The sequence below is a fragment of the Acinetobacter sp. 2JN-4 genome (genome assembly GCF_003687745.1).
In the GTDB taxonomy this organism is placed as follows: domain Bacteria; phylum Pseudomonadota; class Gammaproteobacteria; order Pseudomonadales; family Moraxellaceae; genus Acinetobacter; species Acinetobacter halotolerans.
In genome coordinates, this window is sequence record NZ_RDNY01000002.1 from 403701 (window position 1) to 461371 (window position 57671).

Sequence of the window (57671 nt, forward strand, 5' to 3'; positions counted from 1 at the left end):
AAGATTGGGGCATTCCCATTTATTAGTCTTATCGGCCAATTGGTCAATATTCGCAGTAACGGAATTTTAGATCTGCGTCATGGTAGTGTTCGTGATGATGATTGGGAACATAATGATGCACGTATTGGTTTTGCAGATGACAATCGCAAACCAGCGCCTTTACCCTCACATATCAATACCTTCTTAATTGCAGGTACATTAGAATTCGAAAAATTACGGACTAAAGCGCTCACTGTGATCGGTGATTATTTGGTCAGTGTAAAGAGTGCGTTAGGTGAACACCCAAATCCTCGTTTTCAGCTTAAATTACCTGATACGCATAAAGCGGTGTTCTATGGTTTGAATCATTTTGAGATTCAATATCATTCAAGTGTAGCTGAGCAAATTACGCGTTGGCTCTATCCTGATGTCAGTGATAAAGTTGAACAAGGTGTCCAAACGCATCTGATTAATGTACCAAATAACTATACCTTTGATGATTTAGAAGGCATTGTTGAGACTTAAATAAAAATGAACGGTGATTATTTTATTAATTTCCGTTCATTTTTTAGATGTTGGGAGGATTGTGGGATTTTATTATACGCTCGAACCATTCTCAGCGAGGACTTTTAGAACGTATAACTCGATATTCCACAAGAACAACTAATAATAATTAGATTTGATTTTTAATAAGCATTTGCTTCCCACATTTCAAGTGCTTCATTACATTGATCTAAAGTTTGAAATGCAAAAATCCTATTATCTTGGACTGTTATTCTAATAGCCTCAAAATCTGAACCAAAAACTTTTTCTTCAACTGAACACTGATTATCATTTATTTTACCGATATTATTCATTTTTTTACAACTCGGTTTTTCTAATGTTTCATCAAATGTATACCAATCATTTAAGGCCTGTCCCAAACAAGTTATTTTTTCTTGAGTATCATTTGTAGACTTTGAATTAAGATTTTGTTTATTTTCCAAAACGGCAGTAGAAGGTTCCTCCTCATTATTTATGGCTTTAATAGAGATCCTATCATCTTGTTGCTCGATTACTGGATCCACCTTTATTTGATGCTTAATAGATTCTGTCGATTTTGTCTTATCATCACTACAAGCGATTAAAAATAATAAAATGGTTGCTATTAAAACGCTCTTCATCGTGTATCTCATAATATTGAATTATCTAAAATTAATGTCGGATCAATCAAATCAGTCCGACGCTGGTAAGCATTTGCACCCCGAACTGTTAAACCACTGGTATCGCTAGGATTTGCATACATTTCTAAATGTAGCATCATACTAGGAACTTTTATGGAAAGCTGTCCGACGTATCCAATAAGTTGTCCACGACGTACGTTATCTCCTGCTTTCACTAAAGACTTTCCTGATAATACTTCACCATAGCGGATAATATGCTTTTCATGAACAATCTCAATTACATCAGTGCCTGCGTAGAATCCAGCAACTAAACGTACTTTCCCATCAGCCATGGCTCTTACTTCAGTTCCAGTAGGAGCATAAAGATCACAGCCCGCGTGCTTTCGTTTACCTCCCCCTCTATTTGATCCAAATCGACCTGCTCCACTTTTGTATGAAGTGGCTTTTTGAGATGTTTTTAATGGATATAAATAACGACCATCATCTTTTGGCTTATCAATTTTTAATTCAATCGAAGACATAGGAGATTTAAGAAGGACGTTGTATAACACTTGGTTTTTACCACTTGAATCTAAAATTTTAATTGTTTGACCAATTTGTCCTTTATGGGATTTTTTTCCTAAACCATGTGTTCCGCTAACATGTAAACGTTTATTTCCTTTATATTCTATAATATAGCTCCCACCATTAAATAACTGATTGGTTTCTTTATCATAGGTTAGAACTACAAACTCAACATCACCATGATCATTAACAATAGTTTTTGGATGCCCTTCTGTACTCGTTGCAGTGATTTTATCTCTTTTTGATGTCTGATCTTGAATTTTAACTTCTTGTTTAGATTCTGATACTGCTGTACTAGTAGATTGGCTCTGTTGTTTTGATGCATCCACACTCTTTTTTAAACTTTCTGCTGCTTTCTCTATTGCGTTAGAATCCACATCGATAATTCTTAAATCCTTATTTTTATCGACATTCAGTGTCAATAAATTTCGCCCATTTCTTAGTTTGTAATTTAATTCAAAACCAGGCATAGCTTTGACTAATATTTTACCCTCATCATTCGTCTTTTTTTCATAAGTTCTTCCACGATAAGTTTGAATTAAGTTTAAATTACTTATTGGTTTTCGAGAGTTCTGGTGACGAAACATTATTTCAAAGCAATGTAATTCAAATTTTACGGTCTGTTCTAAAACACCACTAGATGCTGTAAATGATTTGATGACTTGTCGTGTATCTTTACCACTAATCTCTACCGCAAGTATTTCCCCACTTTCTGCAATAATATTTCTTTCAATACCATCAGAACCAACAACATGTTTTTTATCATTACCCTTATATCTCAAAAAATATGCCATATTAGGAATAGGCCTGTTATCACTGTCTACTATTTTTATATTAAAGATAATATCTCTCTTTTCTGAACTGCTATTTGGATTATCCTTTTGACCCTGATTAGAAGAGTTTTCTAAAGGCTTTTGTTGTGGGGCAGTAGGTTCTTGATTATGGACATCTGTTCTTGATTTAATTCCACCTTTTCCATTATTTACGACAATTACTGCAGAATGATTCTTACCATCTGCAATAAGCATAAGTTCTTTGCCTTTATCGTCCTTAACAGATATCTCATCAACTGTAAATCTTGCTCCCCAACCATCAGCCACTAAAACCGACCTAATTTCACCATCATTATTGGTTATTAAATTGCTTAATGAAGGAACATTCTTTGTATTTCTATAACTTATATTTATCACAGCACCACTCAATGCTTTGGCTGATGTATCAATAAACTTAAAGTAGAATCTTGATGCACCTTTATATCTATACCATCTCATATCATCATTTTCTGTACCCTTTATTTTAACCTCTTCTGTAAGAGAACTCTTAGCAAAATCAGGTACTAATGATTTATACTTGTTAGGATTTCTTCTATGTAAAGCAGCCTGAGCTTGTGGACTAAAATATAAAACCACACCATTTGTAAAGTCGTCTTCTACTCTTTCATAAATTGGATAAACAGCATCAATAATATCTTGTGTATTCTTAGATAGAATACCTTTATTCATTTCTGAAACAGCTTTTAAAAATGGCGCATTTTGATCTGTTATTGCATCAAAATTCTTCTTTAAAATATCGCTTACATTTCTAGCATTTACCCATTCAGCAAAACCAACCCTATTTACTATACAATGAGCGACTACTTTCCATGTGGTTGGACTACACCCCCCAGCTTCACCTGCAACAGTCCCCACAAAATTTTTAAATTCTTCTGAATAAGGCATTCTATTTACTCTTACATGGATTTTTTACAACTTTATTTACTAATATTTTTCCATAATCATTAGCAATCAAATGTAAATTATTATTTTCATCAAAAAAAGACATTTCATTAAAATCACTATAATAGTTCAATTTTGATGGCAGAACATTATATTCTTTATCTCTCAAGTTTATTAAAACCTCTTTCTTACCTCCAAATAAAATTCTAGCATAAATAAATTTTTTCTCACTATCACTCTCAATTAAGCAGTAATTTTTTTTATTTAATACGATATATTCATCAGTAAAATCTCCCCCATACTCATTTATAAAAAAATGAATTTGACATGGTGATCCACATGATGTTTTTATATGAAAAAAATTATCATTTACTTTATTTATTACAGGAGATTTTACTTTCTCCAAAACTTTTTTTACATTATTTCCAGCTGATGAGTATATGTCACAACTCATTTCATATTCATCATCACACTTTGACATTACATTCAAACTATCTTTAGCATAAATACCAGATGAAAATACTAGCATTAGAAAAAATATGCTAATAAATATAAATTTATGATGACTCACTTGGATACTTTTAATCATATTCTTCTCCACAATCTTCTTCCTCTAACTCATCTAAAGACTCAGCAACCTTATTATTTTGAGCCTCATTTAATGGCTTTAAATATGCACCTGGTACTAAAACTAATTCGACTTGATCCCTTGAGTCACTATATATTCTTGTACTACTTTTTTTCTCAAACTCATATTCTGACTCAATTCTCTTAGTATGATTAATTATTTTATATTTCATATTTTTAAGAACATTTGAGTCAAAGATATTACTCAGATCGAATCTCATACTATAGATCCCACTCTTTGGCATGGTCGGTAGCTCAGCATTGACAACTGCACCACTCTCAAAGACATGCTGCCCTGCCTTAACCTTGAAATTACCGCCAGTATTTACAAATACTCCATCCTTATTAATCTTAAGCTGCGAGCCTCCTGCCTTTAGGTCGATTTCGATTGGACTGGTGATCTCGATCTTTTCTTCTGTCGATATAATCTTGATCACCCGACGGGCGATTGCCTCGATCATGTCATCCTGCGCCTGCAACTCTACTTTTCCTTTGGCAGCATAGGCTCGTATTCCTTTTTGGGCTGCAAACAAGCTGATTTTGTCTTGCGCATGTCCAATAATATTTTTCTGGGCACTCAAATTGATGGAACCACTGGCACTTTCTGCAATGTCTTGTGAGGCTTGTAAAATAATATTCTCAGGTGTGGTCAACGCAATTCCATTCGGTGAGGCCAACAGCATCAATGCTTGTCTAAAGATTTTTCCTTGGGCTTGTTGTTTACTGTCCTTACTCTTTTCTAAGTCTTGGGTATAATTTTCCATAAAACCTTGCAAAGAACCCAATGCTTGTAATGGACTGACCTTTAAACTGCTGCCTTTACTAAACGTGCCACAGCTACTCATCAGATCAAAGTCTTTAATATCGACATTCGCAAGGACTTGTCCGACTTCTTTTAGACCTTCAAAGGGGTTGTGTTGAATCTTATCTTTGAGGGCTGCTAGTTGTCCTTTGACAATGTCTGTACCATGTTCTTCGACATTTTCAATAAACGTTTTAAGATTCTCCACTGCATCTTTTGCATCTGCGAAAAATGTATTGAATTCATCAACGATGGCTTTACTATTTCCACCAAGCGCACCAATATCACCAATAAAACCACCACAATCTTTTAAAGCATTTAGCGGATTGCTTTGCATCTCATTTTTAAAAAGATTTACGGTATTGTTTAATGCCTGTCCTTTGGTTTTTAACTCCAAAGACTGTATAAATTTGGGTAAACGTTCAATGACATTGAGCGCATCGGCTTGTTGTTTGAGAGCAATGTCGCTTAGCATTTTCATGCTTTCAAAACCTTCAGTCAGCAATGATTGCGCTTGGGCTGCTTCCAAGTGATCTGCGATCGCTTGTTCTTGTGCATAGGTACTGATCAGCATACCTTTACCTGCACGTACCGCGCCCCAAGCATCCGTTCTGAGTTCAAAACCCTCGCCACGTCCTGCACTGTGTGCTTGTTCTTTTGGATGACTTAAATGCCCTAAGTTCAGTTGAGTTGCAGCATGACTACTTTGTAATTGGGTACTAATCTGCCCCGTGGTATCGTCAAATCTGAGTTGGTTGAATCCTCGACCATCGACTTCTTGACTACGAATACCACTGAGTTTTTTGGTATCAGGGAGTTGCCCTTTGATATCAAATCGAGTCGGTGAACGCTGCGCCTCATGGATTCGCCCCGTCACAAAGGGGCGATCAATGTTGCCATCAAAGAAATCAATCACAACGATCTCACCTATTCGCGGCAGGAATCGCGCACCATAGCCTTCACCCGCCCAAGGTGTCAGAACATCCACCCAAGCGGAGTCGGTATCGTTGTCATTGGTGCCAGCGCCACCATCATGACCATGATCATCGGCACGAGTAAATAGAAAGCGTACTTTGATCCGCCCCCATTCATCCACATGAATGGTTTCACCTGCTGGACCTACCACCTTTGCTCGTTGAGGATATGCAATGGGTCGATGTTGCAAGGGCTGATATTCAGGTACGGTGGGAATATGACGGCGTTGCAGTGTGAGTTGGTTGCCTTGACGTTCTTCTAACATTGAGTGACTCAACAGAGGTTGCCAATGACTCTGCTGTAGCAATTGCTTGACCTGTTGGTTCAATTCTTTAGGTAAGTTATTTTGGTTATAGAACTGCTTCGCCGTAATGAGGAAGTTTCTATCCGCACTGGCATGCTGGTCAATTTCTGGGTGTTGTTTGAGTTCAAACCAATAACCCACATGCGCATCACGAACCGTGGTATTGGCAATAAATTGTTTTGCCTGCGCACTATGGTAATTGCTCAGTTGTTCATTGATGCGTTCGATTTGATGATTGCCCGAGGTACTCGCACCATCCTCACCATTCAGATCTTGTATCCATGCAGGCGTGAAGTGCCATGCATCCTCTAATCCCAAACTTGCATTGTCATAGTGATCACTATGTCCATGGGTACTTTGGACACTACCTGCCCCATCTTCTTGATCAAGCGCATCCGCTTGCCAACGCTGGATATGCACCGTGGTCGGTTGCAAGCTACGTTCTGCAACCAAACTGGTCATGCTGTCATATTGTTCTGTGGCACTACTACGGTGGTAACGAATACTATGGCGCTCAAGCGCTTGGTAGTGGTTATTGTCATCAATCAGTCGGAGTTTTTGCGCTTGAATTGGCGATGCACTGAACGGAACAAGATGCTGAGCTTCATCAATTAAGCTATTGATCGATTCAGAAGCCAACAATCGTTGAATGAACATTGAATCGAGTTCATTGTGCTGCATGGTAAAGGGACGAACATCATAGTCTTTGCTAAGCCCACTGAGATCTAATGTCAAACTCGCTGCAAATAGAGGACTACGTTGTTGCCACTCTTTAAATAAAGTCTGAACAATTTCAACCACCGATTGGTTCATAAATACTCGGCTATTACGGCGTTTTGTCCATAATGATGTGGCATCTTGCATGGTGAGACGATATAGCGTAAGTGCTCCATCACTTTGGCCTTGAGCTGCCGCAGTAATAATCCCTGTGCTGCGTGCCAATTGTCCAGTATCAGTGACCTGATCGACTGCAACAGTACATCCAATAAATTTTTTTAGCGGAATGCTTGCGTTGGTAGACAGGCAAATGAGTTCTGATATTAGCCCTTGATTTAAAACATTTTTTCCAGATATTCGCTGTAAGAACACCTGCGCCGTTAACATTGGATCTGCAAATTGAACGTGTATCGCACGCTTCTGTGCATTTAACCCCAGTTTTTCTAATACATTAAATATATTCAAAAGCATTTTTTATGATCATAATTTTAAGAATCGGTTGAACTTTATAAGAAAAATACCTTTCTGTACATAAAAAATAGTTGTTTTTATATAAAAATATATCCAATTGATTTAAAAGAAAAAGCCCCTAAATATTGATATATATTCAGGGGTTTTTTAGTTGTTTTAAAAACTCTATGGTTATTGTTTAGCTGTACTATATTTTCTAAAAAGCTGCCATAAACAAATCAGCAATATCAGACTGAAATAAATCAATGACCATACTGGTAATGACTGACCCAAGAAACTCCAATCGACTAAAGCACATTCACCAGAACCAGAAAGTACTTGTTGCAATACTGTTTTCATGGGCAAGACATCAACCAAATAATCCAAACCTGGACCACAACTTGGAACTTGATCAGCAGGTAAGTTTTGCAACCAGACATGTCGTGCTGCAACACCCACTGACCAACCAATCGCTAATGTCGCCAGCAATGCATAAAAACGTTTAAATACATTTGAAATCGGGTTATGAATGAATGCAACCAGTGCAATCGATCCCATTCCAATTAGACCTACACGTTGAAACACACACAATGGGCAAGGTTCCAATCCTTGCACATGTTCTAAATACAACGCGAACGAGAGTCCGATGATACTGGTCAGTACCAATACTACACTGACCAAACGGTAATTCCATCGCATGGGAAGTCCTCAAAAGATTTAACGGTATTGTGCAAGATATTGTTCAAAACTCGTGTCATTTTCTTGTTCAAGTTGCCACTGTTTTTGCAACGACGTTTGCGCTAGATGTTCAAAATATTGTTGTCTTTCTGCACTGAGCTGATGCTGGTCATAACAATCTACATGCTGTTGAGCCATGACACTACCAAAGTTCCATGTGCCACCATGTTGTAAAGTATCTTTGATCACTTGTGCTGAAAGGGTATTTTCAACATCATTTAAACGCTGTTGCATGACATAAACAGCATCCTGATAAAGAGAAGTACCATCCATTTGATCTAGTGTCGCGGCACAAGCATGAATTTCACTTAAATGTTGCTGTGCCCAATCCTTAAATGACACTGTTAGATGCCCTTCTTTGATCTGAGCATCTGCTGCACGCCCACGATTGACCACTTCAGTTTGATTTTGATCAATCTGATCTTGTTCGTCAGACCATAGATCAGGACTTTCCCGCAATAAACAATACAAGGCCAGACTTTCTAAGAACCCTGCTGTGGTTTCATCAATCCCAATCGCACTATAGGGATTCACATCGACCGCACGCAGCTCTACATAACCCACACCACGATTCTTCAATGCTTGCGAAGGGGTTTCACCCGCTTGAGGCACTTGCTTTGGACGCACTAGACTGTAGTATTCATTTTCAATCTGTAAAACATGATCATTGATTTGAATCGGTTCACCTGCCTCATCATTCAAACCTAAATCAGTAAATGCAGGATATGGCGTATAGACGGCCTTTTGTAATCCATCTAAATAATCATGCAAATCGTTATAATAAATCCCCAACTGCTTTTGTGCTGAGTTTTGGTAGCCCAAACGTCCCATACGCAAGGCAGTTGCCTCTGGTAAGTATAAGGTTCCTTTGACCAAAGGCTGTAAATGGTGGTTACGCCCTGTTAAAAAGCAACGACAGACCGAGGGACTTGCGCCCAGCAAATACATCACCAAGGGAGTCATGCGAATAAAATTTCGGATCAAGGCAAAATAACGATGGCTTCGATAATCTTGCAAACTGAGTTGTTTTAATTCTTCATTTTTTTCATGCTGCTGCAAAGTTGCAAACAACTGATCAGGAAAAGATAAATTATAATGTACACCTGAAATGGTCTGCATCCGACGACCATAACGTACTCCCAAACCATGACGATAAAGGGTTTTAAAACGCCCGATATTAGACGTGCCATACTGAGCAAGTTTTATATTTTCTTCATTGTCATCCAGCATACAAGGCATGGAAAGCGGCCACAATTTCTCACCATCTTCGAGTTGCTGGTGCACCACCTGATGAATATCGCTTAACTCATTTAATGCAGCGGCAATGGTATTGTGTGGCGTGGTAATGAACTCCATTAACGCTTCTGAATAATCAGTCGTAATATGGGGATGTGTGAGTGCTGAACCCAAAGCTTTTGGATGGTTTTTTTGTGATAAAAATCCATTGCTTTGCATACGCAAACTTTCACGCTCGATACCGCGTAACATACCGTCTAATTGTGAGGCATTTACCCAAGTCGGTACGATAGCGGACGAAAGTGTGCAAGGTTGGTTCATAATTTATATGCTCGGTTATTCAAGATCGGCCAACCAGATCAAGGCTGGTGACTTCATCGGGTGTATTCGCATGCCAAACATGCCTACTATCACGACTCCGCCAATTATAACGACTATTACGATCTAGTCATCTAGAGGGACTGTTGACGTTTCACAAATGCTTGCGACAGAGGACATTTTTTCGACGATACAAGGCATGTTTTGTGCAACTTAGTGATTCTAAGTAAACAAGACATAACGAAGTAACGGCAAAAAATGTCCCTGTCCCAAAGGGTTATCGCTAAAACTTCCACAAACTTCGTTATGAAACTTGACAAGGGGGACACCATTGCCTGCATTTCATGCCTTGTTTGAGTCGTTTTAGCCTATAACGCAAGACATGGATGAAACATCAATAGTCCCTATTAATTAGCTTAGCTTGGCAATTTTTATCACAATCTTGCTCTATAAGACATGCTGAAATTGTGATTTTATTAAAAATAAATCTTCCAATGGATACTCAACGATGCAAGCGCAAGACATTCTTGATTTTTGGTTTTCTCCTGATCATCGCTCACTCTGGTTTGCCAAAAGTGATGATTTTGATACGAAAATTCGCGGGCTTTTTCAAACGATTCATGATCAAGCAACTCAAGCAGAACTTTGGTCATGGCGTCAAACACCTGAAGGTCGTTTAGCTGAAATTATTGTTTTAGATCAATTCTCACGTAATTTATATCGTGATCAAGCACAAGCTTTTGCGTATGACAGCATGGCATTGATGCTGGCTCAAGAAGCAATTAGCCTACAATTAGATGCTCAGTTAAGCCCCGAACAACGTTCCTTTTTATATATGCCATTTATGCATAGTGAATCAAAAATGATTCATGAGTACGCATTAAAACTCTTCCAACGTTTAGGCAATGAAATCAATTTAAATTTTGAGAAAAAGCATAAAGTGATTATTGATCGCTTCGGACGCTATCCTCATCGCAATGCGATCTTGGGACGAACATCAAGTGCCGAAGAACTTGAGTTTCTAACTCAACCGAACAGCAGTTTTTAAGTCGATCTCCCCTCGACATCAGAAAGAGGAATTGCATATGAAATCGTTACTCATCTGTGCCCCGCTACTAGTCACATTGGCATTTACAGGGTGTGCCAGCATACCGTCTCAACCCAAGACCTTTGATCAATTGGGGCAATTCACCGCTTATCCATTAAATAACAAAAGCTTCCGTATCGGCTTCCAAGCAGGAAATAATCTGAGTTATGGTAAAGCTGAGGAAATTACCTTACTCAAGGCAGCACAAACCACACTCCAAAATGGTTTCCGTTTTTTCACTGTAGTTGATGATCCAAGCAATGCGCGGTTCAAGGAGCAACGCCAAGCGGTAATTTATCCGAGTCGACCGTATTATCCTTATGGTTATTATCGTCGTCACCCCGCCTTTTGGCCGGATCCATTCTATGATGTACCACAAGTGGTCAATCTTGATCCCATCCAAGTGTCGTATACTATTGAATGCTTTAAGACTCAACAGCAATCACCTGATGCATTTGATGCACAGCTGATTTTGCGATCCTTAGGACAAAAATACGGATTGAGTCCAACAGGAGAAGTGTTGCAACCCCCTGCACCACCTCAAAACAAAAATGAATGAATAGGATGACTCAATGAATTCAGCCGAAGAAATCCACAAAGTACCAAGCCTGCAAAGAAGTAAATATTTCGCCACCGTAGCATTGGTGATTGCAGTGATGACGTGGATTTGTTTAATGGTCGTGGCGCATTTTCTGCCTGAGTATCGGTGGCTGATCCATATTTTCATGTTAAGCGCCGAAGCAGGTGTGGTCGGTGGTTTGGCCGATTGGTATGCGGTGACAGTGTTATTCCGCAATCCATTTGGGAAAATCCCATTACCCAAACTATTACGTGATCATACTGAGATTATTCCACGGAATAAGGCACGTATTGCTGAATCAATGGGTCGTTTTGTTCAGGAAAATTTCTTATCGCCCCAAATCGTGCAACGTAGTTTACAAAATACCGACCTCAGTTTGGCGGTCGGTCAATGGTTAGCCAACCCCAAAAATAATGGACACGTGGTTCAAATCATCCAGCAAACCGTTCCGAAAATTTTTGAGTTTGTCAGTCAGGATCAAATTGCCAACTTTGTACAAAACAACAGTGTGCAATGGGTGCGCAGTACCAAAATCAATACGCTTGCCAGTGAAATGTTACGTGCAGTTTTGGAAAATGACTTCCATCAAGATGTGTTACAACGTGGACTCGATCTGGCTCATCAATGGATGGTGTCACATCCAGAAGAAGCACGAGAGTTGTCTCGCACATTATTTAAAGAACTGGGGGTCTGGAAACTGGCTAAAGGTGCGAGCTGGATCGGCATTGATGTGCAACAGCGTACTATTGACTCACTGATTGAAAGAGTGGAGTCGATGTTGGCCAATCCTGAACACCCATGGCGACAAGACATTGAGGCAACCACCCATGCCCTCATGCTACAACTTGCTGATACCGATAGCGAAGCAAGCCAACGTTTGAACAGTGGTAAAGATGCCTTGCTGGATAGCCCACAAGTTTTGAACTTTATTAGCGGTGCGATTGCGATTTTATGTGATGCAATCAAAACAGATTTGATGCAACCTGATTCAGGCATTGCCACCAATTTACAAGCAGCGATTCAACAACTTGGTATGAGCCTGATCCAAAATGAAAATGTACGCCACGTCCTTAATGAAAAAATGGTGGGCTTAGCCACCAACTTCAGTGAGCAATATAGCGACAAAATCATTCGTTATATTAGTGAACGCATCCATGAGTGGGATTCACGCGAAATGATTGCCAAAATCGAGAGTGAAGTTGGCGGTGATTTACACATGATCCGTGTAAATGGTGTGATTGTCGGAGCATTTATTGGTTTGATCTTGGGTATCATTCGTGCCTTAGTTGAAAATGTTCTGTAAAAGGTTTGAAATGATCAACTTTTCACGTAAAGTTGATCATCATAAAACTCATTCTTGGCTGTCGCCAAGCTCAATACCGCAATCATTTATCCGAACAAAAATAAGCAATCATGTTGCAAATGGCGTAGAGGAAGATACCAAGGAATTTGAATGACCCCACACCAAACATTGGTGATGCAACCCAATCTCTGGAAAACATTTTTTGTTTTTCTAGTGCCGCTGATCGCCACCAACATTTTGCAAAACTTGTCGGGGACGATTAATACCATATTTGTGGGGCAAATGATGGGGGTCGATGCAATTGCAGCGGTGTCAGTTTTCTTCCCTATCCTGTTTTTTTTACTGGCATTTACCATTGGTATTTCGGCAGGTACCACAGTTTTAGTGGGTCAAGCTTGGGGCGCGCAAAATCTAGAAAAAGTTCGTAGTGTGGTTGGGTCAACCCTTTTTATCACCTTAATTGGTGGCACAATTATCGCAATATTAGGCTTTGTTTTTGCTGAACATATTCTCAATCTTTTAGGTACTGACCCCAAAGTCATGCATATGTCGCTGCCTTATGTGCAGTGGATGTTGGCAGGTAGCCCGTTATTGTTTGTTTATATTATTTACACCTCTATTTTACGGGGTGTCGGTGATAGTGTTACCCCTTTGATTGCCCTAGGTTTAACCAGCCTCATCGGTTTAGCAGTCACGCCAGTCTTACTTAAAGGTTATTTTGGTTTTCCAGCCTTAGGCATCATCGCACCCGCGATTGCCACCATCTTAGGCTATAGTGCAGTGTTGATTTTTCTAGCTTTCTATCTCAACTATAAAAATCATCCACTTAAAATAGATCGTCAATTGCTCCAACATATCCGCCATGATGCCGAATTAAGCAAACTGATTTTTAAACTAGGCATTCCAACAGGCATTCAAATGGTCACCACTTCTTTGGCTGGATTGGTGATTATAAGCTTGATTAACCGCTACGGCGCAGAGGCAACTGCAGCCTACGGCGCAGTCAATCAAGTCCTCAACTATATTCAGTTTCCGGCATTGTCGATTGCCATCGCAGCATCGATCTTTGCCGCCCAAGCGATCGGTGCGGGCAAACCAGATCTGTTGGCCAAAGTCACCCGCACCGCATTAAGTATGAATTTTTTATTTACGGGTAGTCTGATCATACTGGCGTATTTATTCTCAAAATATTTAATGGCGCTATTCATTACTGATCCTGCGGTCATAGAACTGGGACAGCAATTATTGTTTATTGTGCTGTGGTCACTGCTGTTTTTTGGCGCAAGTGCAATTTTTGCCTCGATCATGCGGGCTAGCGGAACCGTAAACGTGCCAATGCTGATCAATATTTTTACTATTCTTTTAATCGAAGTGCCTTGTGCGTATTGGTTTAACACACTTTGGGGACTCAAGGGAATTTGGATGGCTTATGCACTCGCCTTTGTGTGTTTATGCCTATTCCAAGCCGCTTATTATCAATTTGTCTGGAAGAAACGCGAGATAAAGATTCTGATTTAAACGTAAAAGTTCATCATAATCTTTAGCGTCAAAAAAAAAGCCATTCAAACAAGAATGGCTTTTTATCTTAGTAGCGGAACTTACATCATTTTCGTTGCAAGTGCAGCAATACGCTGATATCCCGTTGGGAACAACCGTTGGAAAGAATCAACAATACGCGCATCTGCACCAATCAATAAACGACGTTTGTCTTTCAACACCGCATTTAGAATTTGACGTGCTGCTTCTTCTGGTGGCGTACGCAAGAATTTATCGAATTGTTTGATTGATTTACCTGGATCCATACCCAAGCTTTTCATGCTGTCATTCATTTTCGCCGCTTTTGCGATATTGGTTCGAATCCCGCCTGGGTGTACACAAAGCGAGCTGACACCACTCTTTTCAATATCAAGTTCTTGGCGTAAAGATTCTGTGAAACCACGCACAGCGAATTTGGTCGCGTTATACGCTGATTGCGTTGGTTGCGAGGTTAAACCGAAGATACTTGAAATATTGATGATATGACCATCTTTGGTTTGTTTGATAAACGGTAAAAATTCTTTAGTCCCGTAAACCACACCCCAGAAATTAATCCCAACGATCCACTCTAAGTCTTCATAGCTTGCGCCTTCCACGGTTGAACCGAGTGCCACACCCGCATTGTTGAAGATCATATTGACTGAACCATGATCTTGAACAGTGTCTTGCGCCCACTGTTTCACTGCATCTCGGTTTGAGACATCCAACACTTTTGTGGTCACTGTAATCTCAGGATACGCTTTCAATAGTTCGGTCGTTTGCGTCAAACCCTTTTCATTGATATCACTCAATGACAAATGACAACCTTGTTTAGCCAATAAAACAGCTAATTGTTGTCCAATCCCAGAACCTGCACCTGTGATCGCTGCGACTTTATTTTTAAAATTTTTCATTGCCTATCCTTTGTGTTGCGAATGATATGCACATATTCGCCTAGATTACGTGCAGTTTAAGATGTAACCAATATAATTTTGACAATACACGTTGTCAATATAGTACACTATGCTTTTAAGACAAATGGCAATAACACACACATTACTTGTCATATTGGGTCTATTTACATTTAATGAGATAAAATTTTTAGTCGATACAAGGCATAGTTGCATAATGTAAACTGAGCTAGACATACGGTATAAAGACTTTTAGGAAACGGTTTTTCAATGACAACTCAAAAGCAAGCCAAAGCGAAGAAAAACAACAGCGAAACCAAAGAGCGTCAATTCAAGGGTCTTTCTTTAACTGAACGTAAAGAAGCGCGTCGTGAAAAATTGATTGAAGCTGGGATCGCTACTTACGGCACTCAGGGTTTTTTCTCAGTCACTGTCAAAGATGTCTGTAATGAAGCCAAACTTACCGAACGCTATTTCTATGAATCATTTAAAAAAAGTGAGGAGTTATTCCAAACTGTTTTTTTAAGAATGATTGGGGAAATGCAAAGTTGTTTAACACAGGCGGTGTTACTGGCTGCGCCCGAACCGAAGAATATGGTGACTGCTGGGCTATCGGCGTTACTGAATACCATTCGAAACGATCCGCGTATGGCTCGGATTATTTATATTGATGCCATGTTGGTTCAAGACTTACACAATCAAGCGACGATCCAAGAAACCTTGACTCAGTTCGATCGCATCATTCAAGGTTTTGTAATGATCACCATGCCCAGTGTTCAACAAAGTACCGAGGAAGTGTCTTTGATGGCGACAGGTTTAAATGGTTATGTCACGCATATTATTATTCGTTGGGTCTCGGAAGGCTTTAAACAACCGCTAGAAGACGTGTTAGCGGCTTGTTGTGCGGTATTTTTATCCTTTATCGCAACAACATCACAAAAAAATTAAAATCATTTTACAGTTTTGTGACAAATAAAACTGCTAAACTAGGATCATATTAACCAAATGAATTCATTTGTTTTATTGATAAATTACCTGTCATCATTTGGTCACTATGCTGCCTCACAATTGTCACAATTTATTGCTAAATTCGACTTTATTAACTCTTTTGCAATGATATTGTCATAATTAATCTTTGTAATAAGCCTGTCATAACAACAAAACGGTTCACCATTACCGTTATAAATTTTGAGGGTATTGCGCTGTGAAAGATGACTATATTTTAATTGTCGACGATGAGCTACCGATTCGTGAAATGATCCATACCTCTTTGGATATGGCGGGTTTCCAATGTTTACAAGCTGAGGATGCCAAACAAGCACATCAAATTATCGTTGATCAGCGTCCTGCTCTCATCTTGCTTGATTGGATGCTACCAGGCGGTGTCAGTGGTGTAGATTTGTGCCGTCGCCTTAAACGCGATGAAAACTTGGCGGAAATCCCTGTGATTATGCTGACGGCTCGTGGCGAAGAAGATCATAAGGTACAAGGTCTAGATGCGGGTGCAGATGACTACATGACCAAACCTTTTTCTACCCGTGAACTGGTTTCTCGAATTAAAGCAGTCTTACGTCGTGCCAATGCACTCAGTGGCGAAAAAGTCATTGATGCCAATGGTTTGATGCTTGATCCTGTCAGCCAACGTGTCAGCTTCGGTGACAGCATTTTAGAGATGGGACCAACCGAATATCGTTTACTCGCCTTCTTTATGACTCATCCTGAACGCGCTTATACGCGCGCACAATTGCTTGACCAAGTCTGGGGTGGTAATGTCTATATCGAAGACCGTACCATTGATGTGCATATTCGTCGTTTACGCAAAGTGTTAGAACCTTATGGTGTCGATCGTTTTGTACAAACGGTACGTGGCACAGGTTATCGTTTTTCTACACGAGCTGATTTGGCAGCAGGTTAAAGCCCTTTATGTACGAACCCTATCCCGTCCCTGAACTGGCACGTGAACACCAGCGTTTTCGCTATAGCAGTTTATGGGCTTTTGCAAAGCAAGATTTAAGACTGTTACTTTTTTTCTTATTGATTGCAAGCTTAATCGGATTTGGAGTGGGCTATTTTTGGAGCTGTATTTTCATCGCATTTGTGGTGTTTTTCACTTTACAGCTCCGCTCGCTTTACTTGGTCAATGAATGGATTTCAAATCGTCCTTATGATGTTCCACCGAACTTAAATGGGATTTGGGGCGCATTACTGTTCAATGTCTATCGTGCTCAACGCCAAGAACGTATCGTTCAAGCAGAAATGGTGGGCTTGATTGACCGTGCACAATCTTCGTTGTTCGCCTTAGCCGAAGCAGTGGTATTGATTGATGATCAGCATCAAATCGAATGGTGGAACCCAGCAGCCGAGAAGCTATTGGGTATTGAGCCTTTAGATCGTGGACGCAACTTATTGACGATTTTACGTCAGCCGAGTTTCATTGAATATTTTAAACATAGCGATCAATCACCCGATGGGATTCGTCTACAAGTACAGATGGATGAAGAACGATATGTGCAGGTCAAACTGACACGTTTTGGCGGAGAAAGCCGACTGTTAGTGGCTTATGACACCACACGCGTACATAACCTAGAACAAATGCGTAAAGATTTTGTCGATAATATCTCGCACGAACTACGTACACCACTCACCGTGCTGAGCGGTTATATCGAAACCTTTACCGATCAGGATGATATTACCCCGCGTTGGAAACGTGCCTTCACGCAAATGCAATCGCAAACCAAGCGCATGAATGCATTGGTCAATGATTTATTATTGCTGTCCAATTTAGAAAATAATAAAAAAGTCGCCAAAAAACAGATCATTGATATGGCAAATTTAATGAATCAAATCTTTGATGATGCTCGTGCTTATAATTTAGATTATGGTCATACGCTCAATTTAGATATTGATAGTCATTGTGATCTGATTGGTTCAGATATGGAAATTGCCAGTGCTTTCAGCAACTTGATCACAAATGCAATTAAATACACCCCCAAAGGCGGCATTATTACCATTGGTTGGCATGAAGAGAACGATCAAGCCTTTTTTAGCGTACAAGATAATGGGATCGGTATTGACCCGAAACATTTGCCGCGTTTAACTGAACGTTTCTATCGGGTTGATAGCGCGCGAAGCCGTCAAACAGGTGGCACAGGTTTGGGGCTTGCGATTGTCAAACATGTCTTGATGCAACACGGCGCACATTTAGAAATCACCTCTAAAGAGAATGAAGGTTCGACCTTTACTGCTGTTTTCCCAAAAGAACGTTTATATCGAATGATCTAGGTATTCTACGCAACAGTCATAGTGCATTTTAAATTTAAAAAAGCCGATCCCAACAGATCGGCTTGTTTAGTTTTAGCTATTTGAAAATTAGCCAGCTACTTTCGAACCCAGTTCATTTTCTTCAAGCAAATGGCTGGGCAGACCAAAGATATGATCAAAAAGATAATTATAAACAAAGGTATAACATGGAATGATCACCATCAAACTAAAATCTAGTAAGAAGGCTTTGAGCAAACTAATCTGCATCCACCACGCAATCAGCGGAATCAAGATCATCACCAATATGATTTGGAAGCCAATCGCATGTGCAATTCGTCTCCACACCGTTCGTGTTTTGGAAATTTGGGTTTTTTCCCACATCTCAAAAACATAGTTATAAAAGAAATTGACCGTGACAGCGATCACCGCAATCAGAATCGATAAAGGCCCTGTATGGCTAATCGTGGTGCCAGAAAGTGCAGCCAAAATCAGCGCACAGATAAAAAAGCTAAAAACTTCATAGAAAAATACATAAGTTACTCTTCTTTTGGTTCCTTGCATCACGACACCTTAAAATCAATAATGATTGGATTTTACGCCTTAATTCTGATAAAAAAAGTTAATCGTGATCAGATTTACTGACAAGGGAACAGACATGAAACTTAATAGTGAACAGCTGGAATTAATCCTTGAAATTATGGATCGCGGTAATTTTTCAGCTGCCGCACGTGCATTAAATCGAGTTCCTTCCGCGGTCAGTATGGCGATCGCCAATTTAGAAGCTGAACTGAATTTAAAATTATTTGAACGCAGTAAGAATCATCTTGCACCCACGGAAGTCACACGCTCGATCGAACCCCATACACGATTGATCGTAACCAAAATGCGCCAATTAGAATTGCATCTAACCGAGCTTTCAACGGGTCTGGAAACCAGTCTCTCGATTGGTGTCGCGGCGGATATCAATCAGAAGTTTTTATTGGCAGGTATTGAGCATCTGATTCAACACTTTCCTCTCTTAAATATTGAAATGGTCAGTGCACCTCAACAAGAGTTAAGAGCTCGCCTACAACGTAATGAAATCGATCTCTATGTGGCATATAGCTCATCAACGATCGACGTCAATGAGCGGTTCCGATTACTCGGTGTTGAAAAATTTGTGGCTGCCGTTTCACCCAAAAAAGCACAACAGCTGAAAGATCATAATAAGAATGAACTGACGATGCTTTCAGAACTGAGACAAATCGTGATTGCCAGTAAAAATTATCCGCTGCCTGATCCACGGGTGTTGGTTTCAGATGCATGTTGGCATACCGATAATTTATCGATGGCAATCAATATGGTGGAACATGGCATGGGTTGGGGTAATTTTCCCCTATCCGTTATAAGTGAGCATTTTTCTAAACAAAGTTTGGTTCGATTAGAGTTTAGCGATACCATCAATGGCCTAGATATGCCGATTCATGCGATTTGGCAGAGTTACAAACCTTTGAGTAAGACCTTACAGATGCTTATTGAACTTTGGGTCAAACAAATTGAAATTGAATAAAAAAAGCCCGACATCCTGTCGAGCTTTTTCCATATTCCTTTCACTAGATATGATTCCTGTCATACCTCACATCCCGATGCGAAAACTTATTGTTATTGTTTTATGTTTTGGAACTTCCTGTTCCTGATGAGTTCATATTAGGTGATTCGATTGGGTCTGAATATGGGACATTGCCCCTAATCGTTGTAAGAAAAAGCGTACAGGGTTTTGGATTTGAAAAACTGCTGATCAACAGTCAAAGAATCTCAAATTCGTTTTTAATATAGCTTTTACCACTAAAGAAAATATTCTGACTTTTTCCGTATAGCGTCCATTGTTCTTTGTAGAAAACCAACTCACAATCAAAGACGGTTTAAGAGATCGGTTAGCATTAATATTTGATCTTCTCCTAGACTATCCTCGATTTCTTGTTGAACCTTCTGCCAATGAGGAAGAGCTACTTTTAAAAGCTGAAGTCCTTCTTGTGTTAGCTTTAAAGTCACTTCTCTTTGATCTTTATCACCTTGTGTCAGTTCCACAAGCGCCATTTTCGCTAGGACTTTCACATTCCGCCCCACTGTCGAACGCTCCAACTCCATGTTTTTAGCTAAAGATGTGAGGCTAATCGGTTCAGCTCTCTTAATCATTGATAAAAGAGAGAATTGAGTAATGTTGATGCCAAACTCAGCCAATGCAGCATTATAACGATGCCCTAAACGTCGGGAAGCACTGCGTAACTTTGCACTGTAACAAGGTAAAATCATAAGTCCAATTAATCCCTTCAGGTTAAGCTTAGTTTGACACAAATGATAAATCTTGTAGAACGGATATCTTTCCACTAACATGAGGGTATATACCCGTATTTTTCACTACTGTGGTTGATCTATGAAAATTGTTGAATATAACGATAAGTTTAAAAATGACGTTATTGATTTAATTTTAAGTATTCAAAATATTGAATTTGATGTCGGTATCCCATTAGCTGAGCAACCAGATATTCAAGATATACCTAAATACTTTATTACATCAGGTGGAAATTTTTGGTTAGCATTAGATCAAAACAATAAACTGATCGGAACAATTGGGCTTCAAGCACTTACGCCACAAACAGCTATTTTAAAAAAGTTTTTTGTTATTTCTGAATATCGAGGTCATCAAGTTGGAATGGCTTTATATAGTGAGCTTTTAAAATTTGCTGAAATAAATCAATTTTTAGAAATCTTTTTAGATACGCCAGCTAAAGCAACTCAATCACATAAATTCTATCGTAAAGCTGGATTTAAGGAGATTGCTAAGCAACTATTGCCTGTTGTATACCAATACCCAGACAGAGATTCACTCATTTTCCGTTTAAAACTTTAAGCTAGGGAAATAGGGATTTAGTCGAGTCATCAGGCATGCCCCCACTCAACGACATCAGAGATTAGGTAAAAATTTGAAAGAAAAAAGCTCGACATCCTGTCGAGCTTTTTTCCGTATTCCTTTCACTAGATACCATTCCTGTTGTATCTCACATCCCGATGCGAAAACTTATGATTCTTGTTTTATTTTTTGGAACTTCCTGTTCCTGATGAGTTGATATTAGGCCATTCGATTTGAGTTGAATATGGGATATTGTCCCTAATCGTTGTAGGAAAAAACGTACGGGGTTGTATTTAAAAATCTGGCTATAAGTACCTAAGCTGCTAATAAAAAATCTGTTTTTTTCAAATCTATCGATTTTATGGTTATCGATGTGAATAAAAATTTAATTTTGATTATGGAGTCAACTTTCTTTCATATAGTAACCATTATATTAAAGGCGTATTGCAAAAACTAAATTTATCTATAGTTTAAGAATGAACCTAAATTTTTGGAACAGAATATGAATATTTTCCCTTTTCCATTTCAAGTTACTGATTGGGAAAAAATAGAGACCACAGAATACAGTGGAGAAACAGGAAAAGCGTATTGGAAGACCCAGTATTTTGGTGAAGAAACCAATAAAATTCGAGTAAGAATTGTAGAGTATTCAGCCAATTACTTAGCCGATCATTGGTGTGAAAAAGGTCATATTTTATTTTGTTTAGAAGGTGAACTTGAAAGTAGATTAAAAGATGGCCGCACCTTTATTTTAACCCAAGGAATGAGCTATCAAGTTGGTGATCATGCCGAGCCGCACCAATCCTTCAGTTTGAATGGTGCTAAATTATTAATCATTGATTGAATTAATGTAATACAGTTGATGCAAACTTAAATTAATGACATTCAATGCATCCACTCAGTCATAGATCAGACTTTAAGTAAAAATTTGAAAGAAAAAAGCCCGACATCCTGTCGAGCTTTTTTCCGTATTCCTTTCACTAGATACCATTCCTGTTGTATCTCACATCCCGATGCGAAAACTTATAATTCTTGTTTTATGTTTTGGAACTTCCTGTTCCTGATGAGTTCATATTAGGTGATTCGACTGGGTCTGAATATGGGACATTGCCCCTAATCGTTGTAAGAAAAAGCGTACAGGGTTTTCTAAAACTGGATTGGGAATATCAAAGTCGATTATGTAACAACTCTTTTACTAAACGACATTCAAGTACGACACAATATGACGCTTAATGTCTATTATACATTCAAATTTACATTGGTATTCTATATATTGAAAATAAGAAGGGGAGTCCTGTTATGAGAAACAAATTAAATATCATTAAAGCTTCAGACCCGAGATTTAATGAATTGTTAGAGAATAATCAAGTAATTCTTGGAAATAATCCTATAGAAACAATATTGCGTACTAGACAACCAACGCCAAATATTAAATTAGTTCGTGAGAAAACAGGGGTAACTCAAGCCGAATTTGCGGCGCGATTATTTATCAGCCTTAAAACTCTTGAGAAATGGGAAAAAGGGAAATGTCAACTTAATGGTCCAACTACAATGCTATTACATATTCTAAATGCAAAACCAGAACTAATTTTTATTAATTGAATAAAAGAGGAAAGACGATGTTAAGCAATCAAAGTTCATTAACTTTTAAAAAATTAATGTCTTTAATAAATGATAACCCCCTCAATGGAACTACTAAAATTAAGTATGTTCGTCATAAAGATAATAGAGAATTTTGTGATCTGTTTGAAGATGCATTATCAAATATCAATAACTTAGAAGAATATCAACGAATACAAAGTAGAAATGTATTTAAGGGACTCGATTACATTATCTCTTTTTTAGGTACAGAAAAGAAGAAAGCCTTATTCTGGGGAGTCTTCAAAGTCAAGAATGAAACCTATAATTCAGATAACCTATATGAATATGATCTTGAAGAAATGCCTCAATTTAACGAGTTTAAGTTTCGTCTAGTCGTTGATTGGGGAGATGCAACTTTAGCATGGCATCAACATTACACCTCGGACAAGAATATTCTTGAAATATATCCAGTGGGAGGGTTAGACAAATTTCCTGGATATGAATATGTTAATTTATCTTGGAAACAGTTAACACAAGTTTTAGAAAAGGAAGTTTGGCGAACTGCTCTACAAAATCAAAAAGCCGTTTATTTAATTACAGATACATCTAATGGCAAAAAGTATGTAGGCTCAGCATATGCGAAAACCATGTTATTAAATAGATGGGGAAACTATGCCAAAAATAGGCACGGCGGAAATATTCAATTAGAACAAATTCCTAAAGAACATATTGAAAAAAATTTTAGATATTCTATCTTGGATATTTTCAAGTCAACAACTGATGATAACATTATATTACACCGAGAAAGTTGGTGGAAAAATATTCTACTCTCTCGGCATGCTGAATTTGGTTATAATTCTAATTAAAGTTACCTCTAGCCTCAACTCTATGCAAAATAAATAAAAGCCCCTTAAACTCATTAAGGGGCTTTTATTTATTTTAATTTTAAAACTTAAACCGAATGACCCAACCGCTCACCCATCACAACAGCCGAATTGGCTTTAAACTGTTCTTCCCACACCATCTTGTCTTTTTCAAACAATACCACTGCGGTTGAACCGAGATAGAAACGGCCAAGTTCTGCGCCTTTCTCAAGTTTCATCTGATGATGCTGTAACTCAACACGGCCTGTTGGTTTTACTTTACCTGTTGCAACCGTTTCAATGCCTGCCACAATCATTGCACCCACTAAAACCACAGCCATACGGCCAAGCTCAGTATCAAACAAACACACCATGCGTTCATTACGCGCAAATAAACCAGGAATGTTTTCCGCAGTCACTTGGTTCACTGAAAATAATTCACCCGGAATATATAACGTTTCCGTCAATGTGCCTGCCAATGGCATATGCACACGGTGATAATCTTTAGGTGACAAGTAAACAGTCGCAAATTGACCTTCATGGAATGGCTTCGCCAATTGCGGATCACCAATCAATTTCTCAACAGAAAAACTCTGACCTTTGGCTTGGAAAATATCACCTGCTTCAATTTTACCAAGCTGTGAAATCGCACCATCTGCAGGGCAAACAACACTATCTGCTCGCTCGTCTACACCACGTACCCCATTTTTTAAGGCCCGGGTAAAAAACTCATTGAAAGACTTGTATTGCAAAGCATTGCTTTGCTCAGCAATACTCATATCAATACCATATTTTGCTTTGAATGCTTGAATAACAGCAGTTTTCACCAAAACATTTTCACTTGCGGCAACCTTGCCAATAACACGACTGAGCTGATGTTGCGGTACTAAATTTTGTGCTTTGATAAAGAATTGTTTTTTTAAATCTGCTGCAAAACTCAAGACGGTGACTCCCCTGAAATAATAGGACTATCGAGGCGATTGCCCCATTCACTCCACGCACCATCGTAGGCTCTGACTTGCCAATTGAGCAATCTCGCCAAAATATACGCCAAGCCTGAACGGTGATGCGACTGACAATACACCACGACAGGTTGTTGTAAATCAAAGCCTAATTGCTCTAAACGTTGTTGAGTGCGTTCAAGCGAGTGTAATTTTAGATGATTTTCACGATTAAGGGCAGTACTCCACTCAAAATGCATTGCATTTGGGATGTGACCGCCGCGTCGCGCAGCTAAACGCAGACCTGTATATTCTTCATGACTACGACAATCCCACAACTGGATATTGTGTTCTTGAACCTGCTCTAATAATTCATTGTATTCAATACGGTGTTGTTGTACCGCATTCAAATCCACCTGTACAAGTTCGCGAACTGGAATAACGGTTTCAACGTCAGTGGTCGTTGGCAAACTTGCACCCAACCAAGCGTGAATGCCGCCATTGATTAGACTGGTACGAGTAAACCCAAGGCAATGTAAATTCCAGATCAAGCGTCCTGCCCAAGCCCCACCTTCATCGTCATAGACCACCACATGATGCTGAGGTGAAATATTTAATTTTTCAATTAAGGCTTTTAAACCCTCTACATCGGGCAATACACCATTGGCTTGTTCATTTTGCGCAACTAAATATTTAGGCTGTAAATGAATCGCATGGGGAATATGCAACTGTTCATAAACCGATGCCCGACTTAAATCAATCACACGAATCAATTCATGCCCTAAATGCGGAACAAGTTGTTCAGGTTCAATCAGTAAACCGAGTTTAAAATCAATGTCAGTCATTGTTATGGAATCTTGTGATCACAGCATTGTGATTGATTTTAGCATAGCTCACTTTTTATCTTCGTCTGATTTTTCATATTCATTTAGCAGAAAAATGGATATGGATAATCTAAATCATCACATCCAACACATATTTCGCCTTTATAAAAATAAAGGCTAACGCACCTGACAGCAGCTATCGTGGAGGCGGCAGGGATGCCGCCCGTTTGGCTGCCTTGCGCTGCTTTCAAAGCGTTGCTTTGAAATTGCTCAGGATGTGCCGTCAGCCAAACAAAGGGGTTTTGTTACTTTTGCCCAGTCAAAAGTAAGGTAATGCCCACACGAAGAACTTATACCTTGTAAATATTCAGAGGCTGTGCTGGCTTTCGATGAGTCAATGTCATAACTAAATAATTTCCTCAATCTCAAATACCTGTCGTAAATAAGCAAGGAAGGTCTCATTATCACTCATGGTTTTTCCTGAACTATCCGAGATTTTGGCTACAGATTGTCGATTACACTCCACCAATTTCAACACAATATTCAACGGTGTCTGCCCCATATCATTGGTCAGATTGGTTCCTATTCCAAAACTAACTTGGAAACGATCTTTAAAATACTGATGTAATAACCATGCCTTTTCTAAATCAAGACCATCACTAAAGGTCAGCATCTTGGTTTTGGTATCAATTTTTAATTTACGGTAGTGAGCATAAGCTTTGTCGCCCCACTCATACGGATCACCACTGTCATGCCGCAAGCCATCAAATAACTTGGCAAAATACAAATCAAAATCACGCAAGAAGGCATCCATACCGACCACATCGGTCAAAGCAATACCAAGATCTCCCCGATACTCTTGTACCCACGCTTCTAGTGCCGCTTTCTGGAAGTTGCGTAATCGCACATCCAATGCTTGAAAGGCTTGTAAAAACTCATGCGCCATCGTTCCGATGGGGCTAATGCCAAGTTCTTTAGCTAATAGCACATTGCTGGTTCCACGAAATACGGTTGGTGCAGCAGTATGAAACGCTTGTACCACATGCTTCTGCCATTCAAAACTATAACGGCGACGTGTCCCAAAATCTGAAACCAAAAAGGGTGGATCATTTTCTTGTTGTAATTCAGCATACTGTTGCAACTGAATCAACTTCTGCTGTAACCGACGCTCACCTTCAACCCAAACATCATCATGACGAATACGGCGGAAATACAATTCATTAACGATGGCCAAGACAAAAATCTCAAACATCATCGCTTGAACCATGGGTCCTTCGATTCGAATATCCAAACGCCCAGCTTCATCAACACTGGCCTGAATAAAACGACGTTTCAGTTGGAATAATTCTAGATAATCAACGAAATCACTTTTGATAAAGCGCAATGAACGTAAATATTGCAGCTCATCTTCTGCAAATTTTAAATCGCAGAGCAAATCCAGTTGATGATTTAAATCAGCTAAAATTTCTGCCAAAGGATAAGCCGTATCTTTTAAATTCCGACAACGAAATAAATAAACACTATGGGTTTGCGGAAACTGATGTAACACCACTTGCAACATGGTGAATTTATATAAGTCGGTGTCGAGTAAAGATCGAATAATGGCAGACATAGGTGCTGGTTTTAACCCATTCTTTTGCAAATATATCTCGTTATACAACCAAAGCGCTGCTGTTGGATAGTAGACTTTTGCTGCAAAGTCACTTTTTAATCAAGCTTCTCTGCTAAAATCGCCTGTCTTTTTTCAATTCTCTTTCAATGTTATGCGCGCAGTTATTCAACGAGTCCTCGAAGCCAAGGTTGTGGTTGACGGTCAAACGACTGGTGAGATTCAACACGGTTTATTGGTGTTTTTAGGCCTCGGCAAAGAAGATACCTTAGAGAAAGGGCAAAAGTTGATTGATAAGATTCTAAAATATCGAATCTTTGATGATGAACAAGGCAAAATGGGCTGGAATGTCAGCCAAGCCAAGGGTGGGATTTTATTAGTCTCTCAGTTCACCCTTATGGCGCAAACCCAAAAAGGGTTACGACCTGACTTTGGACCTGCTATGCCACCGACTGAAGCCAAAGCGCTGTATGAACAATTGGTTGAGTATAGCCGTCAACAATTTGAACAGGTTGAAACAGGGGTTTTTGCGGCGGATATGAAAGTGTACTTAATCAATGATGGTCCAGTGACTTTTAACTTAGAAATCGAATAATTCCAAACAATAAAAAAGCTGCCAATTTGAAAACATCAAATTGGCAGCTTTTCTTATGGCTTTTTATCTGCCCGTTTTTTCTTTAATAAATGCACGAACTTGACGAAGCTTCTGTTTTACAGGTTTTGGCACTTTAGGTGGAATTAATTTCGCAGCTTGGTTGAACCACACCAACAAACTAAAGTCGCCTTCCATTTTAATACTGCCATCTTGCATCCCAGTCATGAACGCAGTTGGATCACCTTTTACTAACGTTTTTACACCTTGCTCACTATCGGCAAACTGTAAAATAAAGTCAGCTTTTTCTGGGCTACCTGCAACTGTCTCAATCTTGCCATGGTTCACAAGGATTTGACGCGCCAATCCTAGATCAGTTCCGATTTGTATACGGAATTCGCGATCATGTACCAACTCAATAAACTTCGGGCTAGTACGTGCTAATTGCTTCATACGTAACGCCAAACCTGCCACTAACAAATCAAGTGGATCAGTACTTACATCAACAATAGGTAGCTTAACCACAGGTAAAGAAGAAAGCTTCATGACATTTATGCCTACAGTATATGGTGGAAATTAAGACAATCCGTATCCTAGCACAATTGTAGAAAGGTCGGTAAAAGCTTTGTCACAGAATACAACAAAGGCATGCTGAGCATGCCTTTGTTGTTGTTCAAATTATTATAAATTATCGGCTAGAACATTGTTGCTGATCGTCCTTATATACTGGTGTATGTTCAATATACTGACGATTTGCTAACTGTTTTTGTGCTTGTTTGTCTTCACGTAAAAGGATAAATGTAACCGTCACCATCGCGAGGCTCAGGGCCGTCAGATAACTATAAGCGACTGATATTTCGAAGATGGTTTGCACACCAAAGCGTACCACTTCTAACAGTCCCCAACAGAGCATACCTGCCAACATAAAACCTAACCAACGACGATAAGGAGAAAAGAAAACAGCAATAACTGCGACAGCGATTAAGCCAAATCCAACCCACATGGTGAAATTCGCTGCTTCCATAGGAACCTCCGTCTTAAAAAAGATGGTCTGTATTCTTGTTCAGACCTCATCATAATTGTTCTGTATCTCTAACAGTACTTCGTATTGCATTTGCGTCTTTAAGCATTATGGAGTGTTTTTTTTAGAAAAAAAGAGCCTGAAATTAACCACACGACACAAGCTGTCGCAATATGCTTTTGTCATTACATTTTTTTAAATTACAAAAGTCCTGAATTTCCATATAGCATCAATTGCAGCGTGTCATTACAAAAAAATAGACATCAATTCGGATGTATAAAAACTTTTTTCTGAATTTTTTTATCGTTGTTTTTCTATACATTTAGACATAAATATGAAGAAAAAAAGACAGGATAAAATGCACAGTGCCGCTCAAAAAGCGGCACCATTTTAATGCAATTATCGCTGTGTTTAAGCACGATTCAGATCTTTATCGTGCATTCCTAATAGATACAGCACCCCATCCAAACCCACGCTAGAAATAGCTTGATTGGCATTTTGACGCACCAATGGTTTAGCACGGAATGCAACACCTAAACCTGCTATAGACAGCATCGGTAAATCATTGGCACCATCCCCCACCGCCATGGCTTGTTCAAGTGAGATTCCCATCCGTTCAGCCAATTGGCGTAACAATTCAGCTTTACGTGCACCATCAACAATTGCGCCTTGGACTTCACCAGTAACAACGCCATCTTGTACATCTAAAATATTGGCGTGAACTTCATCAATCCCAAGTTTTTCTTGTAAGTATTCAGCGAAATACTGAAAGCCACCAGATAAGATCGCAGTCTTATAACCCAATGATTTTAATGTCGTAATCAGACGCTCAGCACCTTCAGTAATAGTCAAACGTTCTGCAATCTTAGGTAGAACCGAAGCATCTAAACCTTTCAATAAAGCAACGCGAGCACGAAAGCTTTGTTGAAAATCTAATTCACCTTGCATAGCACGCTCTGTAATTTCAGCAACTTGCGCACCAACACCCGCTTCTAAGGCGATTTCATCAATCACCTCTTGTTCAATTAAAGTCGAATCCATATCAAAGCATACTAAACGACGATTACGGCGATAAGCATTGTCTTCTTGCACTGCGACATCAATATTCAATTCGCCAGATAAACTTAAACAGGCAGCACGCATGGCTTGTGCATCTAGCATTTGACCACTTAAACCAAACTGCACACAGGCACGACGAGGAAAATGACTTTCTTCTTCTAAAGCCAAACGACCTGACAGTCGGGTAACTGTTTCGATATTAAAGCCCTGACCTGACACAATATTTGTGACAGCTTGCAAGTGTTCTGCGGTTAATTCTGGCGCAAGCGCTGTGACAATATAACGTGTTCTGCCACCTTCACTGACCCATTGCTCATATTCTGCGTTGGAGATTGGTTTAAATCGAACAGTTAAGCCAATATCATGTGCTAAAATCAGGATCTCTTTCATTGCTAATGCAGTTGCAGTTTCATTATCCGAAGCAACAACAATCCCTAAAGTGAGTTGATTGTGGATAACGGCCTGTCCAACATCGAGTATTTGCAAAGAATGTACGGATAGTACTTGCATTAATCGAGTAAACTGATTCGGTTGATCTGGTCCTAAAAAGGATATAAGAATGATTTCTCGCATGAATTGACTCGTGTTTGAGCGACAACTATTGTGTAAGAATCATAGCATAACCCATGAATCTATTTGCCTTGGAAATTTAACTTGAATGCGCCTCGCCAAGGGCTATTTGCTAGCCTACTGATCGTAAGTTTTGCATTGCATACCTTTTTATTGGTGATTGCAACGACACATCAACTCAATGAAAATCGCGCCAGCCAAGGACAGCTGATGACCAGTCAGCTGGTGGCAGATAGTCTTGCAGAACTGGAACCCGCCAATACCGTTTCGTTGGCATTGGTTGCCAATCGCTATGCCACCAATCCAAGCGTTGCATCGATTCGTATTTTAAATGCAAATCAGCAAGTGCTGGCGACCAGTGGTATGGCCAAAACACGTCAGGGCGAAGTATTCGTCCGCGATGCATTGCAAAATGAAAAGAAAGTCGGAACGGTTGAAATTACCTTAATTCAACCTAGCATTGGGGAGATCTTGCGTACCCAATGGTTGGCAATATTTGCATCCTTATTTATTCACTTCCTGATTTGGTTGGCTTATCGTGTGATTGCTCGCCCAACACGCAGTGAATACTTGGCGCGTATCAATCAAGAAAACCATCTTAAACATGAAATTCAGCGTTTAACCCAAGCTCTCGCGCTTGAAAAGCAAAATACCATCACCTTAGTGGCTCAAGCGCAACAACAAACCAAAGCACAAGCCAAACCGCGTGTTGAAAAAACGCCAATAGATCCATCTCAAATGAATCATCAAGCTTTGGCACTCAATATTCAGTTTTATGACCCAAAACAGCTTTTAAATAGTGTCAACCAGTCTGTTTCGGTGCCTTATTTCAAATTGTGCCAATTGTTCTTAGATAAAAGCATCGATCTCTGCGCTAAGCATTATCAAATCGATGCAGCTCAAATTTGCGTGGTACAAGAGTTCAATGCTGAAGGTGCAACCTTATCGACCACCTCGGAACAACCACATGCACTAGAATGTTTGATGATGGTTGGTGCGGTATTCCAGTTATTGGCCGAAGTGCTTTACAAGCGCTATCGTGAAGATAAACGCTTTGCGCTACAAACCCGTGGTGCTGTTGCTAGCGCTGTTGATGCAATGCAACTGGATGCCATCGAAGCCGCAAAACGTTTAACCCAACATTTACATGCCAAAGAAGCGGCCTTACACCTCAACCACGATCAGCTCAAAACCATTCAACATCGCTATGAATTGGTTGCGATGCCGAATCCAAGCAATATCATGACACGTCATGCTTTTATGATTAATGGTATGAATGAAGAATGTGCGACCTTGGCACAAACGATACGTACTGAAATCCTGATGGGGAAAAAAGCCAAAGCTGCGACAGAATCTTAATACGCATACTTCATATAAAGAACGGTCATCTCGTTTTATCCACCATCATTCAAGACTTTGCGCCTCCCCTGACGCAAAGTCTTGTTCGTTTTACAATACCTGAGCAAGAGCAAAGCACTGCTTTGATCGCAGCGCAAGGCGAAGCTCGATGACAGAAATATTTTTTTGCCGCAATGAACGCTATAGCTCCTAAGGTGAAATATCAACAGCCGCTAAGAAGCACAGGCGAAATTTTTTAAAATGCGTTAAACTATGTCAGATTTATCGAATACTAGTGCCTTAAAGGGCAGCAAAAAGGTGAAAACGAATGCCGCTAAGTTGTGTTGAAGAGCTTGTCGCAGATATTCGTGCAGGCAAAATGGTCATCCTTATGGATGACGAAGATCGTGAAAATGAAGGTGATTTAGTCATCGCTGCGACGCATGTGCGTCCTGAAGATATTAACTTCATGATCACCCATGCACGTGGTTTGGTCTGCCTGACCCTGAGTCGCGAACGCTGTAAACAACTCAACCTCCCACTGATGGTTGACCAAAACGGCGCACAGCATGCAACCAACTTTACGCTTTCAATTGAAGCGGCAGAAGGCATTAGCACAGGTATTTCTGCGGCTGAACGTGCCCATACCATTCACGCTGCAGTTGCTGCACATGCCAAACCAAGTGATATTGTACAACCAGGTCATATTTTCCCATTAATGGCTCAACCAGGTGGTGTACTTCATCGTGCTGGACATACCGAAGCAGGTTGTGATCTGGCTCGACTTGCAGGTTTAGAACCTGCATCTGTCATTTGTGAAATTATCAATGATGATGGCACCATGGCACGTCGTGCGGATTTGGAAATATTTGCTGAAAAACATGGTTTAAAAATTGGAACCATTGCAGATCTGATTCACTACCGTATGACCAATGAACAAACCGTAGAACGTTTGTCACAAGAAAGTATACAAACTGAATATGGTACATTTGAACTGTATAAATACCGTGAACTTGGTAATCCAGATATTCATTTAGCTTTAGTCAAAGGCGAACCAAAGCAAGGTGTAACCACTGTCCGTGTACATGGTTTCAGCCCAATTCGTGACTTATTAAAGCTAAATAAAGCAGATGGTTCTTCTGCTTGGAATTTAGATCTTGCCCTCAAAACCATTGCAGCAAGCGAACGTGGCGTTTTAGTTTGGATCGGTCAGGACCATTTACAAGATTTAGGTCATGCTTTCGATCAGTTAAATCAACCAAAACCGCTCAAATCAAATGCTGCACTTTCACATCAATATCAAACCATTGGTGTAGGCGCACAGATTTTACGTGATCTAGGCGTTGAAAAAATGAAGTTGTTGAGTTCTCCACTTCGTTTCAATGCCCTATCAGGATTTAATTTAGAGGTCGTGGAATACATCACTGCCGATCAAATCACAGCAAAATAATCGAGGTTGCTATGGCAATTCGCCGAATTGAAGGTTTATTACATCTCGCAAGCGAAGGTCGCTATGCGATCTTAGTGGGTCGTTTCAACAGCTTTGTGGTTGAACATTTACTTGAAGGTGCTATCGACACTTTAAAACGCCATGGCGTTTCAGAAGAAGCCATCACCGTGATCCATGCACCAGGTGCGTGGGAACTGCCTATTGTTGCGAAAAAACTCGCTGCATCAAAAAACTTTGATGCCATTATTGCATTAGGCGCGGTGATCCGTGGTAGCACACCACACTTTGACTTCGTTGCAGGTGAGTGTGCCAAAGGCTTAGGTGTTGTGGCACTTGAAAGCACAATGCCTGTCATCAATGGTGTCTTGACAACAGACAGCATTGAACAAGCAATTGAACGTTCTGGTACGAAAGCAGGTAATAAAGGTAGCGAAGCTGCACTTACTGCAATCGAAATGGTTAACTTATTAAAGGCAATTTAAAGCATGTCGCAAACACTTCAGGCCGCTTATGCAGCGAAACGCAAAGCACGTCGTTTTGCTGTACAAGGAATTTATGAATGGCAAATGAGTCATAATCCTGTCCATGAAATTGAAGCACGTACCCGTGTCGAAAATGCCATGCATAAAGTTGACCTTAACTATTACCATGAATTGCTCACGCAAGTGGTTGCTCAACATGACGCTTTAGATGAGTTACTTATTCCAGTCCTTGACCGTGAGTTGAACGCACTGGATGGTGTTGAACTTGCAACTTTACGACTCGGTGCTTACGAACTTCGAGATCACCTCGAAGTTCCGTATCGTGTGGTGCTGGATGAAGCAATTGAATTAGCAAAACACTTTGGTGGTGCTGATAGTCATAAATACATCAATGGTGTATTAGACCGTTTATCATCAAAATTACGTGAAGCTGAAAAACAGCAAGCAAAATAAAGGCTTGATGTTCTATGGCTGAGTTCTCGATCATTGATCAATATTTTAAACGCACATCAAAGCTTGATGTTAGTTTAGGCATCGGTGATGACTCAGCCATTGTCACCCCACCTCCCTCACAACAGTTGGTGATCTGTGCAGATACGCTTGTTGCGGGTCGGCATTTCCCCTTAGACACCTCAGCCCACGCCATTGGCTGGAAAAGTGTAGCGGTCAACTTATCTGACTTGGCTGCAATGGGTGCAAAACCACATAGTATTTTACTTGCTTTAAGCCTTCCGACGATCGACCACGATTGGTTAGCCGAATTTAGCCGCGGGCTATTTGACTGTTGTGACCAATTTGGGGTTGCATTGATTGGTGGTGATACTACTCAGAGTACGCAACTGACGATCAGTGTGACTGCACTCGGCTGGATTGAACACGGTCAAGCGATTACTCGATCAGGCGCTCAAGTCGGCGATTATATTTGTGTCAGTGGTCAAATCGGTGATGCTGCATACGGATTACAACATTTAGGTCATCCTCTACAGCAACGCCTCGACTATCCAACGCCACGTTGTCATTTAGGACAACAGCTCAAAGGCTTGGCATCCAGCATGATTGATATTTCAGATGGGCTTGCGCAAGACCTTGGTCATATTCTTAAAGCATCCAAGCGCGGTGCCAAATTATTGCTCGATCAGCTACCGATAGATAAATCACTGAAAGCACAAGATATGCGGCAAGCTTGGCATTATGCGCTGGCTGGTGGCGATGATTACGAACTATGCTTTACAATATCACCGCAAAATTATGAGAAACTGTTGCGACAACACTTAGATGTTCCGCTTACAATAATCGGCGAAATTGCCCAGCAAACTGGATTGCTATTTGAGTATATGGGCGAGATTTACCCATTGGATGTTCATGGATACCAACACTTTGCATAAACCACCCATTCGCTTCAATCAAATGACTTGGTATAACCGCTGCATCGTTTTCTGTGGTGTTGGCTTTGGTTCCGGTCTCAGTCCTAAAGCACCGGGTACTTTTGGTTCTGCTTTCGCCTTGCTGTTTGTCCCACTTTGGCTATATCTTGGATTATCGGCAAGTATTGTGGTGGTTTTATTGATGTCGCTGATCGGCATTTATATCTGTGGACATACCGCCAAAGTCCTCAATGTACATGATGATGGCCGTATTGTATGGGATGAATTTGCTGGACAATCCATCACCTTACTTCCTTTACTGTATTTACAACAACTAAATTGGCTCTGGGTTCTGGTCGGATTCATCTTGTTCCGCATCTTTGACATTTGGAAACCATTCCCAATCAATTGGGTGGACCAAAAAGTGTCTGGTGGTCTAGGCATCATGCTAGATGACATCATTGCTGGAATTTGGGCAGCGCTTTGTATTTTTATTATTCACTTTTATTTTCTAACTTAAGCTATTGATATTAGAGTTAATCATGTCAACAACAGTTATTATTCTTGCAGCAGGGAAAGGAACGCGCATGCGTTCACAACGACCAAAAGTATTACAACCACTCGCGGGTCGTCCACTGCTCGGTCATGTAATTCAAACAGCAAAAAAGCTGCAGGCTCAAAATATTATTACCATTTATGGGCATGGTGGAGAACTGGTCAAACAAAGCTTTGCTGAAGAACAAATTGAATGGGTTGAACAAGCCGAACAACTTGGAACAGGCCATGCCGTTCAAGTGACTTTGCCCGTTTTACCTCAAGATGGCGTTTCTTTGATTCTCTACGGTGATGTGCCTTTAGTTCGCCAAAGCACGCTTGAACAACTGCTTGATGCCTCTAGCCAATCAGGTATTGGTATGATCACGCTCAATGTTGAAAATCCAACGGGCTATGGCCGTATCGTTCGTGAAGCAGGAAAAATTCAAGCGATTGTTGAACATAAAGACGCGAATGAAGAACAGCGTCAAATTCAAGAAATTAACACGGGCATTTACTGTGTCAGTAATGCCAAATTGCATCAATGGTTACCAAAACTATCCAACAACAATTCACAAGGTGAATATTACCTGACCGATATTGTGGCGATGGCGGTTGCGGATGGTTTAGAAATTGCATCGATTCAACCTGAATTGGCATTTGAAGTTGAGGGTGTCAATGATCGTTTACAGCTTGCAACCCTAGAGCGCCAATTTCAGCAACAACAAGCCAAAGAGCTGATGCAACAAGGTGTGCATTTGATTGATCCAAGTCGTTTTGATCTTCGTGGCCGCTTAATATGCGGTCAAGATGTACTGATTGATGTCAATGTCATCATTGAGGGTGATTGTGAACTTGGCGATAACGTCCAGCTCGGTGCAGGATGTATTTTAAAAAATACACGTATTGCTGCGGGTACCCAAGTTCAAGCTTATAGTGTGTTTGAAAATGCGGTTGTTGGTGAAAATGCGCAGATCGGGCCTTTTGCTCGTCTACGCCCCGGTGCAAAATTAGCCAATGAGGTGCATATTGGTAACTTTGTTGAGGTTAAAAACTCGAATATCGGTCAGGGTTCTAAAGCCAATCACTTTACCTATTTAGGTGATGCCGATATCGGTGCGGATTGTAATATCGGCGCTGGCACCATTACCTGTAATTATGATGGTGCAAATAAACATCGAACCATTATTGAAGATCAGGTCTTTATTGGCACCAATAACTCGCTGGTTGCACCGATCAAAATTGGTCAAGGTGCTACCACTGGCGCTGGTTCAACCCTAACCCGAGATGTAACTGGGCATAGTTTAGCGGTCGAACGATCTAAGCAGTTTGAAAAAGCGAATTATCAACGTCCCCAGAAGTTGAAAAAATAAGAGGATAAAATTATGTGTGGTATTGTTGGTGGCGTTGCTGAACGTTGTGTAACCGATATTCTCATTGAAGGTCTTAAACGTCTCGAATATCGTGGTTACGATTCGGCAGGTTTAGCATTATTAAATAATCAAAAAATCTTACGTGAACGCCGCGTAGGAAAAGTCGCCAATTTAGATGAAGCGGTATCTGAACAAAAATTAACCGGAAATATCGGGATTGCACACACGCGTTGGGCGACTCACGGCAAACCGACTGAGAACAACGCTCACCCACATGTATCAGGTAATGTTGCAGTGGTTCACAACGGTATTATTGAAAACTACCAAGAACTCAAGGATGCATTACAAGCACAAGGCTATGTGTTTAGCTCTCAGACCGATACTGAAGTGGTTGCGCATCTGGTCAATGATGCACTAAAACAAACGGATAGCCTATTAGAAGCGGTACAAAAGGTTACACCTCAGCTTAAAGGCGCGTATGCGTTGGGTATTATCCACACTGCACATCCAGATGAACTCATCACCGTACGTGAAGGTTCACCGCTTGTCATCGGTGTGGGAATTGGTGAGAATTTTATTAGCTCAGACCAATTGGCATTATTACCTGTCACCAATCGCTTTGTTTATTTAGAGGAAGGTGATATTGCACGTTTAACACGCAGCAGTATTGAGGTTTTTGTTAATGGTGAGGCTGTTGAACGTCCTGTAAAAGAATTGGACGCAACCGTAAGCAATGTATCCAAAGGCGCATATAAACACTTCATGCTGAAAGAGATTTATGAGCAGCCTGAAGCGATGCAGCAGACTATTGCTCAAGCACTGAATGGCAATACCCTACGTGAAGATTTCCTCAGCTACGCCAATGCGGATTTTAGTAAAATTCAACAAGTACAAATCATTGCCTGTGGTACCAGCTACCATGCGGGGATGATCGCAAAATACTGGTTTGAGCAGTTGATTGGGGTATCTTGTCAAATTGAGATTGCTAGCGAATTCCGCTATCGCAATCCTGTCATTGTCGCAAATACCTTATATCTCTGTATCTCTCAATCAGGTGAAACAGCGGATACTTTAGCGGCATTACGTGAAATACAAAAACGTGCGAAAGCGCAAAATATCGACATTAGTACCATGACGATTTGTAACGTTGCGACCTCATCAATGGTTCGTGAGACAGATCATCATTTATTGACGTTGGCAGGCCCTGAAATTGGGGTTGCATCAACCAAAGCCTTCACTACACAGCTTGCGGCATTGATGTTACTGATCCTCAAAGTAGGACAAGTCAAGCAACAGCTTTCTGCGGCACAACTCACTGAAATCATAGAGGCATTGTGGCACTGTCCGAAAGTCATTTTAGACACATTACAGTGTGATACCGACATCTTACGTTTATCCACACTGTTTGTTGAGAAAAACCACTGCTTATTCTTAGGCCGTGGTACCCATTTCCCAATCGCGCTTGAAGGTGCGTTGAAACTGAAAGAAATTTCATATATCCATGCCGAAGGTTATGCTGCGGGTGAGCTAAAGCATGGACCACTGGCTTTAGTGGACAATGAAATGCCAATCGTGATTTTAGCGCCAAAGGATGAAATGCTCGATAAATTAAAATCGAACATGGAAGAAGTACAAGCGCGTGGTGGCGAATTGTTTGTGTTTGCGGATGAAAATAGCGGCATTCAAGGCAAAGATCGTCAACATGTCGTGCATATTCCAACGATCAATGAATGGTTAGCACCAATTGTTTACAGTATTCCTGTGCAATTACTGTCTTACCATGTTGCGGTATTACGTGGGACCGATGTCGATCAACCTCGTAATCTCGCCAAGAGCGTTACTGTAGAATAATCAAATAGATAGAAGGAGGCTTTAAGCCTCCTTCTATTTTTATCAAGCTGAAAAAAAATCTAAAAAAATATGCTAAGCCACATAACGGCTGGTTTTATGATTCAGTAAAATAATCGAATTTAGAATCACCGCACCAAAAATTGAAATCAGAATTAATGTCCAATCCACAAAAAATAACGACACCAGCAAGATCGCCACATCGATTCCCATCTGCGCCTTTCCTGCTGGAATCTTAAAACGTTCTTGTAAATAAAGCACCAGTAGATTGATTCCACCCAAGCTTGAGCGATGACGAAACAAAATCAAAAAACTCACGCCCATCAGTACATTGGCAAAAACGGTCGCATAAATCGGGTGCACAGTGGCAAGCTGAACAAAATGAGGAATGGTTTCAGTAAAACCTGTCAATAACGCCACGGCAATAAAGGTCTTGGCCACCAAGGCAAGCCCCATTTTCTTATAAGCAAAATAATAAAATGGAATATTGATCAGAAAGAATAAAATACCAAACTGAATGTCGGTAATGTAATGAATCAACAAAGATAAGCCCGCAGTTCCACCCGTCATAATCCCAGCTTGTTTCAATAGCACCATGGCAAAAGATAAGATAAATGTTCCAATCAACATCGCCAATGCATCTTCAATCTTTGAGTGTTGTTCGATCACAGGCGTGACAGGACTTACCAAAGATACATTTTGATCGGTATTCATAACGGTACAACTCAACAGGAGAACAACAAAGGGAGAGAGATCTTTCAAGGAAAGACATGGCATATTTGATCATTTTTATTGTTTTTCCGCAATTTATTCTTATATTTTTGTCATAAATGCAATTTATATTCAGAATAATGATTTTAGCATGTACTGCCCCATCTTAATGCAAAAGACTATTTTGTACTGATTTCATTTCATTGCCTGCTCTTTTTATTTCATTGCAATCCCATTCTCTTTAAGTTTCTCCAAGACAATTGACGTATTTAAGTTACTGACACCAAAATCACTCGACGATAAAACCCCAATCAGCTTGACCATTTCATCTAAGTTTTTAACCGCAACCTTGAGTGCAAAATCATAACTCCCCGTCAACTTATGAATATCTTTGACTGCGGGCTCATGCAAAAGAAAGTCAACAAAGCGATCATGTGTTGCATCATTATAATTCTGCAACTTTACTTCAATAATACCCATGATCGGGGTTGGATCAGCGCATAAAGCAACCTGAGCATAATAGCCTGTGATTATTTTTTGCTGCTCAAGATAAATTCGACGGCGTGAACATTGCGAAGTCGACAACCCAACTAATTCAGCTAATTCTTGATTGGCCAAACGACCATTTAATTGTAAATGATGAATAATCTTTTGGTCAAAATCATCAAGTTCTTCGATCATGAAACTCTCAGTTATGGGGTGGCATTGCTAAATAAACAATGAAAATACATGGTGATGAGCAGTTTAACGTTTTTAGCGCGAACCTCACAAGTTCATGGAAAAATCGCGGAGGATTGAATCCGTTGAATGCCTTGCGCCAACATCGCTTGCCAAGCCTGTTGCAATGAACCATTTAAGTCTATTGCTTTACATGCATCTTCAACCACATAGGTTTTAAAACCAAAATCTACCGCATCCAAAGCCGTCCACGCCACACAAAAATCCGTAGCAATCCCCACAATATAAACGGTGTCAATTTGATGCTCTTTTAAGTAGCCATTTAATCCTGTCGGTGTCTTACGATCGGCTTCCATAAAGGCTGAATAACTATCAATGTCCTGATGACATCCTTTACGAATAATAAGCTGAGCCGTTGGTATATTTAGCTCAGGATGGAATGCCGCATCATGCGAACCTTGTACACAATGTTTAGGCCACAACACTTGCGTTCCATAAGCCAACTCAATGGTTTCAAATGGCATTCTATTAGAGTGATTTTCTGCAAACGAAATATGCTGCTCAGGATGCCAGTCTTGAGTCAGCACCACATGTTCAAAGCTTGGCGCGAGTTGATTAATCAGTGGAATAATTTGATCTGCATTGGCAACTGCTAAGTTTCCACCAGGCGTAAATCCATTTTGTACATCCACCACGATAAGTGCAGTATGTTTCAATTGTACTTGCATTTGATCATCCTACATTCCAACTAAAGCTTCCTTTTGTACCATACGCTGCTCTCAAGCATCTGACTACAACTCTGATTATTTTATAAGATGAAAATCATTCAAGCCAAAGATGAATTAAAGTTTCTTACAGTTTAACGAAAGCGTATTGTTCTTATGTCTCCGATCAGTCATAATTTGCATAATTGTCATTCAACGTGGCTTAATTGTTGAACGACCAATCAAAATACTGCATCCATCCAATATTTCGTTTTAATTACTTCAATCTCGGATGGGAAAATAGGATATTTTTTTAAAATGACTCAGCTAGCACAAAATATACAAGGCTCAATTGTCGCAATCGTTACCCCAATGTTTGAACATGGTGGTGTAGATTGGAAGAGCCTTGAGAAGCTTGTTGAGTGGCATATCCAACAAGGCACACATAGTATTGTTGCTGTTGGAACAACAGGCGAAGCGTCTACATTAAGCATGGAAGAACACACGCAAGTCATCAAAGAAGTGGTTCGTGTTGCCAATAAACGTATTCCAATTATCGCAGGCACAGGTGCAAATTCGACTCGTGAAGCGATTGAACTCACCAAAGCTGCAAAAGAACTCGGTGCAGATGCCGCACTGTTGGTGACGCCATATTATAATAAACCGACCCAAGAAGGCTTATATCAACACTATAAAGCAATTGCTGAAGCTGCTGATATTCCACAAATTCTTTATAATGTTCCAGGCCGTACTGGGGTAGATTTGCAAAATGAGACCGTGATTCGTCTTGCAGATGTTCCAAACATTGTCGGAATCAAAGATGCCACAGGCGACCTCCCACGTGGACAAGCGCTGATTGAAGGTTTAAATGGTAAAATGGCCGTCTATTCAGGTGATGATGAAACTGCTTGGGAACTGATTTTACTCGGTGCGAAAGGCAATATTTCTGTTACTGCGAATGTGGCACCTAAACAAATGAGCGATGTTTGTGAAGCGGCATTGGCTGGCGATAAAGCAAAAGCACAAAGTTTGAATCAACAAATTGCAAATCTACACAATATTTTGTTTTGCGAATCAAACCCAATTCCTGTGAAATGGGCTTTGCATGAGATGGGATATATGAGCACAGGTATTCGCCTACCATTGACCCCGCTTGCAGAACAATATCGTGAACCTCTCCGCACAGATTTAAAAGCTGCGGGAATTATTTAATACGAGCAATTTATGATGCAATTACGTGTTGGTGTTGTCCTAGTCATTTCAGCGTTAAGTTTAGCTGGTTGTGGCCGTTTCGCCCTCAATAATCATTCTTTGGATTATAAGAAGGCAGAAGCACTTGAACCACTTAAATTCCCTGAGGGCGCAACGGTTAGACCATTTACACCTTTGTATCCTGCTCCAACAGTTGATCCATTGGCGATCGAACATGCACCAACGTTTGAAAACAAAACTGGCAACCGTTATGCACTTCCTCGTCCAGATGGTATCCAAATACAAACGAGTAATATCGAAGAGAGTATGACCGCGCTTGGTCGTCCTCAGTTAGTGATGGATGGAAATAGAAACCCATTACTGAAAGTGGAAGGCCCAACCGCTGCAGCGTGGCAATATACCTTTGCAACGTTAAATAGCTTGAACTACAAAGTGATTTCACAATCAAACAATGGTTATGAAGCCACGATTCAAGTCAATGAACAAAGCTATTTATTGAAGCTTTCTGCAGTAGGCTCAAACAATACCGTTGCCCTCTTCAAACTTGACACAACCTTTGCAGAGCAAGCCATTGCAACAGAAGTGTTAACCCAGATTTACCAAAATTGGCCAGCCTAGTCGTTTATTAGGCATATTTTTTCAAAAAGGTTCCCCCATGTTAAAACAAACCTTGCTCTATACTGGTAAAGCAAAATCTGTATATGAAACAGACAATGCCGACCACCTGATTTTAGTCTTTCGCGATGATGCTTCTGCGTTCAATGGCGAAAAAATCGAGCAATTAGATCGTAAAGGCAAGGTCAACAACCGTTTTAACGCCTTCATCATGGAAAAATTGGCTGAAGCAGGTATCGAAACACATTTTGAGAAGTTACTTTCCCCAACAGAAGTACTGGTGAAAAAACTTGAGATGATCCCTGTTGAGTGCGTGATTCGTAACTATGCTGCTGGTTCATTGTGCCGTCGTTTAGGCGTTGAAGAAGGCAAAGTGTTAACACCACCGACTTTTGAATTGTTCTTTAAAGATGATGCGCTTGGCGATCCAATGGTCAACGAATCTCAAGCGATTGCTTTAGGTTGGGCGACTGCTGACCAACTTGAAAAAATGAAAGAACTCACTTACCAAGTCAATGATGTGCTTAAAGCATTATTTGATGCGGGTAATATGATTCTGGTTGATTTCAAACTTGAGTTTGGTGTATTCCATGACCGTATCGTACTTGGCGATGAATTCTCTCCAGATGGTTGCCGTTTGTGGGATAAAGATACCAAGAAAAAATTAGATAAAGACCGTTTCCGCCAAGGTTTAGGTGGTGTGGTTGAAGCATATGAAGAAGTGGCGACGCGTTTAGGCATTAATTTAGATGATCTTTAAGCCACTCTGAAATGTCAAAAAAACCAGCTTCGGCTGGTTTTTTTATGGTTATGAGAACATATCAGGATTAGGTTTTATTTATACATCTTCAGCATGCGAATGTTGTGCCCTTGTCGACATCCAACATAAGATCGAACCCAAACACACCATAAATGCCCCATACCAAAAAGATAAGCCCAATGGGGTATTTAATAAAATAGCAGCAAAAAATGCAGAAAATACTGGAATAAAATAAGAAGCCCCAGCCAACAACGTGACATTGCCATGCAAAATGCCAATATTCCATGCCGCATAACCAAAGCCCATAGCTGCGGCTGCAATCAGCAAAATAATTGAAGCTTGCCATTCAAACTGGAATGCACCTCCCCCCATGAGTAGATATTTAATCCAGAGCACAATCGCAACCAGAATAAAAAATAGGGTGATGCCATTACTGCCATTGGCAATTCTTGCAGTCAGCGTGCAATAGGCTGCCCACAAAAGCGTTCCAATAAATGCTAACCCATAACTAAGTGGATTGTTTTGAATGTTCTGCCACATGCCAATTAAATCAAAGCCTTGCTCACCGCCTAAAACCCAACAAATCCCCAATAATGAGATGATAAAGCCAGGAATGATCAAAAAATTGGCTTTTTGTTGATTAAACAAAATGGCGGCCACCATAGTAAACGTAGGCCATAGATAATTTACCATTCCAACTTCAATCGCTTCTCGATTATTGTTGCTATAACCAATCGAAAGCGATAGGCAAATTTCGTAGGCCACAAATAAAACACTACCCCAAATTAAATATGTTCTAGGGAATGTTCTGAGGCTGCTCCAACCAACCGAGAAAAATAGAAAGATTGAAGCGAGCGTATAGATCAGTGCCGCACCACCCACTGCGCCAAAATGACTACTAACATCCTTGATCAAAGCAACGATCAAGCTCCATAAGAAGATCGCGAGCAATCCAATGAGTGTGGCTTTTTTGGGGTTCATTACTGTTGCTGCTGTTCTTGCTGCCAACGACGTTGTTGTAAACGTTCGGCCTCAACCTCACGTTTATTTCGCGCTGATTCATACAACTTTGTACCTTTCAACTCTGGCGGTAAGTATTCCTGCAACACAAAATGTTCTGGGAAGTCATGCGGATAATGATAATCCACACCATAACCCTGTTGTTTCATCAACTTGGTTGGTGCATTACGCAAATGTAATGGTACTGGTAGATTTGCAGTCTTTTCAGCCAGCTCTAAAGCACGATTAATCGCTAAATAGGTGCTATTACTTTTCGGGCTGGTGGCTAAATAAACGGCAGTCTGTCCTAAAATAATACGCGCCTCAGGCATGCCCACTGCTTGTACTGAACGGAAGCATTCACCTGCCAGTAATAATGCATTCGGGTTGGAGTTACCAATATCTTCTGAAGCCGCAATCAACATACGACGCGCGATAAAAACAGGATCTTCGCCGCCTTTGAGCATGCGTGCCATCCAATACAATGTTGCATCTGGATCACTGCCGCGAATAGACTTAATAAATGCCGAAACCACATCATAATGCTGCTCACCCGATTTGTCATAACGCGCAATATTTTGCTGCGCTACTTTAATCACAATGGCGTCAGTGACGATATTTTCGATATCAGCCTCAAATGTGCTGGCAATTAAATCAATCAGATTCAATGCCTTACGAGCATCTCCTGCAGCAAATTGAGTCAGCGCATCGTATTCTTCAATTTGAATAAAACGTTCTTTTAAAAATTGATCGCTTTGAATGGCTTTGTTCAGCAGTGTTTGAATCGCATCCGCATCCAGACTATTGAGGGTATAGACCTGACAGCGTGATAAAAGTGCACTGTTGACCTCAAAAGAGGGGTTTTCAGTGGTTGCACCAATTAAGGTAATCTTGCCTTTCTCAACAGCATTGAGTAAGGCATCTTGTTGCGATTTATTGAAACGATGAATCTCATCAATAAAGACCACAGGTGTCAAGTTGAGTAGATCACCACTTTCCGCAATCACTTCACGTAGCTCTTTCACGCCTGTATTGAGCGCAGATAAGCTGATAAAAGGACGATCTACCGCTTGCGCCAATAATAATGCGATCGTGGTTTTCCCCACGCCGGGTGGCCCCCAGAAGATAATCGAAGGTAGATGCCCCTGATCAATCATTTGACGTAACGGTGCATTTTCACCGAGCAAATGATCTTGTCCAATAATTTCGGACAAGTCACGAGGACGTAAACGTTCAGGTAGAGGAATATGCGTATCGGACATTATCAATGGCTTTATGGTCTTTTACAGTAGTCTATTGTGTCTGACTCAAATCTACAATTTGAATCTGCAACCAACTGATCATTCTATCGAGCTTGTTGCAGTTGAATGAGCTGTTCGATGCTTCGATAGCTCGCTTTAATGCGTTCATCATTTGGAAAATTGGTATTGGCGAGCATCACAATCCCAATTTTTTGTTGCGGAATAAACGCAGCGTATGCACCAAAACCATTGGTCGCACCTGTTTTATTAAAGAACGTTGCCTGTGAAGCAATCTTCGGCTGTTTGATCGGCGTGGCAGGATGGCTTTCCAATGCCATTTTGCTGGAATTCCCGTCCAATAAAGTCTCTAATTTGACAGGATAAGCATACTGTTCCCAACCTAAACCTTGAGTCATAGCACCGACTTTAAAATAACCAACATGGGTATTTTCAATCGCTTTACGTAGTGGCTGTTTCAGCTGTTGAACATTGATCTGTGCATCCAAAAATTTCAACATGTCAGCACTACTACTTTTCACGCCATAGGCTTCAGCATCCAGCATGCCCGCAGACACACGTATAGCCTTATAGGCCTTATATCCCCATGCATACTGCGGCATGTGTTGTTCTGGCACATTGATAAAACTTTGTGTCATTCCCAATTGAGGAAAAAGCGTTTTCTCAACCAATTCTGCATACGGTTTTTTCATCGCTAAAGCCGTAACATAGCCCATCAAACCAATACTCGGATTGGAATATTGTCGTGTCGTCCCTACTTGGCTTTTCAGCTGCCATGTTTGGTAATACTTCAACATATCCTGCTGTTTCACGACCGAATCTGGAAACTGGAGTGGGAAGTCACCAGCACTGTAAGTGCCAAGGTTGAGGATGGTGGCGCGGTTGACAGCGGTATTTTTTAATTCAGGAAAATACTTAGCAGGATGATCAGAGAAAGATAATCGCCCTTGTGCCTGTGCATAACCCGCTAAGGTTGCATTAAAGGTTTTACTGACGGAACCCAATTCAAATAAAGTATCGTTGCTAACAGCTTGTTTACTTTGCTTTGAAGCCAGACCATAGTTGATGAAATAATGTTGACCGCCCAAGGTTACTGCAACGGCCATACCCGGAATTTTATATTGTTCCAACAGCGGTTTAAATTGCTGATCCACAATTTCCCTAACCTGTTGCTCACTCAACTGTTGCGCCCAAAGAGGTAAACTGCATGATAAGAGTCCTGTGAGTACAAGAACTTTTTTTGCAGATAGAGAGCAAGGTTTTGACTTTAACATTGATTACTTCACTTTAAGTTAAAATTTAATTGGCATTGAGTTTGAGTAATTTGGCTTGCGGACCATCTTCGATCACCCAAATCGAGCCATCCTGAGCTTGGTGCAAGCCCCGAATTCGTTGTTCCATATCCAGCCGCTGAACTTCTTTTACAGGTCGAGTATTTAAATCCACCACCACAATGGCTTTAGAGGACAAACCACCGATTAAGGCCTTTTGCTGCCATAAAGGAAACTCTTTGCCTGTATAAATGATCATACTTGAAGGTGAAATAACAGGTGTCCAATCAATTTCAGGTGCTTTAAATTCTGGACGAGTCTGATGATCTGGAATCTTCAAACCTGAATAGTGATCACCATTAGAGACGATTGGATAACCATAATTTCCACCTTTGACAATTAAGTTCAGCTCATCGCCACCTTTAGGTCCCATTTCGACCACCCAGAGCTGTTGTTTTACATCAAATGCCATGCCGAGTGGGTTACGGTGTCCAAGGGACCATATTTCCGCAGTTACGCCACCTTGTTGGCTAAATGGATTATCTGCCACTGCTGTTCCATCATCATTTAACCGTAAAACTTTCCCCAGATTACTTTTCATATCCTGCGCTGGATCAAATTTTTGTCGTTCTCCTGAACTGACCCACAACTTGCCATCAGAACCAAATAGCATGCGATGACCATAATGTCCCTGTCCTGAGACTTTAGGCACTTGTTGCCATATTGTTTTTACATCCGTAAGTTTCGGTTGTTCTGGATTTGATAAATCGAGTTTCGCTCGTGAAATCACAGCGCCATAACCGCCTTGCCCTTTGGTCGCGTAACTCAAATAGATCCAATGGTTTTGTTGAAATTTCGGATGTAAAACAACATCGCCTAAACCACCCTGACCGCCATAACTCACCGTCGGAACACCTTGCACATCAAGACTTTGCTTACTTTTCGGGTCAAATATTTTTAATTTCCCTTTGCGTTCAGTAAGCAATATGCGTTGGTCAGGTAAGGTGGTCATCGCCCATGGTTCATTGAATTGAGCAATGGTTTCTACATGATATGCTTGTTGAGTTGCTGTTTTTGCGCTCTGCTGTGTAGCATTCGGCTCTGGCGTTTTAGAGTTGGTATTATTTGCACCACAGGCTTGTAAAAATATAAAACCACCACATAAAAGTGGGGTTGCGATTCGCTTCATCATCATTTTATCTCTCCCTCTTATTTGTTCTAATAGTACGGGGATTGACGAATAAAACTGCTGTAAAAGTGTTGTTTTTATTTATAAAGAATCCATTTGCAATTCAGATCAACGCACCCAACGAACAATATAATCTTCGATCTGTTCTTCATCGACATCACTTTCTGAAATACATCGTCCTGCTGCTGATTTCTTGGCCTGAATCACACTTTGACGTGAACCTGTATTGAGATAATGCCATGAGGGTAGGTTTTTCCCTTCGCTTAAACGGCGATAAGCACAACTTGGTGGCAACCATGTGATCGTCTGTAATTGTTCAAGCGTGAGCTGAATACAGTCTGGAACATGCTGCTGACGCTGTGCATAATCAGAACAACTGGCTGTTGTACAGTCCAATAACTTGCACGCCACTTTGGTATAAGCGACCTCAGCCGTTTCCTCATCTTCAAGCTTAATCAAACAACATAAACCACAGCCATCGCACAATGCTTCCCACTCAGCATGCGTGAGCTGATCAAGTGTGTATTGTTTCCAAAAATTTGGACGAAGTTCGATGGACATACCAAGACTTTCAGTTTAAGTGAGTTTTTTATTATAGCATTCATCCATCATTAACTTGGTTTTCAAACAGATTATCCGATTAACATTTCTTAATCTATTCAACATATCAACCACAGAAACACCACATTTAGCTCAAAAAACACACGCTATAGTGGAAACATAACGATAAATTAGGAGGAAACACATTATGTTCCGTTGGGCCATTATTTTTGCAGTAATCGCACTGATCGCCAGTTTATTAGGTTTTGGTGGTGTCGCGGGCTTATCAAAAGATTTTGCAGTTATTTTACTAGTCGTTGCTGTTATTTTGGCAATCGTTGGTTTCTTATCTAGAGGTAAAGTCTAGATATTAAGTAGCAATGAATAATAAAAAGAAGAATCTCAGTATTCTTCTTTTTTTATACTTCATTTTTCGGTTCAGCACGCAAGATCTCAAAATTTGTACTTTCGTGAGGTCTTCAATTTTCCGATTTTATGCTTTAATCGAAACATTCTAAAAATACAGATTAGGATTTTAAAATGAGCTTTCCGATTACCACACGTGAAATTGAATACACTGCAGCCGATGGTCAACGTTTGATTGGTTATTTTGCAGCCCCAGAGATTGATACGCCTATTGCGGGTGTCATTGTTGCACCTGAATGGTGGGGCCGTAATGAATATACTGAGCAACGTGCCCGTGAGCTTGCTGAGCATGGTTACGCGGCTTTAGCGATCGATATGTATGGTGATAAAAAAGTCACAACTGTTGTTCCTCAAGCATCTGAATGGATGAATCAGACTTTTGAACATGCCGATACCATTGTCAGTCGTGCGCAAGCGGGTTTAGCGATATTAGCAGCTCAACCTGAGGTTAATGCTGAGAAACTGGCGGCTATTGGTTTCTGTTATGGCGGTAAGGTTGTGCTTGATTTAGCGCGTTCGGGTGCAGATGTAAAAGCAGTCGCAACCTTCCATGCGGTACTAAGTCCTAAAGCGCCAGCACAGAAAGATCAAGTTAAAGCTGAGATCTTAGTGCTCCATGGTGAACTCGATAGCATGGTGACTTTAGATGACTTAGCAAGTTTCCGTCAGGAAATGCACAATGCTCACGTGGATCATGAGGTGATCATCTTTGAAGATGCTAAACATGGTTTCAGTAATCCACTCGCTGATGAACGTGCCAAAGCCAACAATGTTGACTTGGGCTATAACGCTGAAGCAGAGCGTCAAGGTCTTGAAGCGATGTATGAGTTGCTGGATAAACATTTAAAATAATCGGTAAATAATTGGCTAGATGATTTTTCAAAACTTAAATCCTAGTTAACATCATCTTGATATCTAAACCCTCGATAACAGTTGCTCGTGCAAAGGCGGCATAGATGTCGCCTGTTGGGCTGCCTTGCGTTGCTTTCAAAGCGTTGCTTTAAAATTGCTCAGGATGTAATGTCAGTTCAACAAAGGATTTTTGCTTACTTTTAGTAAGGCGAGCCGCAGGCTGATGAAAAAGTTACATGCCGCCTACCCACAAGTAATTGTTTCGGCTTATATCAGCAAATGTTTAAGAGAATTTAAATTAGAACGTCGTTCTATTTCCGCTATACTACTCTTCTGCTTTTTACTGTTCTGATTCATGCCTGATTTCTCATTTTCCGATGCACTGCTGACTTGGTACGATCAACACGGTCGCCATGATTTACCTTGGCAAGTTGCGGATGATCCCTACAAAGTGTGGGTATCAGAAATCATGCTGCAACAGACTCAAGTCAAAACCGTTCTGCAATATTTCGATCGCTTTATTGAGCGCTTCCCGACCGTAGAAACCCTTGGTCAAGCCAGTTGGGATGATGTTGCTCCGTACTGGGCAGGATTAGGTTATTACGCCCGTGCGCGGAACTTGCACAAAGCCGCAACGATCGTCAGCCAACAAGGTAAATTCCCCGAAACATTAGAACAGTGGATCGAACTCCCTGGCATCGGACCGTCTACCGCAGGTGCACTGATGTCACTCGGATTACGCCAATATGGCGTAATTATGGATGGCAATGTGAAACGCGTTTTAGCACGGTTCTTTGCAATCGAAGATGATTTGTCTAAGCCACTGCATGAGCGTGCTTTATGGAACATTGCCGAGCAACTATGTCCCCACGAGCGTAATCATGACTATACCCAAGCGATTATGGATTTGGGTGCAACCGTTTGTACACCGAAGAAACCGTTGTGTTTATACTGCCCAATGCAACAACATTGCCAAGCCTATCAACAAGGCTTGGAACAACAGCTTCCTTTCAAAAAAGCCAAAAAGCCTGTCCCTGTCAAAACGGCTGATGTGCTGCTGATCCAATCAGGTGATGAATGGTTATGGCAACAACGTGAATCCCACGGTTTATGGGGTGGCTTATATTGCTTACCAATCATTGAGCAAGCAACCGAATTACAACAGATTGAGCGACACTTCAAACTTCAAGCTCAAGTATCATCTGTACAGATAAGCCATAGTTTCACTCATTTTACTTGGCTATTACATGAAAAACTGTTCCACGTGGAACATGATCAAAAGGAACAACTCAGTATCGAACTCGGTGGCATCTGGTTAAACCCTGCCGCTGCTATTGCCAAAGGCGTTCCCACAGCCATGAAAAAATTGATTACTGCGAAACCAAAGGCAGAAGACATTAAGTAAATGATGATCTGTCCAATGACAAGGAGTTGATGTGCATCATCCAATCCGCTATACGCTTCTTGGTATATTCATGGTGTTTCTTTCAGCGTGTAGCACCGCCCCCAAAAAACCGACACCATTGCCCGATGCGCAACTGAACAAACTTCAAACAATGCGTTTAGACAGTCGCTTGCCCATCCCTGTCAAAGGAGTAAGTCGTAGTGAATTACGAGATACTTGGGGTGCTGCGCGTAGTCAAGGTCGTCGCCATGAAGGCATTGATATCATGGCAGAGCGTGGTACGAAAGTGTATAGTGCAACCGATGGGCTAGTCGCTGATTTACGCAACAATAATTTAGGTGGCAAAGTCATTTGGATCCGTGGACCAGCAGGCTCATGGCATTATTACGCACATTTAAATGGGCATAAACGTGGTCTCAATGTTGGCGATTATGTCCGTAAAGGTGACTTCATTGGTTATGTCGGCAACACGGGCAATGCACGTCACACTGCCCCACATTTGCACTATGGCATTTATTTAAATGGCAAAGGACGTGGTGCAGTCAATCCATACCCTTATTTACGTTAGGAACACGCAATGTCAGAAGTATTAATCGAACGGCTGGTTGAATTTGCAGAGTCTGGAAATCAGCAAAAAATCATCATCAATGGAACCAGTTATCAAGGCTGGATCATGGAAATCACTGAAGATGCATTATTGATTAGTACAGGCTTTGCAGATAAAACAGGCAAAGACTTTTGGCTTAAATTTGCGGATTTAGACAGCGCTGAATTGTATTATTGGGATACACATGCTGATGAATGGCTGGTATTTAAAGTTTAATTAAATCGATTAAAACCGAGCAGCGAACAACGATTATAGAGATGGCATGGATGCTACATCTCACCCTAAAAAACTTGCGAAGCTTTGACTACTTTTTAGATTATGCCTAAACAAAATTAAAATATATTTCAACTAAAGTGCAAGATCATGTGGGCGGATGATAGAATCCAATAATGACGCAACAAGACATCACAAAGATTCTTAAAAAAACCCATCAAAAATGAATTTCATAAAAAATAAGGAGTGGTTTCATGTCCCCTCAACGCTGTGGTTGGTGCTCTAACGATCCACTCTATATCGCTTACCATGATGAAGAATGGGGCAAAGCTGAGCATGATGAAGCCCGCTTATTTGAGATGCTCTGTCTCGAAGGACAACAAGCAGGCTTATCATGGATTACCGTACTGAAAAAACGTGAAAACTATCGCTCACATTTCTTCCAATTTCCGATTAAAGAAATCGCTGCACTGACAGATGATCAACTTGAAGACAAACTTGGTGATGCAGGTTTGATTCGTCATTTGGGCAAACTCAAAGCCATCCGAGACAATGCCATTGCTTGGCTCAAACTCAAAGATGAAGTTGATGATATGGCATCATGGCTATGGAGCTTTGTTAATCAGCAAATCTTAGAGAATGATGTCGTAAATTATCGCGAAGCCCCTGCACAAACTGAGATCAGTCAAACACTTTCCAAAACACTGAAAAAACGTGGTTTTAAGTTTGTTGGACCAACCACCTGCTATGCCTTTATGCAAGCTGTGGGTATGGTCAATGACCACGAAAATGACTGCCATTTTAAATAGTTTCTTTCAAATTTTCCTTCAATAGGAGTTGCTATGAGCAATAACCTCATTCGTGCTTATGCTGCAATGCAAGCAGGAGAACAACTGGTTCCTTACCAATTTGATGCAGGTGAATTACAAGCGCATCAAGTTGAAGTCAAAGTGGAATACTGTGGTCTGTGCCATTCTGACCTGTCTGTGATTAATAATGATTGGCGCTCAACAAGCTATCCTGCTGTTGCGGGGCATGAAATTATTGGCAGCATTGTTGCACTTGGCTCAGAAGCCAAAGGACTCAAAATCGGTCAACGTGTCGGCATTGGCTGGACCGCTGAAAGCTGCCAAGCCTGCGATCCTTGTATCGGCGGCAATCAAGTGCTATGTACAGGTGAAAACGTGGCGACCATCGTCGGGCATGCTGGTGGATTTGCCGAGAAAGTCCGTGCAGGTTGGCAATGGGTGATTCCTCTTCCTGACGATTTAGATCCTGAGAGTGCAGGACCATTGCTTTGCGGTGGGATTACGGTTTTTGATCCTTTACTTAAGCATAAGATTCAAGCGACACATCATGTTGGGGTGATTGGTATCGGTGGCTTAGGTCATATCGCGATTAAATTACTCAAAGCGTGGGGTTGTGAAATTACTGCATTCAGTTCCAATCCTGAGAAAACCGAAGAACTCAAAGCCATGGGCGCAGACCATGTGGTGAATAGCCGTGATGCGCAAGCGATCAAAGCCCAACGTGGTAAATTTGATTTATTGCTTAGCACAGTAAATGTGACGCTGAATTGGCAAGCTTATTTGACCACCCTTGCACCCAATGGTAGTTTACATTTCCTCGGTCTAACTTTAGAACCTGTACCTGTATCGGTCGGTTCGCTGATTGATGGTGCAAAATCCGTCACTGGTTCGCCAACAGGTTCTCCTTTGGCACTGCGTCAACTACTACAGTTCGCAGCACGTAAACAGATTGCACCGCAAATTGAGTTATTCCCAATGTCTCAACTCAATGACGCCATTGAGCGACTTCATTCAGGCCAAGCACGTTACCGCGTCGTGCTCAAAGCTGACTTCGACTAACTCAAAGCTGGTTCCAAACTCTGTCTGACCCAATCCGCCAACTGTTGAATCGCTTGGCGGATTTCTTCTGTAAAGGCATGTCCTGCATTTAAGCGTAGATAATGTTGATAACGCTGATCTTCACCAAATACCTCTCCAGGTACAATATTAATCCCTTTGCTTTGCGCCAAATAGTACAGCTCCAAGCCTGTAATCGTGGTTGGCAACTGCATCCACAAAGCATAACCACCGAGGGATTGGCTTAATGCAATCGGGATACCCTGAAAGGTCTCTAGAATACAGGCACGATATTGTTCCACCTGCTGCATCAGCTTAGGTCTCAACTGATCTAAATGCTCGCGATAAGCACGACTATAAATAAAATCTGCCAACCCGAGCTGTAAAGGTGTATTCACCCCAATATTATTCGCCAAAAATTGAGGGCGTAGATGCTCTAGTTGTTGCCCCAAGCAAAACCAGCCGACACGGTAGGCACTGGATAGAGATTTCGACACCGAACCACACAAAATCACGTAGCCTTTTCGATCCCAGTGGCGAATCGGTAATGGACGTTCTTTTTGATAGCTACATTCTGCATAAATATCATCTTCCAAAATAAAACATTGATACTGCTCAGCCAGCTCAGCAATCCGCTGTTTCTGTTGATTGCTTAAACAATAGCCCAATGGATTTTGAAAATTGGCGGTCAACAAACATAGCTTGGCACTACCCTGCTGCATAAAGAATTCTAAGCGCTCTAAGTCAATACCACGATGATCCGCAGGAATTTCAATAATTTTGCGTTTCAATCCTGCAAGCAACTGCAACTGACCATTAAAAGTCGGCGTTGGAATCATGATGCTATCGCCTTCTTTGCTCATCTGTTGAATCAGTAAAGAAATCGCAGGCAAACAACCATTGCTAATAAAAATATCGTCGGCTGCGATGTACACCCCATCCTCACGCCAGTGGTCAGAGAGTGCCTGACGTAATTGCTCATGTCCCTGTTTATTGCAATACAAAAAATCTTCAGGCTGACAATGCTTCAATGCTCGTTGCAAAGAACGGCGCAAACCATCGACAGGAATCAAATGCGGAGAAAGTTGAATCGCACCTAATGGAGTTAAATGACTTTGAATTGAGGCAGTCTGAATTTGATTCTGCAAATCCAAATTGGAAACTTGCCGAGCCATGGATTCAAATTGAGGGCTATCTGGAATGGGACTTTGATATTGTCTTGAACTCACAAAATAGCCAGATTTTGCTTTCACATAAATTAACCCTCTTGCTTCCAACAGTTCATAGCATTGTTGTGCCGTACTTAAACTCACTTTTTGTTGACGGGCAAATTCCCTTAAAGAACTCAACTTATGTTGCGGCTGTAATTCATGCTGATAAATTTTGTGTGCAAGCTGTTCTGCAAGGCGTTGATATTGAAAAGTCATCTTCTGTACTGCTTTTTTAAAAATTTCTGTATCTGTATTGGTTCATACAACACCATTAAGCTATAAAAATCAACTACAGGAGGATAAGGCAATGAAAAATAAACTCTTATTTATAGTATGTAGCGTCCTATTCACGGGCTGCCAATTTACCGATCAGAATGCTTTTCAACAGCAACAGGTCTGTAAAAGACTTGCTGAGGGGTATTTAACCACACAAAACCAGCAGAGCTATGAATTTTGGAAACTCGAACAAGCCGCGACCCATGAGCAACAAAGTACGCTCAAATTGACCTATAAAAAACCCAATGAAAATGGGCTGATTTTGTCGGGTGTATATTTGCCTACCGTTGAACTTGAATGTACTTTAAAAAATCAGCAGATCATGGTTTCAGTCATTCAAGACAAAGGTACATTAGTTCCAGTCTTGAATGTACAGCTTCAGAATGAGGCTATTGGCAAACCGAAAAGCCCTGACTTAATTGCTCAGTCAAAAACTCAATAAATAAACGGACACGCTTCGGCAAATGTTCTTGTTGATAATAAACTGCATGGATGCTTTGGTATGAATGCTCAATTTGATCCTCAAATAGCGCTTCTAAACGACCTTCTTTTAGATCTTTCCATATCTCATATTCTGATAGCCGTGCGATTCCCTGCCCACGCAAGCATAATTGTCGTACGGTCTCCCCACTAGACGCCTTCATTTGAGCTTGCGCCAAGAAATACGCATTATCCACTTTAATTGGCCATGTATTGATATAAGCAGGACGAGTAAAGCCGATGAGATCATGATCGGATAGTTGTTTTGGCTGATCTGGTCTGCCTTTACGTTTTAGATACTCAGGGCTAGCAACAATATAGACTCGGCTTTTACACACCAGTTTGGCATGTAGACTTGAATCATGGAGTTCACCGAAACGGAATGCCACATCGGCTTTATGTTCAAGTAGATCAATGACCAAATCATTGCTGTTTAGTTCTATTTCAATATTGGGATAACGCTGTCTAAAACCCTGCACTAAGGGTGCAATCACATGCAAGATAAAAGGCATCGCCGAATCAATCCGTATCAAACCAGAGGTCGCCTGATCTGATTTTTGTAAGGCTTCTTCCGCGGCATTTAAGTCATTGAGAATTTTACGGGCATGATCGAGAAACTGCTGCCCTTCTTGGGTAAGTTTTAATTTACGTGTGGTTCGCTCGACTAAAGTCACTTCTAGTTTTGCTTCTAAACGGCTTAACGAACGACTCAGCCCAGATGAGGTCTGCCCTAATTTTTCTGCGGCGGCAATAAAAGAACCCGTGTCCACAATACTAATAAAAGCAACCAATTCCTCTATTGTTGATTTCATTGCAACGCTCAATTATTGATAATTAATCAACTATATTTTGCAAATTCCTCTATTTTTTAGCAACAATAATCATCGCAAAATTGCACCTATAAACTAAATACGCTCAGTTGAGCAAAATAAGATGAGGTGAACACGATGCCAATTTCTCCATTTAATTTTGAATTTGAATGGGACCAATAATATGAGCAGTCGCATTAATCTTCCTTTACTGGCACTGGCGATTGGTGCATTCGCAATCGGTACGACAGAGTTCTCGCCTATGGGGCTATTGCCCAATATTGCCAACGATCTTGGCGTGTCCATCCCCAGAGCAGGCATGCTGATTACAGGTTATGCATTGGGCGTGATGCTTGGTGCGCCGATCATGACCTTGTGGTTCGGTGGCTTTGCTCGTCGTAATGCCCTGATTCTGTTGATGGCAATTTTTACCATCGGTAATCTGATCGCAGCGTTTGCTCCGAACTATATGAGTCTTATGGGCGCACGCCTGATCACCAGTCTGAATCACGGCGCATTCTTCGGCATTGGTTCCGTGGTTGCCGCGAGTGTCGTTCCAACACATAAACAGGCCAGTGCGGTTGCAACCATGTTCATGGGACTGACCATTGCCAATATTGGAGGTGTACCACTTGCGACGTGGGTGGGGCAAAATATCGGTTGGCGAATGTCTTTCCTTGCGATTTCTGTACTCGGCGTTATCACCATGTTATCGCTCTGGAAAGCCCTGCCTGTTGGCTCTGTTGGACAAAAACCCAATATAAAAATGGAACTCAGCGTGCTAAGTCGACTCCCAGTGGTATTGGCATTGCTCACAACCGTGTTTGGGGCTTCAGCGATGTTTACCCTATATACCTATATCGCGCCAAGTCTAGTTGAGTTCACTCAAGCATCACCATTCTTTATTACCATGATGCTGGTCCTAATCGGGATTGGTTTCTCAGTGGGTAATCATTTCGGCGGTAAATTTGCTGATTTATCGATTGATAAGACCTTAATTGGCTT

59 protein-coding genes (2 of these 59 cut by a window edge) are annotated in these 57671 nt (G+C 40.8%); 34 read left to right on the forward strand and 25 right to left on the reverse strand.

Annotated elements, in window-relative coordinates; translation table 11 throughout:
- Window positions 1-504: the 3' end of a hypothetical protein gene (locus EAH57_RS04815; RefSeq protein ID WP_121929060.1), read on the forward strand. It extends 843 nt beyond the left edge of the window; 504 of the gene's 1347 nt are visible here — the last part of the coding sequence; its start codon lies beyond the left edge, outside the window; the stop codon is at window positions 502-504.
- A 161-nt stretch (window positions 505-665) separates the two neighbouring features.
- Here EAH57_RS04815 and EAH57_RS04820 read toward each other — a convergent pair whose 3' ends face one another.
- The 6 genes from EAH57_RS04820 to gshA all read right to left on the reverse strand — a co-directional run bounded on the left by EAH57_RS04820 (window position 666) and on the right by gshA (window position 9591).
- Window positions 666-1142, reverse strand: a complete 477-nt coding sequence (locus EAH57_RS04820; RefSeq protein ID WP_121929061.1) for a hypothetical protein — start codon at window positions 1140-1142, stop codon at window positions 666-668.
- 8 nt (window positions 1143-1150) lie between these two features.
- Window positions 1151-3424, reverse strand: a complete 2274-nt coding sequence (locus tag EAH57_RS04825; RefSeq protein ID WP_121929062.1) for a M23 family metallopeptidase — start codon at window positions 3422-3424, stop codon at window positions 1151-1153.
- A gap of 1 nt (window position 3425) precedes the next feature.
- Window positions 3426-4010: a hypothetical protein gene (locus tag EAH57_RS04830; RefSeq protein ID WP_121929063.1), complete on the reverse strand. Its 585-nt coding sequence runs from the start codon at window positions 4008-4010 to the stop codon at window positions 3426-3428.
- Window positions 4003-7317 (reverse strand): type VI secretion system Vgr family protein, encoded by a 3315-nt coding sequence (locus tag EAH57_RS04835; RefSeq protein WP_121929064.1) that lies wholly within the window; start codon window positions 7315-7317, stop codon window positions 4003-4005. Before EAH57_RS04835 ends, EAH57_RS04830 begins: the two co-directional genes overlap by 8 nt.
- Window positions 7318-7488: 171 nt before the next feature.
- Window positions 7489-7995: a disulfide bond formation protein B gene (locus EAH57_RS04840; protein WP_121929065.1), complete on the reverse strand. Its 507-nt coding sequence runs from the start codon at window positions 7993-7995 to the stop codon at window positions 7489-7491.
- Between the two features lie 18 nt (window positions 7996-8013).
- Window positions 8014-9591, reverse strand: coding sequence for a glutamate--cysteine ligase (gshA, locus tag EAH57_RS04845; RefSeq protein ID WP_121929066.1), 1578 nt, complete (start codon window positions 9589-9591; stop codon window positions 8014-8016).
- 505 nt (window positions 9592-10096) lie between these two features.
- Here gshA and EAH57_RS04850 point away from each other — a divergent pair.
- From EAH57_RS04850 to EAH57_RS04865, 4 genes are all read left to right on the forward strand, one after another.
- Window positions 10097-10636: a DUF924 family protein gene (locus EAH57_RS04850; RefSeq protein WP_121929067.1), complete on the forward strand. Its 540-nt coding sequence runs from the start codon at window positions 10097-10099 to the stop codon at window positions 10634-10636.
- A 37-nt stretch (window positions 10637-10673) separates the two neighbouring features.
- A complete protein-coding gene (locus EAH57_RS04855; protein WP_121929068.1) occupies window positions 10674-11234 on the forward strand; it encodes a CC0125/CC1285 family lipoprotein in 561 nt (186 codons plus the stop codon).
- A 13-nt stretch (window positions 11235-11247) separates the two neighbouring features.
- Window positions 11248-12558: a DUF445 domain-containing protein gene (locus EAH57_RS04860; RefSeq protein WP_121929069.1), complete on the forward strand. Its 1311-nt coding sequence runs from the start codon at window positions 11248-11250 to the stop codon at window positions 12556-12558.
- A gap of 150 nt (window positions 12559-12708) precedes the next feature.
- Complete coding sequence (locus EAH57_RS04865) at window positions 12709-14076, forward strand: MATE family efflux transporter (protein ID WP_121929070.1); 1368 nt, start codon at window positions 12709-12711, stop codon at window positions 14074-14076.
- 80 nt (window positions 14077-14156) lie between these two features.
- Here EAH57_RS04865 and EAH57_RS04870 read toward each other — a convergent pair whose 3' ends face one another.
- A complete protein-coding gene (locus tag EAH57_RS04870; protein ID WP_121929071.1) occupies window positions 14157-14987 on the reverse strand; it encodes an SDR family NAD(P)-dependent oxidoreductase in 831 nt (276 codons plus the stop codon).
- Window positions 14988-15254: 267 nt separating this feature from the next.
- Here EAH57_RS04870 and EAH57_RS04875 point away from each other — a divergent pair, with 267 nt between their 5' ends.
- From EAH57_RS04875 to phoR, 3 genes are all read left to right on the forward strand, one after another.
- Entirely contained in the window at window positions 15255-15932 is a 678-nt protein-coding gene (locus EAH57_RS04875) for a TetR/AcrR family transcriptional regulator (RefSeq protein ID WP_121929072.1), read from the forward strand.
- A 256-nt stretch (window positions 15933-16188) separates the two neighbouring features.
- On the forward strand, window positions 16189-16899 hold the full coding sequence (phoB, locus tag EAH57_RS04880; protein ID WP_004673541.1) for a phosphate regulon transcriptional regulator PhoB: 711 nt from the start codon (window positions 16189-16191) through the stop codon (window positions 16897-16899).
- An 8-nt stretch (window positions 16900-16907) separates the two neighbouring features.
- Window positions 16908-18266: a phosphate regulon sensor histidine kinase PhoR gene (gene phoR, locus EAH57_RS04885; protein ID WP_121929073.1), complete on the forward strand. Its 1359-nt coding sequence runs from the start codon at window positions 16908-16910 to the stop codon at window positions 18264-18266.
- Window positions 18267-18353: 87 nt separating this feature from the next.
- On the opposite strand, the gene EAH57_RS04890 is transcribed toward phoR, so the two are convergent.
- Window positions 18354-18806, reverse strand: a complete 453-nt coding sequence (locus EAH57_RS04890) for a PACE efflux transporter (protein ID WP_121929074.1) — start codon at window positions 18804-18806, stop codon at window positions 18354-18356.
- Between the two features lie 94 nt (window positions 18807-18900).
- On the opposite strand from EAH57_RS04890, the gene EAH57_RS04895 reads away from it, so the two are divergent.
- Window positions 18901-19794, forward strand: a complete 894-nt coding sequence (locus EAH57_RS04895; protein WP_121929075.1) for a LysR family transcriptional regulator — start codon at window positions 18901-18903, stop codon at window positions 19792-19794.
- 341 nt (window positions 19795-20135) lie between these two features.
- Here the strand turns inward: EAH57_RS04895 and EAH57_RS04900 are convergent, their stop codons facing one another.
- Entirely contained in the window at window positions 20136-20618 is a 483-nt protein-coding gene (locus tag EAH57_RS04900; RefSeq protein WP_213071139.1) for a MarR family winged helix-turn-helix transcriptional regulator, read from the reverse strand.
- A gap of 40 nt (window positions 20619-20658) precedes the next feature.
- Between EAH57_RS04900 and EAH57_RS04905 the strand changes: the two genes are divergently transcribed.
- From EAH57_RS04905 to EAH57_RS04920, 4 genes are all read left to right on the forward strand, one after another.
- Window positions 20659-21135, forward strand: a complete 477-nt coding sequence (locus tag EAH57_RS04905; RefSeq protein WP_121929076.1) for a GNAT family N-acetyltransferase — start codon at window positions 20659-20661, stop codon at window positions 21133-21135.
- Between the two features lie 502 nt (window positions 21136-21637).
- Window positions 21638-21979, forward strand: a complete 342-nt coding sequence (locus EAH57_RS04910) for a DHCW motif cupin fold protein (RefSeq protein WP_004673553.1) — start codon at window positions 21638-21640, stop codon at window positions 21977-21979.
- Window positions 21980-22434: 455 nt separating this feature from the next.
- Window positions 22435-22737, forward strand: coding sequence for a transcriptional regulator (locus EAH57_RS16220; protein ID WP_322899083.1), 303 nt, complete (start codon window positions 22435-22437; stop codon window positions 22735-22737).
- Between the two features lie 17 nt (window positions 22738-22754).
- On the forward strand, window positions 22755-23582 hold the full coding sequence (locus EAH57_RS04920; protein ID WP_121929077.1) for a GIY-YIG nuclease family protein: 828 nt from the start codon (window positions 22755-22757) through the stop codon (window positions 23580-23582).
- 86 nt (window positions 23583-23668) lie between these two features.
- On the opposite strand, the gene asd is transcribed toward EAH57_RS04920, so the two are convergent.
- The 3 genes from asd to pncB all read right to left on the reverse strand — a co-directional run bounded on the left by asd (window position 23669) and on the right by pncB (window position 26956).
- Entirely contained in the window at window positions 23669-24520 is an 852-nt protein-coding gene (asd, locus tag EAH57_RS04925; protein WP_121929078.1) for an archaetidylserine decarboxylase, read from the reverse strand.
- Window positions 24517-25365, reverse strand: a complete 849-nt coding sequence (locus EAH57_RS04930; RefSeq protein ID WP_121929079.1) for a sulfurtransferase — start codon at window positions 25363-25365, stop codon at window positions 24517-24519. Before EAH57_RS04930 ends, asd begins: the two co-directional genes overlap by 4 nt.
- A 385-nt stretch (window positions 25366-25750) precedes the next feature.
- Complete coding sequence (gene pncB / locus EAH57_RS04935) at window positions 25751-26956, reverse strand: nicotinate phosphoribosyltransferase (protein WP_121929080.1); 1206 nt, start codon at window positions 26954-26956, stop codon at window positions 25751-25753.
- Between the two features lie 151 nt (window positions 26957-27107).
- Here pncB and dtd point away from each other — a divergent pair, with 151 nt between their 5' ends.
- Window positions 27108-27548 carry a D-aminoacyl-tRNA deacylase gene (gene dtd, locus EAH57_RS04940; protein WP_121929081.1) on the forward strand — a complete coding sequence of 147 codons (441 nt, stop codon included), beginning with the start codon at window positions 27108-27110 and terminating at the stop codon, window positions 27546-27548.
- Between the two features lie 63 nt (window positions 27549-27611).
- Here dtd and EAH57_RS04945 read toward each other — a convergent pair whose 3' ends face one another.
- The 3 genes from EAH57_RS04945 to serB form a co-directional block, all read right to left on the reverse strand.
- The gene (locus tag EAH57_RS04945) at window positions 27612-28091 is read right to left on the reverse strand and encodes a hypothetical protein (RefSeq protein ID WP_004673563.1); all 480 of its coding nucleotides are present in this window, start codon (window positions 28089-28091) and stop codon (window positions 27612-27614) included.
- 142 nt (window positions 28092-28233) lie between these two features.
- Window positions 28234-28569 carry a ciprofloxacin tolerance protein AciT gene (aciT, locus tag EAH57_RS04950; protein ID WP_004673565.1) on the reverse strand — a complete coding sequence of 112 codons (336 nt, stop codon included), beginning with the start codon at window positions 28567-28569 and terminating at the stop codon, window positions 28234-28236.
- A 408-nt stretch (window positions 28570-28977) separates the two neighbouring features.
- On the reverse strand, window positions 28978-30198 hold the full coding sequence (gene serB, locus EAH57_RS04955) for a phosphoserine phosphatase SerB (protein ID WP_121929082.1): 1221 nt from the start codon (window positions 30196-30198) through the stop codon (window positions 28978-28980).
- A gap of 63 nt (window positions 30199-30261) precedes the next feature.
- Here serB and EAH57_RS04960 point away from each other — a divergent pair, with 63 nt between their 5' ends.
- The 8 genes from EAH57_RS04960 to glmS all read left to right on the forward strand — a co-directional run bounded on the left by EAH57_RS04960 (window position 30262) and on the right by glmS (window position 38587).
- Window positions 30262-31554: a hypothetical protein gene (locus tag EAH57_RS04960; RefSeq protein WP_171407375.1), complete on the forward strand. Its 1293-nt coding sequence runs from the start codon at window positions 30262-30264 to the stop codon at window positions 31552-31554.
- A gap of 307 nt (window positions 31555-31861) precedes the next feature.
- Window positions 31862-32983 carry a bifunctional 3,4-dihydroxy-2-butanone-4-phosphate synthase/GTP cyclohydrolase II gene (gene ribBA / locus EAH57_RS04965; RefSeq protein WP_004673570.1) on the forward strand — a complete coding sequence of 374 codons (1122 nt, stop codon included), beginning with the start codon at window positions 31862-31864 and terminating at the stop codon, window positions 32981-32983.
- Window positions 32984-32994: 11 nt separating this feature from the next.
- Complete coding sequence (gene ribE / locus EAH57_RS04970) at window positions 32995-33465, forward strand: 6,7-dimethyl-8-ribityllumazine synthase (RefSeq protein ID WP_004673571.1); 471 nt, start codon at window positions 32995-32997, stop codon at window positions 33463-33465.
- Window positions 33466-33468: 3 nt separating this feature from the next.
- Window positions 33469-33918, forward strand: a complete 450-nt coding sequence (gene nusB / locus EAH57_RS04975; RefSeq protein WP_005194123.1) for a transcription antitermination factor NusB — start codon at window positions 33469-33471, stop codon at window positions 33916-33918.
- Window positions 33919-33932: 14 nt separating this feature from the next.
- Window positions 33933-34850 (forward strand): thiamine-phosphate kinase, encoded by a 918-nt coding sequence (gene thiL, locus EAH57_RS04980; RefSeq protein WP_121929084.1) that lies wholly within the window; start codon window positions 33933-33935, stop codon window positions 34848-34850.
- Window positions 34828-35349, forward strand: a complete 522-nt coding sequence (locus EAH57_RS04985) for a phosphatidylglycerophosphatase A (RefSeq protein ID WP_005194127.1) — start codon at window positions 34828-34830, stop codon at window positions 35347-35349. Before thiL ends, EAH57_RS04985 begins: the two co-directional genes overlap by 23 nt.
- A 22-nt stretch (window positions 35350-35371) precedes the next feature.
- Window positions 35372-36736 (forward strand): bifunctional UDP-N-acetylglucosamine diphosphorylase/glucosamine-1-phosphate N-acetyltransferase GlmU, encoded by a 1365-nt coding sequence (glmU, locus tag EAH57_RS04990; protein ID WP_121929085.1) that lies wholly within the window; start codon window positions 35372-35374, stop codon window positions 36734-36736.
- A 12-nt stretch (window positions 36737-36748) separates the two neighbouring features.
- Window positions 36749-38587: a glutamine--fructose-6-phosphate transaminase (isomerizing) gene (glmS, locus tag EAH57_RS04995; RefSeq protein WP_121929086.1), complete on the forward strand. Its 1839-nt coding sequence runs from the start codon at window positions 36749-36751 to the stop codon at window positions 38585-38587.
- Window positions 38588-38659: 72 nt separating this feature from the next.
- Here glmS and EAH57_RS05000 read toward each other — a convergent pair whose 3' ends face one another.
- The 3 genes from EAH57_RS05000 to pncA form a co-directional block, all read right to left on the reverse strand.
- Entirely contained in the window at window positions 38660-39298 is a 639-nt protein-coding gene (locus EAH57_RS05000) for a YitT family protein (protein ID WP_121929087.1), read from the reverse strand.
- 213 nt (window positions 39299-39511) lie between these two features.
- On the reverse strand, window positions 39512-39976 hold the full coding sequence (locus tag EAH57_RS05005) for an Lrp/AsnC family transcriptional regulator (protein WP_121929088.1): 465 nt from the start codon (window positions 39974-39976) through the stop codon (window positions 39512-39514).
- A 92-nt stretch (window positions 39977-40068) separates the two neighbouring features.
- Window positions 40069-40701, reverse strand: coding sequence for a bifunctional nicotinamidase/pyrazinamidase (gene pncA, locus EAH57_RS05010; protein ID WP_121929089.1), 633 nt, complete (start codon window positions 40699-40701; stop codon window positions 40069-40071).
- Window positions 40702-40995: 294 nt separating this feature from the next.
- On the opposite strand from pncA, the gene dapA reads away from it, so the two are divergent.
- Genes dapA through purC form a run of 3 tightly spaced genes read left to right on the forward strand, consistent with a single transcriptional unit; the run spans window position 40996 to window position 43264 of the window.
- On the forward strand, window positions 40996-41889 hold the full coding sequence (dapA, locus tag EAH57_RS05015) for a 4-hydroxy-tetrahydrodipicolinate synthase (RefSeq protein WP_005194138.1): 894 nt from the start codon (window positions 40996-40998) through the stop codon (window positions 41887-41889).
- A gap of 15 nt (window positions 41890-41904) precedes the next feature.
- On the forward strand, window positions 41905-42507 hold the full coding sequence (locus tag EAH57_RS05020) for a lipoprotein-34 precursor (NlpB) (RefSeq protein ID WP_121929137.1): 603 nt from the start codon (window positions 41905-41907) through the stop codon (window positions 42505-42507).
- A 37-nt stretch (window positions 42508-42544) separates the two neighbouring features.
- The gene (gene purC / locus EAH57_RS05025) at window positions 42545-43264 is read left to right on the forward strand and encodes a phosphoribosylaminoimidazolesuccinocarboxamide synthase (RefSeq protein WP_005194140.1); all 720 of its coding nucleotides are present in this window, start codon (window positions 42545-42547) and stop codon (window positions 43262-43264) included.
- A 78-nt stretch (window positions 43265-43342) separates the two neighbouring features.
- Here the strand turns inward: purC and yddG are convergent, their stop codons facing one another.
- The 5 genes from yddG to EAH57_RS05050 form a co-directional block, all read right to left on the reverse strand.
- Window positions 43343-44245 carry an aromatic amino acid DMT transporter YddG gene (yddG, locus tag EAH57_RS05030; protein ID WP_121929090.1) on the reverse strand — a complete coding sequence of 301 codons (903 nt, stop codon included), beginning with the start codon at window positions 44243-44245 and terminating at the stop codon, window positions 43343-43345.
- Window positions 44245-45525, reverse strand: a complete 1281-nt coding sequence (locus EAH57_RS05035; RefSeq protein WP_004673602.1) for a replication-associated recombination protein A — start codon at window positions 45523-45525, stop codon at window positions 44245-44247. The genes yddG and EAH57_RS05035 overlap by 1 nt, the downstream gene beginning before the upstream one ends.
- A gap of 83 nt (window positions 45526-45608) precedes the next feature.
- Entirely contained in the window at window positions 45609-46796 is a 1188-nt protein-coding gene (gene ampC, locus EAH57_RS05040) for a class C beta-lactamase (protein WP_121929091.1), read from the reverse strand.
- Between the two features lie 25 nt (window positions 46797-46821).
- A complete protein-coding gene (locus EAH57_RS05045) occupies window positions 46822-47985 on the reverse strand; it encodes a PQQ-dependent sugar dehydrogenase (protein WP_121929138.1) in 1164 nt (387 codons plus the stop codon).
- A 105-nt stretch (window positions 47986-48090) separates the two neighbouring features.
- Window positions 48091-48543: a YcgN family cysteine cluster protein gene (locus EAH57_RS05050; protein ID WP_121929092.1), complete on the reverse strand. Its 453-nt coding sequence runs from the start codon at window positions 48541-48543 to the stop codon at window positions 48091-48093.
- 187 nt (window positions 48544-48730) lie between these two features.
- Between EAH57_RS05050 and EAH57_RS05055 the strand changes: the two genes are divergently transcribed.
- The 7 genes from EAH57_RS05055 to ahr all read left to right on the forward strand — a co-directional run bounded on the left by EAH57_RS05055 (window position 48731) and on the right by ahr (window position 53893).
- Entirely contained in the window at window positions 48731-48889 is a 159-nt protein-coding gene (locus tag EAH57_RS05055) for a DUF1328 domain-containing protein (protein ID WP_004656956.1), read from the forward strand.
- Window positions 48890-49062: 173 nt separating this feature from the next.
- Complete coding sequence (locus tag EAH57_RS05060) at window positions 49063-49800, forward strand: dienelactone hydrolase family protein (RefSeq protein WP_121929093.1); 738 nt, start codon at window positions 49063-49065, stop codon at window positions 49798-49800.
- A 355-nt stretch (window positions 49801-50155) separates the two neighbouring features.
- The gene (gene mutY, locus EAH57_RS05065) at window positions 50156-51205 is read left to right on the forward strand and encodes an A/G-specific adenine glycosylase (RefSeq protein WP_121929094.1); all 1050 of its coding nucleotides are present in this window, start codon (window positions 50156-50158) and stop codon (window positions 51203-51205) included.
- A 70-nt stretch (window positions 51206-51275) separates the two neighbouring features.
- Window positions 51276-51773, forward strand: a complete 498-nt coding sequence (locus EAH57_RS05070; protein ID WP_171407386.1) for a M23 family metallopeptidase — start codon at window positions 51276-51278, stop codon at window positions 51771-51773.
- A 9-nt stretch (window positions 51774-51782) separates the two neighbouring features.
- The gene (locus EAH57_RS05075; RefSeq protein WP_121929096.1) at window positions 51783-52028 is read left to right on the forward strand and encodes a hypothetical protein; all 246 of its coding nucleotides are present in this window, start codon (window positions 51783-51785) and stop codon (window positions 52026-52028) included.
- Window positions 52029-52279: 251 nt separating this feature from the next.
- The gene (locus tag EAH57_RS05080; protein ID WP_121929097.1) at window positions 52280-52834 is read left to right on the forward strand and encodes a DNA-3-methyladenine glycosylase I; all 555 of its coding nucleotides are present in this window, start codon (window positions 52280-52282) and stop codon (window positions 52832-52834) included.
- Window positions 52835-52867: 33 nt separating this feature from the next.
- The gene (gene ahr / locus EAH57_RS05085) at window positions 52868-53893 is read left to right on the forward strand and encodes an NADPH-dependent aldehyde reductase Ahr (RefSeq protein WP_121929098.1); all 1026 of its coding nucleotides are present in this window, start codon (window positions 52868-52870) and stop codon (window positions 53891-53893) included.
- On the opposite strand, the gene EAH57_RS05090 is transcribed toward ahr, so the two are convergent.
- Entirely contained in the window at window positions 53890-55317 is a 1428-nt protein-coding gene (locus EAH57_RS05090) for a PLP-dependent aminotransferase family protein (RefSeq protein ID WP_121929099.1), read from the reverse strand. The two genes, ahr and EAH57_RS05090, sit on opposite strands and share 4 nt — an antisense overlap.
- A gap of 91 nt (window positions 55318-55408) precedes the next feature.
- On the opposite strand from EAH57_RS05090, the gene EAH57_RS05095 reads away from it, so the two are divergent.
- The gene (locus EAH57_RS05095) at window positions 55409-55819 is read left to right on the forward strand and encodes a hypothetical protein (protein ID WP_121929139.1); all 411 of its coding nucleotides are present in this window, start codon (window positions 55409-55411) and stop codon (window positions 55817-55819) included.
- Here the strand turns inward: EAH57_RS05095 and EAH57_RS05100 are convergent.
- Window positions 55767-56669 carry a LysR substrate-binding domain-containing protein gene (locus tag EAH57_RS05100; RefSeq protein WP_121929100.1) on the reverse strand — a complete coding sequence of 301 codons (903 nt, stop codon included), beginning with the start codon at window positions 56667-56669 and terminating at the stop codon, window positions 55767-55769. The genes EAH57_RS05095 and EAH57_RS05100 overlap by 53 nt on opposite strands.
- A 181-nt stretch (window positions 56670-56850) precedes the next feature.
- On the opposite strand from EAH57_RS05100, the gene EAH57_RS05105 reads away from it, so the two are divergent.
- On the forward strand, window positions 56851-57671 hold the 5' portion of the coding sequence (locus EAH57_RS05105; RefSeq protein WP_121929101.1) for an MFS transporter. Its footprint extends 367 nt past the window's final position; 821 of the gene's 1188 nt are visible here — the first part of the coding sequence; the start codon lies at window positions 56851-56853; the stop codon falls past the right edge of the window.

Excerpts from the sequence above, each read along its gene's own strand:
- EAH57_RS16220 (WP_322899083.1), top strand. The coding sequence starts at position 22,435 with ATGAGAAACAAATTAAATATCATTAAAGCTTCAGACCCGAGATTTAAT.
- dapA (WP_005194138.1), top strand. The coding sequence starts at position 40,996 with ATGACTCAGCTAGCACAAAATATACAAGGCTCAATTGTCGCAATCGTT.
- EAH57_RS05070 (WP_171407386.1), top strand. The coding sequence starts at position 51,276 with ATGGTGTTTCTTTCAGCGTGTAGCACCGCCCCCAAAAAACCGACACCA.
- thiL (WP_121929084.1), top strand. The coding sequence starts at position 33,933 with ATGGCTGAGTTCTCGATCATTGATCAATATTTTAAACGCACATCAAAG.
- EAH57_RS04920 (WP_121929077.1), top strand. The coding sequence starts at position 22,755 with ATGTTAAGCAATCAAAGTTCATTAACTTTTAAAAAATTAATGTCTTTA.
- pncA (WP_121929089.1), bottom strand. The coding sequence starts at position 40,701 with ATGCAAGTACAATTGAAACATACTGCACTTATCGTGGTGGATGTACAA.
- EAH57_RS04850 (WP_121929067.1), top strand. The coding sequence starts at position 10,097 with ATGCAAGCGCAAGACATTCTTGATTTTTGGTTTTCTCCTGATCATCGC.
- EAH57_RS04825 (WP_121929062.1), bottom strand. The coding sequence starts at position 3,424 with ATGCCTTATTCAGAAGAATTTAAAAATTTTGTGGGGACTGTTGCAGGT.
- ribBA (WP_004673570.1), top strand. The coding sequence starts at position 31,862 with ATGCCGCTAAGTTGTGTTGAAGAGCTTGTCGCAGATATTCGTGCAGGC.
- glmU (WP_121929085.1), top strand. The coding sequence starts at position 35,372 with ATGTCAACAACAGTTATTATTCTTGCAGCAGGGAAAGGAACGCGCATG.
- EAH57_RS04905 (WP_121929076.1), top strand. The coding sequence starts at position 20,659 with ATGAAAATTGTTGAATATAACGATAAGTTTAAAAATGACGTTATTGAT.
- EAH57_RS04900 (WP_213071139.1), bottom strand. The coding sequence starts at position 20,618 with ATGTTAGTGGAAAGATATCCGTTCTACAAGATTTATCATTTGTGTCAA.
- EAH57_RS05020 (WP_121929137.1), top strand. The coding sequence starts at position 41,905 with ATGCAATTACGTGTTGGTGTTGTCCTAGTCATTTCAGCGTTAAGTTTA.
- EAH57_RS04890 (WP_121929074.1), bottom strand. The coding sequence starts at position 18,806 with ATGCAAGGAACCAAAAGAAGAGTAACTTATGTATTTTTCTATGAAGTT.
- EAH57_RS04875 (WP_121929072.1), top strand. The coding sequence starts at position 15,255 with ATGACAACTCAAAAGCAAGCCAAAGCGAAGAAAAACAACAGCGAAACC.
- serB (WP_121929082.1), bottom strand. The coding sequence starts at position 30,198 with ATGCGAGAAATCATTCTTATATCCTTTTTAGGACCAGATCAACCGAAT.
- mutY (WP_121929094.1), top strand. The coding sequence starts at position 50,156 with ATGCCTGATTTCTCATTTTCCGATGCACTGCTGACTTGGTACGATCAA.
- EAH57_RS05005 (WP_121929088.1), bottom strand. The coding sequence starts at position 39,976 with ATGATCGAAGAACTTGATGATTTTGACCAAAAGATTATTCATCATTTA.
- EAH57_RS04895 (WP_121929075.1), top strand. The coding sequence starts at position 18,901 with ATGAAACTTAATAGTGAACAGCTGGAATTAATCCTTGAAATTATGGAT.
- EAH57_RS04840 (WP_121929065.1), bottom strand. The coding sequence starts at position 7,995 with ATGCGATGGAATTACCGTTTGGTCAGTGTAGTATTGGTACTGACCAGT.
- ribE (WP_004673571.1), top strand. The coding sequence starts at position 32,995 with ATGGCAATTCGCCGAATTGAAGGTTTATTACATCTCGCAAGCGAAGGT.
- dtd (WP_121929081.1), top strand. The coding sequence starts at position 27,108 with ATGCGCGCAGTTATTCAACGAGTCCTCGAAGCCAAGGTTGTGGTTGAC.
- EAH57_RS04910 (WP_004673553.1), top strand. The coding sequence starts at position 21,638 with ATGAATATTTTCCCTTTTCCATTTCAAGTTACTGATTGGGAAAAAATA.
- EAH57_RS05050 (WP_121929092.1), bottom strand. The coding sequence starts at position 48,543 with ATGTCCATCGAACTTCGTCCAAATTTTTGGAAACAATACACACTTGAT.
- EAH57_RS04865 (WP_121929070.1), top strand. The coding sequence starts at position 12,709 with ATGACCCCACACCAAACATTGGTGATGCAACCCAATCTCTGGAAAACA.
- EAH57_RS04820 (WP_121929061.1), bottom strand. The coding sequence starts at position 1,142 with ATGAAGAGCGTTTTAATAGCAACCATTTTATTATTTTTAATCGCTTGT.
- EAH57_RS05045 (WP_121929138.1), bottom strand. The coding sequence starts at position 47,985 with ATGATGAAGCGAATCGCAACCCCACTTTTATGTGGTGGTTTTATATTT.
- aciT (WP_004673565.1), bottom strand. The coding sequence starts at position 28,569 with ATGGAAGCAGCGAATTTCACCATGTGGGTTGGATTTGGCTTAATCGCT.
- EAH57_RS05060 (WP_121929093.1), top strand. The coding sequence starts at position 49,063 with ATGAGCTTTCCGATTACCACACGTGAAATTGAATACACTGCAGCCGAT.
- EAH57_RS05090 (WP_121929099.1), bottom strand. The coding sequence starts at position 55,317 with ATGACTTTTCAATATCAACGCCTTGCAGAACAGCTTGCACACAAAATT.
- nusB (WP_005194123.1), top strand. The coding sequence starts at position 33,469 with ATGTCGCAAACACTTCAGGCCGCTTATGCAGCGAAACGCAAAGCACGT.
- EAH57_RS04870 (WP_121929071.1), bottom strand. The coding sequence starts at position 14,987 with ATGAAAAATTTTAAAAATAAAGTCGCAGCGATCACAGGTGCAGGTTCT.
- yddG (WP_121929090.1), bottom strand. The coding sequence starts at position 44,245 with ATGAACCCCAAAAAAGCCACACTCATTGGATTGCTCGCGATCTTCTTA.
- EAH57_RS04835 (WP_121929064.1), bottom strand. The coding sequence starts at position 7,317 with ATGCTTTTGAATATATTTAATGTATTAGAAAAACTGGGGTTAAATGCA.
- EAH57_RS05000 (WP_121929087.1), bottom strand. The coding sequence starts at position 39,298 with ATGAATACCGATCAAAATGTATCTTTGGTAAGTCCTGTCACGCCTGTG.
- gshA (WP_121929066.1), bottom strand. The coding sequence starts at position 9,591 with ATGAACCAACCTTGCACACTTTCGTCCGCTATCGTACCGACTTGGGTA.
- EAH57_RS04945 (WP_004673563.1), bottom strand. The coding sequence starts at position 28,091 with ATGAAGCTTTCTTCTTTACCTGTGGTTAAGCTACCTATTGTTGATGTA.
- purC (WP_005194140.1), top strand. The coding sequence starts at position 42,545 with ATGTTAAAACAAACCTTGCTCTATACTGGTAAAGCAAAATCTGTATAT.
- ampC (WP_121929091.1), bottom strand. The coding sequence starts at position 46,796 with ATGTTAAAGTCAAAACCTTGCTCTCTATCTGCAAAAAAAGTTCTTGTA.
- EAH57_RS05095 (WP_121929139.1), top strand. The coding sequence starts at position 55,409 with ATGAAAAATAAACTCTTATTTATAGTATGTAGCGTCCTATTCACGGGC.
- EAH57_RS04830 (WP_121929063.1), bottom strand. The coding sequence starts at position 4,010 with ATGATTAAAAGTATCCAAGTGAGTCATCATAAATTTATATTTATTAGC.
- EAH57_RS05035 (WP_004673602.1), bottom strand. The coding sequence starts at position 45,525 with ATGTCCGATACGCATATTCCTCTACCTGAACGTTTACGTCCTCGTGAC.
- ahr (WP_121929098.1), top strand. The coding sequence starts at position 52,868 with ATGAGCAATAACCTCATTCGTGCTTATGCTGCAATGCAAGCAGGAGAA.
- EAH57_RS04985 (WP_005194127.1), top strand. The coding sequence starts at position 34,828 with ATGGATACCAACACTTTGCATAAACCACCCATTCGCTTCAATCAAATG.
- EAH57_RS05055 (WP_004656956.1), top strand. The coding sequence starts at position 48,731 with ATGTTCCGTTGGGCCATTATTTTTGCAGTAATCGCACTGATCGCCAGT.
- EAH57_RS04855 (WP_121929068.1), top strand. The coding sequence starts at position 10,674 with ATGAAATCGTTACTCATCTGTGCCCCGCTACTAGTCACATTGGCATTT.
- phoR (WP_121929073.1), top strand. The coding sequence starts at position 16,908 with ATGTACGAACCCTATCCCGTCCCTGAACTGGCACGTGAACACCAGCGT.
- EAH57_RS04930 (WP_121929079.1), bottom strand. The coding sequence starts at position 25,365 with ATGACTGACATTGATTTTAAACTCGGTTTACTGATTGAACCTGAACAA.
- glmS (WP_121929086.1), top strand. The coding sequence starts at position 36,749 with ATGTGTGGTATTGTTGGTGGCGTTGCTGAACGTTGTGTAACCGATATT.
- EAH57_RS05080 (WP_121929097.1), top strand. The coding sequence starts at position 52,280 with ATGTCCCCTCAACGCTGTGGTTGGTGCTCTAACGATCCACTCTATATC.
- EAH57_RS04860 (WP_121929069.1), top strand. The coding sequence starts at position 11,248 with ATGAATTCAGCCGAAGAAATCCACAAAGTACCAAGCCTGCAAAGAAGT.
- pncB (WP_121929080.1), bottom strand. The coding sequence starts at position 26,956 with ATGTCTGCCATTATTCGATCTTTACTCGACACCGACTTATATAAATTC.
- EAH57_RS05100 (WP_121929100.1), bottom strand. The coding sequence starts at position 56,669 with ATGAAATCAACAATAGAGGAATTGGTTGCTTTTATTAGTATTGTGGAC.
- EAH57_RS05075 (WP_121929096.1), top strand. The coding sequence starts at position 51,783 with ATGTCAGAAGTATTAATCGAACGGCTGGTTGAATTTGCAGAGTCTGGA.